This is a genomic window from Bacillus sp. RO1 (genome assembly GCF_012524115.1).
Taxonomy (GTDB): Bacteria; Bacillota; Bacilli; order Bacillales; family Bacillaceae_I; genus Sutcliffiella_A.
This window is the reverse complement of record NZ_JAAZWB010000087.1, coordinates 228565-286235: the sequence shown is the minus strand read 5'-3', so window position 1 is coordinate 286235 and position 57671 is coordinate 228565. Positions and strand designations below refer to the sequence as shown.

53 protein-coding genes, 2 riboswitches and 1 other annotated feature (2 of these 56 only partly in view) are annotated in these 57671 nt (G+C 44.9%); of the genes, 48 read left to right on the top strand and 5 right to left on the bottom strand.

What is annotated here, in order from left to right:
* The 13 genes from HC179_RS18260 to purD form a co-directional block, all read left to right on the top strand.
* Positions 1 to 41, top strand: the end of a protein-coding gene (locus HC179_RS18260) for an NETI motif-containing protein (protein ID WP_168865612.1). It extends 166 nt beyond the left edge of the window; 41 of the gene's 207 nt are visible here — the last part of the coding sequence; its start codon lies beyond the left edge, outside the window; its stop codon occupies positions 39 to 41.
* Between the two features lie 102 nt (positions 42 to 143).
* Positions 144 to 244, top strand: a riboswitch (purine riboswitch).
* Positions 245 to 692: 448 nt separating this feature from the next.
* Positions 693 to 1181 (top strand): 5-(carboxyamino)imidazole ribonucleotide mutase, encoded by a 489-nt coding sequence (gene purE / locus HC179_RS18255; RefSeq protein ID WP_168865611.1) that lies wholly within the window; start codon positions 693 to 695, stop codon positions 1179 to 1181.
* Entirely contained in the window at positions 1165 to 2319 is a 1155-nt protein-coding gene (gene purK / locus HC179_RS18250) for a 5-(carboxyamino)imidazole ribonucleotide synthase (RefSeq protein WP_481747979.1), read from the top strand. Before purE ends, purK begins: the two co-directional genes overlap by 17 nt.
* Positions 2316 to 3608, top strand: coding sequence for an adenylosuccinate lyase (purB, locus tag HC179_RS18245; protein WP_168865609.1), 1293 nt, complete (start codon positions 2316 to 2318; stop codon positions 3606 to 3608). Before purK ends, purB begins: the two co-directional genes overlap by 4 nt.
* Before the next feature lie 370 nt (positions 3609 to 3978).
* A complete protein-coding gene (purC, locus tag HC179_RS18240; protein WP_240948576.1) occupies positions 3979 to 4704 on the top strand; it encodes a phosphoribosylaminoimidazolesuccinocarboxamide synthase in 726 nt (241 codons plus the stop codon).
* Complete coding sequence (gene purS, locus HC179_RS18235) at positions 4697 to 4951, top strand: phosphoribosylformylglycinamidine synthase subunit PurS (protein ID WP_060664027.1); 255 nt, start codon at positions 4697 to 4699, stop codon at positions 4949 to 4951. The genes purC and purS overlap by 8 nt, the downstream gene beginning before the upstream one ends.
* A complete protein-coding gene (purQ, locus tag HC179_RS18230; protein WP_168865608.1) occupies positions 4948 to 5634 on the top strand; it encodes a phosphoribosylformylglycinamidine synthase subunit PurQ in 687 nt (228 codons plus the stop codon). Before purS ends, purQ begins: the two co-directional genes overlap by 4 nt.
* Complete coding sequence (gene purL, locus HC179_RS18225) at positions 5618 to 7840, top strand: phosphoribosylformylglycinamidine synthase subunit PurL (protein ID WP_168865607.1); 2223 nt, start codon at positions 5618 to 5620, stop codon at positions 7838 to 7840. The genes purQ and purL overlap by 17 nt, the downstream gene beginning before the upstream one ends.
* On the top strand, positions 7825 to 9240 hold the full coding sequence (gene purF, locus HC179_RS18220) for an amidophosphoribosyltransferase (protein ID WP_168865606.1): 1416 nt from the start codon (positions 7825 to 7827) through the stop codon (positions 9238 to 9240). Before purL ends, purF begins: the two co-directional genes overlap by 16 nt.
* A gap of 276 nt (positions 9241 to 9516) precedes the next feature.
* Positions 9517 to 10557 carry a phosphoribosylformylglycinamidine cyclo-ligase gene (purM, locus tag HC179_RS18215; RefSeq protein ID WP_168865605.1) on the top strand — a complete coding sequence of 347 codons (1041 nt, stop codon included), beginning with the start codon at positions 9517 to 9519 and terminating at the stop codon, positions 10555 to 10557.
* Entirely contained in the window at positions 10554 to 11144 is a 591-nt protein-coding gene (purN, locus tag HC179_RS18210; protein ID WP_168865604.1) for a phosphoribosylglycinamide formyltransferase, read from the top strand. The genes purM and purN overlap by 4 nt, the downstream gene beginning before the upstream one ends.
* A complete protein-coding gene (gene purH, locus HC179_RS18205) occupies positions 11141 to 12670 on the top strand; it encodes a bifunctional phosphoribosylaminoimidazolecarboxamide formyltransferase/IMP cyclohydrolase (RefSeq protein ID WP_168865603.1) in 1530 nt (509 codons plus the stop codon). Before purN ends, purH begins: the two co-directional genes overlap by 4 nt.
* A gap of 230 nt (positions 12671 to 12900) precedes the next feature.
* Positions 12901 to 14172 carry a phosphoribosylamine--glycine ligase gene (gene purD, locus HC179_RS18200; RefSeq protein ID WP_168865602.1) on the top strand — a complete coding sequence of 424 codons (1272 nt, stop codon included), beginning with the start codon at positions 12901 to 12903 and terminating at the stop codon, positions 14170 to 14172.
* On the opposite strand, the gene HC179_RS21310 is transcribed toward purD, so the two are convergent.
* Complete coding sequence (locus HC179_RS21310) at positions 14147 to 14230, bottom strand: EYxxD motif small membrane protein (protein ID WP_346775159.1); 84 nt, start codon at positions 14228 to 14230, stop codon at positions 14147 to 14149. The two genes, purD and HC179_RS21310, sit on opposite strands and share 26 nt — an antisense overlap.
* 128 nt (positions 14231 to 14358) lie before the next feature.
* The gene (locus HC179_RS18195) at positions 14359 to 14676 is read right to left on the bottom strand and encodes a YgaP family membrane protein (protein ID WP_240948575.1); all 318 of its coding nucleotides are present in this window, start codon (positions 14674 to 14676) and stop codon (positions 14359 to 14361) included.
* Positions 14677 to 14873: 197 nt separating this feature from the next.
* On the opposite strand from HC179_RS18195, the gene HC179_RS18190 reads away from it, so the two are divergent.
* From HC179_RS18190 to HC179_RS18180, 3 genes are read left to right on the top strand one after another with little or no spacing between them, the layout of a single operon-like run.
* On the top strand, positions 14874 to 16619 hold the full coding sequence (locus HC179_RS18190; RefSeq protein WP_168865601.1) for an adenine deaminase C-terminal domain-containing protein: 1746 nt from the start codon (positions 14874 to 14876) through the stop codon (positions 16617 to 16619).
* Positions 16620 to 16679: 60 nt separating this feature from the next.
* Positions 16680 to 17717, top strand: a complete 1038-nt coding sequence (locus HC179_RS18185; RefSeq protein WP_168865600.1) for a DUF3048 domain-containing protein — start codon at positions 16680 to 16682, stop codon at positions 17715 to 17717.
* 27 nt (positions 17718 to 17744) lie between these two features.
* On the top strand, positions 17745 to 18053 hold the full coding sequence (locus tag HC179_RS18180; protein ID WP_168865599.1) for a YerC/YecD family TrpR-related protein: 309 nt from the start codon (positions 17745 to 17747) through the stop codon (positions 18051 to 18053).
* Between the two features lie 350 nt (positions 18054 to 18403).
* Here the strand turns inward: HC179_RS18180 and HC179_RS18175 are convergent, their stop codons facing one another.
* The gene (locus HC179_RS18175; RefSeq protein WP_168865598.1) at positions 18404 to 18565 is read right to left on the bottom strand and encodes a hypothetical protein; all 162 of its coding nucleotides are present in this window, start codon (positions 18563 to 18565) and stop codon (positions 18404 to 18406) included.
* Between the two features lie 274 nt (positions 18566 to 18839).
* Between HC179_RS18175 and pcrB the strand changes: the two genes are divergently transcribed.
* From pcrB to HC179_RS18145, 6 genes are all read left to right on the top strand, one after another.
* Positions 18840 to 19526, top strand: coding sequence for a heptaprenylglyceryl phosphate synthase (gene pcrB, locus HC179_RS18170; RefSeq protein WP_168865645.1), 687 nt, complete (start codon positions 18840 to 18842; stop codon positions 19524 to 19526).
* A gap of 229 nt (positions 19527 to 19755) precedes the next feature.
* Entirely contained in the window at positions 19756 to 22062 is a 2307-nt protein-coding gene (gene pcrA, locus HC179_RS18165) for a DNA helicase PcrA (protein WP_168865597.1), read from the top strand.
* Positions 22063 to 22096: 34 nt separating this feature from the next.
* Positions 22097 to 24103, top strand: a complete 2007-nt coding sequence (gene ligA / locus HC179_RS18160) for an NAD-dependent DNA ligase LigA (protein WP_168865596.1) — start codon at positions 22097 to 22099, stop codon at positions 24101 to 24103.
* 12 nt (positions 24104 to 24115) lie between these two features.
* Positions 24116 to 25267 carry a CamS family sex pheromone protein gene (locus HC179_RS18155; protein WP_168865595.1) on the top strand — a complete coding sequence of 384 codons (1152 nt, stop codon included), beginning with the start codon at positions 24116 to 24118 and terminating at the stop codon, positions 25265 to 25267.
* A 332-nt stretch (positions 25268 to 25599) separates the two neighbouring features.
* Complete coding sequence (pruA, locus tag HC179_RS18150; RefSeq protein WP_168865594.1) at positions 25600 to 27144, top strand: L-glutamate gamma-semialdehyde dehydrogenase; 1545 nt, start codon at positions 25600 to 25602, stop codon at positions 27142 to 27144.
* Positions 27145 to 27469: 325 nt separating this feature from the next.
* Positions 27470 to 28138 (top strand): DUF4397 domain-containing protein, encoded by a 669-nt coding sequence (locus HC179_RS18145; protein WP_168865593.1) that lies wholly within the window; start codon positions 27470 to 27472, stop codon positions 28136 to 28138.
* 46 nt (positions 28139 to 28184) lie between these two features.
* On the opposite strand, the gene putP is transcribed toward HC179_RS18145, so the two are convergent.
* Positions 28185 to 29693, bottom strand: a complete 1509-nt coding sequence (gene putP, locus HC179_RS18140; RefSeq protein ID WP_168865592.1) for a sodium/proline symporter PutP — start codon at positions 29691 to 29693, stop codon at positions 28185 to 28187.
* 508 nt (positions 29694 to 30201) lie between these two features.
* On the opposite strand from putP, the gene gatC reads away from it, so the two are divergent.
* The 3 genes from gatC to gatB are packed head-to-tail and all read left to right on the top strand — an operon-like array spanning position 30202 to position 33420.
* A complete protein-coding gene (gene gatC, locus HC179_RS18135; protein ID WP_168865591.1) occupies positions 30202 to 30492 on the top strand; it encodes an Asp-tRNA(Asn)/Glu-tRNA(Gln) amidotransferase subunit GatC in 291 nt (96 codons plus the stop codon).
* A 23-nt stretch (positions 30493 to 30515) separates the two neighbouring features.
* Positions 30516 to 31973 carry an Asp-tRNA(Asn)/Glu-tRNA(Gln) amidotransferase subunit GatA gene (gene gatA, locus HC179_RS18130; protein ID WP_168865590.1) on the top strand — a complete coding sequence of 486 codons (1458 nt, stop codon included), beginning with the start codon at positions 30516 to 30518 and terminating at the stop codon, positions 31971 to 31973.
* Between the two features lie 16 nt (positions 31974 to 31989).
* The gene (gatB, locus tag HC179_RS18125) at positions 31990 to 33420 is read left to right on the top strand and encodes an Asp-tRNA(Asn)/Glu-tRNA(Gln) amidotransferase subunit GatB (protein WP_168865589.1); all 1431 of its coding nucleotides are present in this window, start codon (positions 31990 to 31992) and stop codon (positions 33418 to 33420) included.
* A 328-nt stretch (positions 33421 to 33748) separates the two neighbouring features.
* On the opposite strand, the gene HC179_RS18120 is transcribed toward gatB, so the two are convergent.
* The gene (locus tag HC179_RS18120; RefSeq protein ID WP_240948574.1) at positions 33749 to 34651 is read right to left on the bottom strand and encodes a M15 family metallopeptidase; all 903 of its coding nucleotides are present in this window, start codon (positions 34649 to 34651) and stop codon (positions 33749 to 33751) included.
* 231 nt (positions 34652 to 34882) lie between these two features.
* Here HC179_RS18120 and HC179_RS18115 point away from each other — a divergent pair, with 231 nt between their 5' ends.
* The 23 genes from HC179_RS18115 to egtB form a co-directional block, all read left to right on the top strand.
* Positions 34883 to 35422, top strand: coding sequence for an NfeD family membrane protein (locus HC179_RS18115; RefSeq protein ID WP_168865588.1), 540 nt, complete (start codon positions 34883 to 34885; stop codon positions 35420 to 35422).
* A gap of 12 nt (positions 35423 to 35434) precedes the next feature.
* On the top strand, positions 35435 to 36970 hold the full coding sequence (locus HC179_RS18110) for a flotillin family protein (RefSeq protein ID WP_168865587.1): 1536 nt from the start codon (positions 35435 to 35437) through the stop codon (positions 36968 to 36970).
* Between the two features lie 279 nt (positions 36971 to 37249).
* Positions 37250 to 38170 carry a diacylglycerol kinase gene (locus HC179_RS18105; RefSeq protein WP_168865586.1) on the top strand — a complete coding sequence of 307 codons (921 nt, stop codon included), beginning with the start codon at positions 37250 to 37252 and terminating at the stop codon, positions 38168 to 38170.
* Between the two features lie 148 nt (positions 38171 to 38318).
* The gene (locus tag HC179_RS18100) at positions 38319 to 38849 is read left to right on the top strand and encodes a hypothetical protein (protein WP_168865585.1); all 531 of its coding nucleotides are present in this window, start codon (positions 38319 to 38321) and stop codon (positions 38847 to 38849) included.
* Between the two features lie 120 nt (positions 38850 to 38969).
* Positions 38970 to 39074: riboswitch (SAM riboswitch) on the top strand.
* A gap of 71 nt (positions 39075 to 39145) precedes the next feature.
* Positions 39146 to 39292 carry a YezD family protein gene (locus HC179_RS18095; RefSeq protein WP_168865643.1) on the top strand — a complete coding sequence of 49 codons (147 nt, stop codon included), beginning with the start codon at positions 39146 to 39148 and terminating at the stop codon, positions 39290 to 39292.
* Positions 39293 to 39557: 265 nt separating this feature from the next.
* Positions 39558 to 40274, top strand: coding sequence for a phosphoadenylyl-sulfate reductase (locus HC179_RS18090; protein WP_168865584.1), 717 nt, complete (start codon positions 39558 to 39560; stop codon positions 40272 to 40274).
* Between the two features lie 30 nt (positions 40275 to 40304).
* Positions 40305 to 41387: an inorganic phosphate transporter gene (locus tag HC179_RS18085; RefSeq protein WP_168865583.1), complete on the top strand. Its 1083-nt coding sequence runs from the start codon at positions 40305 to 40307 to the stop codon at positions 41385 to 41387.
* A gap of 359 nt (positions 41388 to 41746) precedes the next feature.
* A complete protein-coding gene (gene sat / locus HC179_RS18080; RefSeq protein WP_168865582.1) occupies positions 41747 to 42898 on the top strand; it encodes a sulfate adenylyltransferase in 1152 nt (383 codons plus the stop codon).
* 15 nt (positions 42899 to 42913) lie between these two features.
* Complete coding sequence (gene cysC / locus HC179_RS18075) at positions 42914 to 43516, top strand: adenylyl-sulfate kinase (protein ID WP_168865581.1); 603 nt, start codon at positions 42914 to 42916, stop codon at positions 43514 to 43516.
* Positions 43517 to 43530: 14 nt separating this feature from the next.
* Positions 43531 to 45162, top strand: coding sequence for a nitrite/sulfite reductase (locus HC179_RS18070; protein WP_168865580.1), 1632 nt, complete (start codon positions 43531 to 43533; stop codon positions 45160 to 45162).
* A complete protein-coding gene (locus HC179_RS18065; protein WP_010191873.1) occupies positions 45146 to 45364 on the top strand; it encodes a DUF3906 family protein in 219 nt (72 codons plus the stop codon). The genes HC179_RS18070 and HC179_RS18065 overlap by 17 nt, the downstream gene beginning before the upstream one ends.
* 3 nt (positions 45365 to 45367) lie before the next feature.
* Positions 45368 to 46144: a uroporphyrinogen-III C-methyltransferase gene (gene cobA / locus HC179_RS18060; protein WP_168865579.1), complete on the top strand. Its 777-nt coding sequence runs from the start codon at positions 45368 to 45370 to the stop codon at positions 46142 to 46144.
* 15 nt (positions 46145 to 46159) lie between these two features.
* Positions 46160 to 46930: a CbiX/SirB N-terminal domain-containing protein gene (locus HC179_RS18055; protein WP_168865578.1), complete on the top strand. Its 771-nt coding sequence runs from the start codon at positions 46160 to 46162 to the stop codon at positions 46928 to 46930.
* A complete protein-coding gene (locus HC179_RS18050; RefSeq protein WP_168865577.1) occupies positions 46911 to 47534 on the top strand; it encodes a precorrin-2 dehydrogenase/sirohydrochlorin ferrochelatase family protein in 624 nt (207 codons plus the stop codon). The genes HC179_RS18055 and HC179_RS18050 overlap by 20 nt, the downstream gene beginning before the upstream one ends.
* 144 nt (positions 47535 to 47678) lie before the next feature.
* Positions 47679 to 47881, top strand: a binding site (T-box leader).
* 272 nt (positions 47882 to 48153) lie between these two features.
* The gene (gene proS / locus HC179_RS18045) at positions 48154 to 49587 is read left to right on the top strand and encodes a proline--tRNA ligase (protein ID WP_168865576.1); all 1434 of its coding nucleotides are present in this window, start codon (positions 48154 to 48156) and stop codon (positions 49585 to 49587) included.
* Positions 49588 to 49611: 24 nt separating this feature from the next.
* Positions 49612 to 50775, top strand: coding sequence for a MalY/PatB family protein (locus tag HC179_RS18040; RefSeq protein WP_168865575.1), 1164 nt, complete (start codon positions 49612 to 49614; stop codon positions 50773 to 50775).
* A gap of 870 nt (positions 50776 to 51645) precedes the next feature.
* Entirely contained in the window at positions 51646 to 52224 is a 579-nt protein-coding gene (locus tag HC179_RS18035) for an RNA polymerase sigma factor (RefSeq protein ID WP_168865574.1), read from the top strand.
* Entirely contained in the window at positions 52199 to 52954 is a 756-nt protein-coding gene (locus tag HC179_RS18030) for a hypothetical protein (protein WP_168865573.1), read from the top strand. Before HC179_RS18035 ends, HC179_RS18030 begins: the two co-directional genes overlap by 26 nt.
* A gap of 1 nt (position 52955) precedes the next feature.
* Positions 52956 to 53825 carry an ABC transporter ATP-binding protein gene (locus HC179_RS18025; protein WP_168865572.1) on the top strand — a complete coding sequence of 290 codons (870 nt, stop codon included), beginning with the start codon at positions 52956 to 52958 and terminating at the stop codon, positions 53823 to 53825.
* Positions 53822 to 55090 (top strand): ABC transporter permease subunit, encoded by a 1269-nt coding sequence (locus tag HC179_RS18020; protein WP_168865571.1) that lies wholly within the window; start codon positions 53822 to 53824, stop codon positions 55088 to 55090. The genes HC179_RS18025 and HC179_RS18020 overlap by 4 nt, the downstream gene beginning before the upstream one ends.
* A gap of 12 nt (positions 55091 to 55102) precedes the next feature.
* Positions 55103 to 56254, top strand: a complete 1152-nt coding sequence (locus HC179_RS18015; protein ID WP_168865570.1) for a hypothetical protein — start codon at positions 55103 to 55105, stop codon at positions 56252 to 56254.
* Positions 56255 to 56625: 371 nt separating this feature from the next.
* Complete coding sequence (locus HC179_RS18010) at positions 56626 to 57252, top strand: flavodoxin family protein (RefSeq protein WP_168865569.1); 627 nt, start codon at positions 56626 to 56628, stop codon at positions 57250 to 57252.
* A 24-nt stretch (positions 57253 to 57276) separates the two neighbouring features.
* Positions 57277 to 57671: the 5' end (the start) of an ergothioneine biosynthesis protein EgtB gene (egtB, locus tag HC179_RS18005; protein ID WP_168865568.1), read on the top strand. It continues 880 nt past the right edge of the window; 395 of the gene's 1275 nt are visible here — the first part of the coding sequence; the start codon lies at positions 57277 to 57279; its stop codon lies off the right edge, out of view.

Sequence of the window (57671 nt, the reverse complement as noted above, 5' to 3'; positions counted from 1 at the left end):
GAAGAAAAATAGTATTTGAAGGCAAATTAATCGAAAAATAACACCAAAATACGAACATTAATCGACAAACAAACCACATTGTTCATGATTTCCATTGACATTAACGAAAATTGACGGTAAGATAAACGTAGATGAAAACGAATTAAAAACAAATAATGAAACCTCATATAATTTTGGGAATATGGCCCATAAGTCTCTACCCGACCGCCACATTGGTCGGACTATGAGGGGAAGTTAACACCATCTATGTTTTTCATGGCGACTAAGTTTGTTTACCTATGCTAATGAAAGCCCAGATGGACTGCTTTCCCTCCTAAAACAGGGACAGTCCATCTGGGCTTTTCTGTTTCTAAAAGTTTCTGTTAAACGCCGCTGTTGCTTTCCGCAAAAGGCTTCGCTTTCCGCGGGGCGACCTTGAGCCTCCTCGGCAAGCCTGCGGGGTCTCAACATTGTCGCTACTCCCCCGCTGGAGTCTTCGCCTTTTGCTCCAAGAAACAGCTAGGTATTATAGAATCCACCATGTTGACTGAAGTGCAAGGTGTGAGACTCCTAAGGGAGATAGCGGTAGCTTGAGACCCCTGAAGCGGTGTGAGGAGGCTCAAGCACACGCCCCGCGGAAAGCGAACACCTGGAACGAAAGGAAACAGGGAGTCAAACAGACAACCATTCAAATCAAAAAGGGAGGCAACAAAATGAACGCTATAGTTGGAGTGATCATGGGAAGTACTTCCGATTGGGAAACAATGAAACACGCATGTGACATGCTTGACGAACTACATATACCTTACGAAAAGAAAGTCGTATCCGCACACCGCACACCAGACCTCATGTTCACCTACGCAGAACAAGCAAGAGAACGAGGCCTAAAAGTCATCATCGCCGGAGCGGGAGGAGCAGCACACCTACCTGGAATGGTAGCAGCGAAAACGACGCTCCCAGTAATCGGCGTACCGGTTCAATCCAAAGCGCTTAACGGCTTGGACTCCTTGCTATCCATCGTCCAGATGCCAGGCGGCGTACCGGTTGCTACAGTTGCCATCGGAAAAGCTGGCGCGACAAACGCAGGGCTCCTTGCAGCACAGATGATTGGCGTTTATGACAGTATTACGGCAGAACGCCTTCAAGCACGAAGAGACGCAACAGAACAACAAGTGATAGAAAGTAGTGATCAGCTTGTTTAAACAGATCGTACCACCAGCAACCATCGGAATCATCGGCGGCGGACAGCTCGGTAGGATGATGGCCCTATCAGCAAAGGCAATGGGCTTTAAAATCGCAGTTCTTGACCCAACACCAGATTCTCCATGCGGACAGGTCGCAGACATTGAAATCACCGCAGCATTCAGTGATATGGAAGCGATCAAAAAACTCGCATTGCTATCCGATGTCGTCACGTATGAATTTGAAAACATCGATTACGAAGCATTGACTTGGCTAGAAGAGAACGCTTACTTGCCACAGGGCAGCGAAGTGTTGAAAGTCACCCAGCACCGGGGAACCGAAAAAAGAGCGATTGAAGCAGCGGGGCTTCAGGTTGCACCTTTTATGGAAGTAACGACAAAAGCAGAGCTTCATGGAGCCATCCAGAAAATCGGTTATCCAAGTGTGCTGAAAACATGCCGCTTCGGTTATGACGGCAAAGGGCAGGTAGTGTTGAAGGACGAAGCAGCTCTCGAACAGGCTGCAAAACTTTTAGATCATGGCGAATGTGTCCTGGAAAAATGGATTCCTTTTGTAAAAGAAATCTCGGTTGTAGTAGCACGAAGCACAACAGGCGAAATCAAAGCATTCCCTGTCGGTGAAAACGAACATAGAGAAAATATATTATATAAAACAATCGCACCAGCAAGGGTAGATCAGATTCTAGAGATGAACGCCATACAAAGTGCCATGACATTAGCAAGGCACTTCAATCTTATCGGGACTCTGGCAGTGGAAATGTTTGTCCTTGAAGATGGTACCTTCTATATAAATGAACTGGCACCAAGACCGCATAACTCCGGACACTATACGATGGATGCATGCGAGACCTCACAATTCGAGCAGCACATCAGAGCAGTGACAGGGATGCCTCTTGGCAAAACGACCTTATGGAAGCAAGCAGTAATGGTTAATCTATTAGGGGAGCATGTGGACGCGGCAATTGAACACATTCCACATTATGAAAATGCAAAGCTTCATTTATATGGCAAGCACGAGAAAAAAGAGAAACGAAAAATGGGACATATCAATATTTTAGCTGATACAATAGAACAGGCTTTGGAGCAAGAGGCTTCCTGGCAGATTTGGAACACAGTTGAACGGAGGATTTTAACATGATTGAACGTTATACAAGACCCGAGATGGGCGCGATTTGGACAGAAGAAAACCGATTTCAGGCTTGGCTTGAAGTAGAAATCCTAGCTTGTGAAGCATGGGCAGAGCTTGGGGATATCCCGAAAGAAGACGTAAAGGTACTTCGCGAAAAAGCATCCTTCGATATTGAGCGCATTAAAGAAATCGAAGCGGAAACTCGTCATGATGTGGTCGCTTTTACAAGAGCGGTATCTGAAACACTTGGAGACGAGAAAAAGTGGGTGCATTACGGCTTAACTTCCACAGATGTAGTCGACACAGCACTTTCCTACCAGTTGAAGCAAGCAAATCAGATCTTACTTGCTGACATCGAACGCTTTGTTTCTATTTTAAAAGAAAAAGCGCAAGAGCATAAATACACGGTCATGATGGGCCGTACACACGGTGTGCACGCAGAGCCAACAACATTTGGTTTAAAGCTTGCCCTGTGGTACGAGGAAATGAAACGTAACCTTGAGCGTTTCAAGCAAGCCGCAGAAGGCATCGAGTTCGGAAAAATCTCCGGTGCGGTTGGAACTTACGCCAATATCAATCCGTTTGTAGAAGAGTATGTGTGTGAAAAGTTAGGCCTGCAACGCGCGCCAATCTCCACACAAACTTTACAACGTGACCGTCATGCTCATTACTTAAGCACACTAGCGTTGATCGCAACTTCTATTGAAAAGTTCGCAGTAGAAGTTCGCGGACTACAAAAGAGTGAAACACGCGAAGTGGAAGAGTTCTTCGCAAAAGGTCAAAAAGGATCTTCTGCAATGCCACACAAACGTAACCCAATCGGTTCGGAAAACATGACAGGCCTTGCACGTGTGATCCGCGGGTACATGATGACAGCTTACGAGAATGTGCCACTTTGGCATGAGCGCGATATCTCGCATTCTTCTGCAGAGCGCATTATTTTACCTGACAGCACGATTGCTTTGAACTACATGATGAACCGTTTTGGCAACATCATCAAAAACTTGACGGTGTTCCCGGAAAACATGAAGCGTAATATGGACCGCACTTTGGGTCTTATCTACTCCCAACGCGTACTGCTTGCGTTAATCGACACTGGCATGTCCCGTGAAGAAGCGTATGACACGGTTCAGCCAAAAGCGATGGAAGCTTGGGAAAAGCAAGTACACTTCCGCGAGTTGGTGGAAGGTGAAGAGAAAATCACTTCTCGTCTAACGCCGGCACAGATCGAGGACTGCTTCGACTACAACTATCACCTGCAGCATGTAGATACTATTTTCGACCGACTAGGGCTATAAAAGATAAATTGGTGGAGCACCGCTATTGCTTTCCGCAAAAGGCTTCGCTTTCCGCGGGGCGACCTTGAGCCTCCTCGGCAAGCCTGCGGGGTCTCAACATTGTCGCTACTCCCCCGCTGGAGTCTACGCCTTTTGCTCCAAGCAACAGCTAGGTTGTCTCTTGATTTCAACTAATCTAATTGCATAAAATGTTTTCCCCTGTTCATTGGAGTGGAAGGCACGAGACTCCTGCGGAAAGTAGCGGTAGGTTGAGACCCCGCAACGAAGTGAGGAGGCTCAAGCACCGCCCCGCGGAAAGCGAGTGCCTGCAACGGAAATGAACAGGGAGTTAACGCAAAAACCCATCTCTCTTTTAATAGGAGGCAAACCCATGACCTTGCAAAAGCAGGAACTATTATACGAAGGCAAAGCAAAACTGGTTTACTCAACAACCGACGAAAACATCGTCTGGATCCAATATAAAAACTCCGCCACCGCCTTCAACGGCGAAAAAAAAGCCGACATTACAGGCAAAGGCCGTTTGAATAACGAGATTACTAGCTTACTATTTTCCATGCTCACCGAAGCCGGAATCGAAAACCACTTCATCGAGCGCAAGTCCGAAACAGAACAGCTTGTGAAAAAAGTCGACATCATTCCACTTGAAGTCGTGGTACGTAACATCACCGCCGGCAGCATGGCAAAGCGCCTTGGCATCGAAGAAGGACTAAAAATGGAGAAACCAATCGTTGAGTTTTACTATAAAGATGACTCACTAGGTGATCCGCTCATCACAGAAGATCATGTTCAACTTTTAAAGCTTGCAACACCAGCAGAAGTGGACATTTTGAAGCATGTAGCGCGTAAGGTCAACGCGGTATTATCGGAATTTTTCGGAAACAAAGGTTTGAGATTGGTAGATTTCAAGCTGGAATTTGGTAAAACGAATGACGGGCGAATCATCTTGGCTGATGAGGTGTCACCGGACACATGCCGTCTGTGGGATAAGGAAACGAATGAGAAACTTGATAAAGATGTGTTCCGCAGAAATCTTGGTAGCCTGACAGATGCATACGAAAAAATACTAGCACGTATCGGAGGAGAGCAGCATGTATAAAGTGAAGGTATTCGTAACGTTAAGAGAGAGCGTTTTAGATCCACAAGGAACAGCAGTGAAAAATTCGCTTCATAGTCTTTCTTATAAAGAGGTCGAGGAAGTTCGTATCGGAAAATTTTTAGAATTGACGATTGCAAAATCTGACCGTGACCTAGACGTGCTTGTAAAGGAAATGTGCGAACGTTTATTGGCAAATACAGTGATTGAAGACTTCCGTTATGAGGTGGAGGAGGTTGTTGGATCGTGAAATTTGCAGTCATTGTGTTTCCGGGCTCCAACTGTGATGTAGATATGTACCATGCCATCAAAGACGAGCTTGGGGAAGAAGTCGAGTATGTGTGGCATGATGCAACGAACCTAGAGGAGTATGACGGAATTTTACTACCAGGTGGATTTTCATATGGAGATTACCTAAGATCTGGCGCAATTGCACGCTTTTCCAATGTCATGCTAGAAGTACAAAAAGCAGCAGAAGCTGGGAAGCCAATCTTGGGCGTATGTAACGGATTTCAAATTTTGCTGGAATCAGGTCTTCTTCCAGGGGCGATGAGAAGGAATAAAAACTTGAAGTTTATGTGCCGTCCGGTGGAATTAAAAGTGGAGAATAACAAAACGATGTTCACGTCGGGATACGAAAAAGATGAGATCATCACCATCCCCATAGCGCATGGGGAAGGAAATTACTATTGTGATGAGAAAACTTTAGGGGAATTAGTAAGCAATGGGCAAATTGCTTTTTCCTATAATGGTGACAATCCAAATGGTAGTCTACATGATATTGCAGGAATTGTAAATGAAAAAGGAAATGTACTTGGTATGATGCCACACCCTGAAAGAGCGGTTTCTGAGCTGTTAGGCAGTGCAGATGGCCTTAAACTCTTTCAATCTATCGTTCGTAATTGGAGGGAATCACATGTCGTTACTTCTTGAGCCAAATCCAGAGATGATCAAAGCGGAAGGCATTTACCGTGAAATGGGACTGAGCGATGAAGAGTTCCTAATGGTAGAAAAAATTCTTGGGCGTTTGCCAAACTACACGGAAACCGGGTTATTCTCGGTAATGTGGTCGGAGCATTGCAGCTACAAGAACTCCAAGCCGGTATTGCGCAAGTTCCCGACAGATGGGCCTAAAGTATTGCAAGGTCCTGGGGAAGGTGCAGGTATTGTGGACATCGGAGACAATCAGGCAGTGGTGTTCAAAATTGAAAGTCATAATCACCCGTCTGCCATCGAGCCATATCAAGGTGCGGCAACAGGTGTCGGCGGGATCATCCGCGATGTCTTTTCCATGGGCGCACGTCCGATTGCGTTATTGAATTCTTTGCGCTTTGGGGAACTAACATCTCCACGTGTGAAATATTTGTTTGAAGAAGTGGTGGCAGGAATCGCAGGCTACGGAAACTGTGTGGGTATCCCGACAGTTGGCGGCGAGATCCAGTTCGACCCGGCCTATGATGGCAATCCACTTGTGAATGCAATGTGTGTGGGTCTGATCAATCATGAAGATATTAAAAAAGGGCAGGCAAAAGGTGTCGGTAATACGGTCATGTACGTTGGGGCAAAAACGGGACGCGACGGGATCCACGGGGCAACTTTTGCATCGGAAGAGCTTTCTGAAGCATCCGAAGAGAAACGCCCAGCGGTTCAAGTTGGCGATCCTTTTATGGAAAAATTATTATTGGAAGCTTGCTTGGAGATCGTGAAATGGGACGGTCTTGTAGGGATCCAAGACATGGGAGCGGCTGGATTAACTAGTTCTTCTGCGGAGATGGCATCAAAGGCAGGCTCCGGAATTGAAATGAATCTTGACCTTGTGCCACAGCGTGAAACAGGTATGACTGGTTATGAAATGATGCTTTCTGAATCCCAAGAGCGCATGCTGATTGTGGTGGAAGCTGGACGTGAGCATGAGGCACACGAAATCGTTTCAAAATATGGCTTAGAAGCTGTAGCTATTGGAAAAGTGACGGATGACAAAAAACTGCGCCTTGTTCACAAAGGTGAAGTGATTGCAGATGTACCGGTGGATGCGCTTGCTGAAGAAGCTCCTGTATACCATAAGCCATCAAGTGAACCTGCGTATTACCGTGAGTTCCAGGAGATGGAGGTAGCGGTGCCGGAAGTAGCCGACTATGAGGAAACGTTAGTATCTTTATTAAAGCAACCGACCATCGCAAGCAAAGAGTGGGTTTATGATCAGTATGACTACCAAGTACGTACGAATACAGTGGTGGTGCCTGGTTCTGACGCGGCAGTTGTTCGTATCCGTGGAACGGAAAAAGCATTGGCGATGACAACCGATTGTAACTCCCGTTATCTATATCTAGATCCAGAAGTCGGCGGGATGATCGCTGTGGCAGAAGCGGCACGTAACATCGTGTGCTCTGGTGCGAAGCCATTAGCAATCACAGACTGCCTGAATTTTGGTAACCCTGAAAAGCCGGAGATCTTCTGGCAAATCGAAAAAGCGACAGACGGCATGAGTGAAGCTTGCCGCAAGTTAGAGTCGCCAGTAATCGGTGGAAATGTATCTTTATATAACGAAACAAACGGTGTGGCTGTTTACCCAACGCCAGTTGTCGGCATGGTTGGATTGATTGATGATTTGAAGCATGTTACGACTCAGGAATTCAAGAACGAAGGCGACCTGATTTATGTGATTGGGGAAACGGCTTCTGAGTTTGGTGGAAGTGAGCTGCAAAAGCTTACGTATGGCAAGATCTTTGGTAAGGCGCCTGGAATTGATTTAGATGTGGAAGCTAGACGTCAGGATGAACTATTGGCGGCAATTCGCGCTGGATTAGTTGCATCTGCACATGATGTAGCAGAAGGTGGAGTAGGTGTTGCTTTGGCAGAAAGTGCAATGGGTGCTCGTGGTTTGGGAGCGGCAGTGACGCTTACTGGAGATATGACATCTGCACTGTTCAGTGAAACGCAATCTCGTTTTGTTGTAACGGTTCGTCCGGAAAATCAAGAGGCATTTGAAGCAGCGGTGGCGGATGCTAGCTTTGTAGGAACTGTCACTGCAACTGGTAATCTTCATATTGAATCGGCATCCCGTGAAGTTGCGATCCATATGTCTGTGGACGACCTTCGTGATGCTTGGAAAGGAGCTATTCCATGCTTGCTGAATTAAAGGGCTTGAATGAGGAATGTGGGGTGTTCGGGATTTGGGGACATCCCGAGGCATCCCAGATTACCTATTACGGTTTGCATAGCCTGCAGCACCGTGGCCAAGAAGGCGCAGGGATTGTTTCAACTGATGGGGAGAAGCTTGTAGCGGTAAAAGGGGAAGGCCTTGTGAACGAAGTGTTCGGTAATGGTAGATTGCAAGAACTTGGTGCCGGAAAAGCTGCTATTGGCCATGTCCGTTATGCAACGGCAGGGGGCGGCGGTTATGAGAATGTACAGCCTCTATTGTTTCACTCTCAATCTGGCAGTCTTGCACTTGCCCACAATGGAAATCTCGTAAATGCTAATGCGCTAAAGCATCAGCTTGAGACGATGGGGAGTATTTTACAAACAACGTCCGATACGGAAGTTTTGGCTCATCTTATTAAAAGAAGTGGCTACACGCTATTAAAGGATCGTGTGAAAAATGCGTTGTCGATGCTAAAGGGTGCATATGCCTTTTTAATCATGACTGAGACGGAAATGATGGTTGCGCTTGACCCGAACGGTTTGCGTCCACTGTCACTTGGTAAGCTGAACGATGCCTATGTCGTGGCGTCCGAAACCTGTGCGTTTGATGTAGTGGGTGCAGAATTCATCCGCGATATCGAGCCTGGGGAATTGTTGATTATCGACAATGGCGGCTTGCATTCCGAGCGATTTACGATGCATACCCAACGTGCGATGTGCAGCATGGAGTACATTTATTTTTCCAGACCTGACAGCAATATTGATGGCATCAATGTGCATACAGCAAGGAAAAGTCTTGGCAAGCAGCTGGCGATGGAGTCAGGTGTAGAGGCAGATGTGGTTACGGGGGTACCGGATTCCAGTATTTCAGCAGCAATTGGTTATGCGGAACTTTCAGGTATTCCATATGAACTCGGCTTGATCAAAAATAGATATGTAGGCCGTACGTTTATCCAGCCTTCCCAGTCATTGCGTGAGCAGGGTGTGAAGATGAAGCTTTCTCCTGTTCGCGGGGTCGTGGAAGGCAAGCGTGTCGTGATGGTCGATGATTCGATCGTCCGCGGAACGACGAGCAGAAGGATTGTAAGAATGCTTCGAGAAGCAGGTGCGACTGAGGTGCATGTGCGCATCAGTTCACCTCCGATCAAGAATCCTTGTTTTTACGGAATTGATACTTCTACACACGAAGAGTTGATTGCCTCTTCTCATTCTGTGGAGGAAATGCGTGAGATCATTGGGGCAGATTCCCTAGCGTTTTTAAGTCCTGGTGGTATGGTCGAAGCGATTGATCGCCCATTTGACGGGGAGACTCGTGGGCAGTGTATGGCGTGCTTTAGCGGCAAGTATCCGACGGAGATTTTTCCGGACACGGTGCTGCCGCATGAGAAGTGCTAGGCTTGGTGACTTGTTGAAGGGCTGATTTTTTGGAAAAGTTACAATAACGGTGAAAAAAGTCACAATCAACATGGAAAAAGTCACAATCAGCGTTGAAAAAGTTACAATAACACCAAAAATAGTTACAATCCACTGTGAAAACTGTGGGAAGCAGGGTTGAGTCACCCTAGAACTATTGAGAAACCAAACATTAACTACTTTTTAAAAAAGCTTAAAAAAAAGCGGCGGGATTTTAAAGATTCGTCGCTTTTCCATTGGAAGGGAGACACAACACATATGGCAAATGCATACAAGCAAGCGGGTGTAGATATAGAAGCGGGCTATGAAGCGGTGACGCGTATGAAAAAGCATGTGGCTAGAACGATGAGGCCAGAGGTGATGGGAGGCCTGGGCGGATTTGGAGGCCTGTTTGACCTATCGGCAGTAAATGTTAAAAATCCGGTGCTCGTTTCCGGGACAGATGGAGTCGGGACAAAACTGATGCTTGCTTTCCAGCTCGACAAACATGACACCATTGGGGTGGATGCAGTTGCGATGTGTGTGAACGATGTTGTCGTGCAAGGCGCAGAGCCGCTATATTTTCTAGATTATATTGCATGCGGTAAAGCAGTGCCGGAGCGTATTGAGAGTATTGTAAAAGGAATCGCGGACGGCTGCGAGCAGGCAGGTTGCGCATTAGTAGGCGGGGAAACAGCGGAAATGCCTGGTATGTATGACGATACAGAGTATGATTTGGCAGGATTTACAGTAGGAGTGGTAGAGAAAGAGCGTTTAATCAATGGCTCCAAAATTGAACCTGGCAACGTATTGATCGGACTGAGCTCAAGCGGTATCCACAGCAACGGATACTCATTAGTACGTAAGATTGTGTTTGAAAAAGGCAAGCTGGACCTTGATAAAAAGTACGATGGCTTTGACGGTACACTTGGCGAAGAGCTGCTCACGCCTACAAAAATCTATGTAAAACCAATCCTTGAAGTCCTAAAAAAATACGACATCAACGGAATGGCTCATATTACCGGTGGCGGATTTATTGAAAATATCCCACGGATGCTCCCAGAAGGCATGCAAGCTGAGGTGGACTATGGCACTTGGCCGATCCCACCGATTTTTGATCTTTTACAGGAAGTTGGCGAGCTAGATCGCAAGGAAATGTTCAATATCTTCAACATGGGAATTGGCATGGTGCTTGCCATAAACGAAGAGATCCTACCAGAAGTGGTGCAGATTCTTGAAGCTAACGGGGAGAAAGCTTACTTGATTGGCCGTGTAAAAGAAGGGGAGGGTATCACGTTTGGCGGAGGAGAAATCCGATGACAACAAGAATCGCCATCTTTGCATCAGGGAGCGGGTCCAATTTTCAGGCGATAACGGATGCATGTCAAAAAGGCTTGCTCGATGCCACGCCTGCTTTGCTTGTCTGTGACAAGCCCGATGCCTATGTAGTCGAACGTGCAACTGCAGCGGACATTCCCTATTTCGCATTTGCGCCTAAAAGCTATAAAACGAAAGAGGAATTTGAAGAGCATATCCTTCTGGAGTTAAAAAGATATGAAGTAGATTTTATTGTGTTGGCAGGCTATATGCGTCTTATTGGACCGACGCTGCTTAACGCTTTTAAAGGGAAAATCGTTAACATCCATCCTTCTATATTACCAGCGTTTCCAGGCCTGGATGCGGTAGGTCAAGCGCTCGAGTACGGTGTGAAACTAACAGGAGTGACCATTCATTTTGTCGATGAAGGTATGGACACGGGACCAATTATTGCACAACAAGCAATTGAAATTGGCCAGGATGATACGCGAGAAACAGTAGAGAAAAAAATTCATGAGGTAGAACATTCATTTTACCCAAAAACCTTACAACAACTTTTTTCAATCAAAGGAGAGGCAACGATACGATGAGAGCATTAGTTAGTGTTTCAAATAAAGAGGGCATTGTCCCATTTGTACAACAATTAGTGGACCTAGGTGTGGAGGTTATCTCTACCGGCGGCACAAAAAAAGTATTGCAGGATAATGGTGTGAAGGTAATTGGAATTTCGGAAGTAACAGGCTTCCCTGAAATACTTGATGGACGTGTAAAAACCTTACACCCGATCATCCATGGTGGATTATTGGCGATGCGTGACAACGAAAGTCACCAAGCGCAGCTAGAGGAGCACGGAATAACTCCGATCGATTTGGTTGTGGTGAACCTTTACCCATTTAAAGAAACGATCTCAAAAGCAGATTCCACGTTTGAAGATGCCATTGAAAACATCGATATCGGCGGCCCGACAATGCTTCGTTCAGCAGCAAAGAATCATAAGGATGTTGCAGTTTTGGTGGACCCTACAGACTATGAGGGTGTAATTGCTGAATTAAAAGAAAGCGGGAAAGTGGAGGTGGCAACACGCCGTCGCCTTGCAGCAAAAGTATTCCGCCATACAGCAGCCTATGATGCGATGATTTCCAACTATTTAACGGAAGCAGTAGAAGAGAAGCATCCGGAATCATTGACCGTTACGTTTGAGAAAAAACAAGGCTTGCGTTACGGAGAAAACCCGCATCAACAAGCAGCATTCTACCAAGCACCATTAGCGTCCGAATTTTCGATTGCATCAGCTGAACAGCTTCACGGAAAAGAATTATCCTACAACAATATCAATGATGCTGATGCAGCATTGCAGATCGTTAAAGAATTCAAAGACCCTGCAGTAGTTGCAGTCAAGCATATGAACCCTTGTGGCGTGGGAACCGGTGCAACTACGGTGGAAGCCTACCGTCGTGCATATGAAGCAGATCCTGTTTCGATTTTCGGAGGCATCATCGCCTTCAATACAGAAGTGGACAAAGAAACGGCAGAACTTTTACATGAGTTGTTTTTGGAGATTGTCATTGCACCGTCCTTTAGTGAGGATGCTTTGGCTGTACTAAAGCAGAAAAAGAATATCAGATTGTTATTGGTAGATATGAACGGGGCAGGCGTGATGCAATCCCGTATGGTATCCGTTCGCGGAGGTCTTCTGGTGCAAGATGAGGATCAAGCAGGTTTTGAAGAAGCGACTATCACGGTTCCAACGAAGCGCGAACCGACTGAGCAAGAGTGGGCAGACCTGAAGCTTGCATGGAAGGTAGTGAAGCATGTGAAATCCAATGCCATCGTACTTGCCAAAGAAGGTCAGACTGTCGGCGTTGGTGCAGGACAGATGAACCGTGTTGGTGCAGCGAAAATTGCCATTGAGCAAGCTGGCGAAAAAGCAGTAGGCTCCGCACTAGGCTCAGACGCTTTCTTCCCAATGAACGACACAGTCGAAGCAGCAGCAAAAGCCGGTGTAACAGCCATCATCCAACCAGGCGGCTCCATCAAAGATGAAGATTCCATCAAAAAAGCCGACGAATACGGAATTGCGATGGTATTTACGGGAATGAGACATTTTAAGCATTGATAGCATGTGTTCATAAGTATTGATACCGTTAATATTCATTGATTACCCAACTATCCCCTGTTGACTGAAGTGTAAGGTGTGAGACTCCGGCGGGAGGTAACGGTAGACTTGAGACCCCACAGCGCAGCGAGGAGGCTCAAGCACCGCCCCGCGGAAAGCGTACACCTGGAACGGAAGGGAAACAGGGAGTTAGCGAATAAATATCCCTCAACACGTCAGGAGGAAAACCCATGAAAGTATTGGTAATTGGAAAAGGCGGCCGCGAACACGCCATCGCCTGGAAATTCGCACAAAGCCCATCCGTAACAGAAGTATTTATCGCACCAGGAAACATCGGTATGGAAACAGTCGGAAATCTAGTTCCGATCCAAGAATCAGACACGGACTCCTTAATAAATTTTGCAAAAGAAAACCAAATCGACCTTACCATGGTGGGCCCGGAAGTACCTTTACTAAACGGAATAGTCGACGCATTCCAAGCTGCAGGACTTCAAGTATTCGGACCAACCAAGGCTGCGGCTCTCATTGAGGGAAGCAAAGGCTTTGCCAAGGACCTGATGAAAAAATACGGCATCCCGACAGCTGGCTATGAAACGTTCACAGATTACGAAGAAGCAAGAACGTACATCGAAGGCAAGGGCGCACCGATTGTTCTGAAAGCTGACGGATTGGCAGCTGGAAAAGGTGTGGTTGTTGCCATGACGGATGAAGAGGCGTTTAATGCGGTGCATGAAATGATGGCGGAGTCAAAATTTGGAGCTGCATCCTCTAAACTTGTAATTGAAGAATTCCTTGAAGGAGAAGAGTTCTCTTTTATGGCATTCGTCAACGGTGAGAAAGTATATCCAATGGTGATTGCACAAGATCATAAACGTGCGTTTGACGGGGACAAGGGACCAAACACAGGTGGCATGGGAGCGTACTCTCCAGTGCCGCAAATCCCAAATTCCGTTGTGGAAGAGGCGTTGGAAACGGTACTGCTTCCAACTGCAAAAGCGATGGTAAACGAAGGACGCCCATTTGTAGGCATTTTATATGCAGGTTTGATTTTAACCAAGCAAGGTCCAAAGGTGATTGAATTTAATGCACGCTTTGGTGATCCAGAAACGCAAGTCGTGTTACCAAGACTTGAATCAGATTTGGCGGAAGTGTTGACAGGGGTCCTACGCGGGGATGATGCGCTGGAGCTTAAATGGTCGAATGAATCTGTAGTTGGTGTTGTAATGGCATCCAAAGGCTATCCAGAAGCGTATGAAAATGGTGCCGTTATTGAAGGTGCGGATCAAGTTGGTGAAGGTTTGGTTTTTCATGCCGGCACAGAAGCTCGAGATGGAAAGCTTATAACAAACGGCGGCCGCGTGCTGCTAGTGGCTGCACAAAGCGACAGCTTAGAGCAAGCACAGAAAAAAGTGTACGAAGAGTTGCGCAAAATAACATGCGATAATCTTTTCTATCGCAAGGACATTGCCCACAAAGCTATTGCGTCCGGCGTTTCTTCTTAACAAAAACATACAAAATAGCAACAATCCCACCAATAATAGTGGCTAACACAAACGACATATCCGTTAAATACTCAAGCATTTTTCATACCTCCTTATATTGTTCGATGTGAGTGACGAAAACCCTTTGGGGGTCTGACCCCCAAAGGTGTTTTTTTATCGTTTTTATCGTTTTTCACCATCTTCCCCTCATGAAGGGTTGTAAGAGTCGGCTCCGCCGTCGGTGTTTGCTTTGGCTTCGAAGTCGTCGAAGTCGAAGTTGTAGTGGTTGTTTTCGCTATTGTGGTCGTTGCGGTATTCTTGGAAGCGCTCGAAGCCTGCTGTTAGCGGGCAGTAGCGCAGAATGCCTTCCGCGATTTTCATGCCTGCAAGGAGTGCGACAAGTTTATAGGAATCGCGGTTTGGACGTCGAACCATTTTGCTTGTAATCCACGCCAATGTAGCAAATCCTGCTGTGATGCGAATCATCGCATTGATGATGCTGATATTTGGTCTTACTTTCATCATAATCCCTCCAAAGTATAAATTTTCTTCAGTTAAAGCGCTAAATTGCATTAATTTTCACATAATTATCAAGAACGGTGATGCAAGCAAAACTCTGTTGTGGTAACATGGTAAAAAGAGGTTATATCAAAATAATATTCACTAAATGAATCATACAGATGTGACAAAGATAAAATCTCACAAAGAGTGGGTGATAAATAATGCATGAACAAGCATATAGATGGAAAAACAAAAAAATACGAGAACAGGTTGCCGTTATTGATGGAAAACAGGCACCAACCTTGGTTCTGACTAATGCAACATACTTAAATGTTCAATTAAAAGCGTGGATGACCGCAAATATTTGGATCCACGAAGATCGAATTGTCTATGTAGGAGATCAGCTCCCTACAAACACTGAGAACACAGAAATGGTTAATTGTGAATCATACTACTTGGTTCCAGGTTACATTGAACCGCATGTTCATCCGTTTCAACTTTATAATCCCCTGTCGTTTGCGCAATATGCATCTAAATTAGGAACAACGACCTTCGTTAATGACAACTTGATGCTTACTTTGCAGATGACAAAAAAGAAAGCGTTTTCTTTTATAGAAGAAATGAACAAAACTGCTGCGACTATGTATTGGTGGTGCAGATTTGATGCGCAGACGGAGATAAAAAATGAGGACGAAATTTTCTCGACTCCAAATATGAAAAGCTGGCTAGATCACCCTCTTGTTATGCAGGGCGGGGAATTGACAAGTTGGCCGAAATTAATGGCGGGGGACGATTTAATTTTACATTGGGTCCAAGAGGCGAATGCACGCAAAAAACCAGTGGAAGGGCATTTTCCTGGTGCTTCGGAAAAGACATTGACGAAAATGCAGCTGCTCGGCATTCACAGTGACCATGAGGCGATGAATGGAGCGGATGTGATTAAACGAATTTCTCAAGGGTATCATGCTTCCTTGCGTTATTCCTCAATCAGACCGGACCTACCATTAATTTTAGAAGAGCTTGAAGCTTCAGGTGTTCATTACTATGATCAAACCTTCTTCAACACAGACGGCTCCACACCGAGCTTTTATGAAAGCGGTGTCATAGACCGGACCATCGCCATTGCTTTAGACAAAGGAGTGCCGGCAATAGAGGCATACCGGATGGCCTCTTATAATGCAGCAAGACACTTTTCTATGGATAAGTTGCACGGAAGCATTGCACCAGGACGGATAGCAAACATCAACTTCCTAAAGGCAAAAGAAGAGCCAACCCCCGTTTCCGTCCTTTCCAAAGGCCTGTGGGTCACAAGGGACAATGAGCAGGTCAAGGACGTTTTCCCTACCCAAAATTGGTCGGCGCTCGGCCTAGAGCCGATGAAACTCGGTTGGGATTTAAGCATGGATGATTTACAATTTTCCATGGCGCTTGGGATGGAAATGGTCAACGAAGTAATCATTAAGCCATATACTATCTCAGTGGATGTGTCAGGTGACAGCCTGTCGACATCTCATGATCAGTCGTACCTTATGCTAATTGACCGTAAAGGAAAATGGCGCGTGAACACGATTCTCAAAGGGTTCGGGACACATGTTCAAGGATTTGCGAGTTCTTATTCCAATACAGGTGATATCGTTTTGATAGGGAAAGACAAGACCGCGATGCTAAAGGCCTTCCAACATATGAAAGATCTAGGAGGGGGAATGGTGTTGGTGGAAGGTGGAGAAGTCATTTGCGACATCCCATTACCGCTTTCAGGTGGATTATCAGATTGTAGCATGGAAGACCTGATGAAGCAGGAAACAGAACTGCGAAATCAGTTGTTTGAAAGAGGCTACAGTTTCAATGATCCCATCTATACATTATTATTTTTATCATCTACACATCTTCCCTATATTAGAATAACACCTAGAGGAATATACGATGTGATGAATAAAACGGTACTCTTTCCGTCAATAATGCGTTAAAATATAAAAGTATGTAAAATTACTAAAGGTTGTGTTTATGTTAGGATGAGTAGGAATAAGATGTTGGTATTGGCAAGTCTTATGCTGATGTTGGCAGGCTGTCAATCCAACGATAAAAAAAACGTTGAAACTAGTCAAGAGCAAAGTGAAGAGACTACAGAAGTAGCGATAGAAGAGGAAGAACAAGTCGCGACAGAGGTATCTGAACTGACGGAGCAAGCACCGTTAACTGGAGAAATGGTGGAGGAGAAAGTAGATGCCCGTCCGGTTGCGGTAATGGTGAATAATGATATAAAAGCTAGACCACAGTCTGGTTTGCATAAGGCCGATGTTGTTTATGAAGTGCTGGCAGAAGGCGACATTACCAGGCTCCTTGCCATATTTCACAGTGAAATGCCTGAAACAGTCGGTCCTGTCAGAAGTTCAAGAGCCTATTTTGTAGACCTGGCAAAAGCCTATGACGCCTTGTATGTATTTCATGGTTGGAGTCCTGGTGCCAAAGAGAAGATACAAGCAGGAGAGGTAGATGGAATAAACGGTCTGACCTATGACGGAACACTTTTTAAACGAGCAAGTTTCCGGAAGGCGCCGCATAATTCATACATCAGCTCTGAAAATATCCAAAAAGGCGCAGAGCAGCTAAATTATGAGACACAAGCGGAGGTCGCATCTTTTACATTTTTGAAAAAAGGGCAAATCAATCCTCATGAAGCCACCGCTTTAGAGCAAGTGAAAATCGAATACTCATCCAGGCAGGCAACACATGTTGAATATAGATATGATGCTGAGAGAAAAGCATACGTCCGTTATAGCGGCGGCGTGAAACACACAGACCTTGAAACAAAGGAAGAGATTATTGCACATAATGTGTTCCTTGTAGAAGCGGCTCATCTTGTGGTAGATAAACAAGGTAGACGGGACATCGATATAACCTCAGGCGGCAACGGGGTGCTCATCCAACATGGAGAGCGTTTCGATGTGGAATGGAAATCGGTGGACGGCAAGATCCTTCCCTACAAAAACGGGGAACAGGTTCCACTTGTCCCGGGTAAAACGTGGATTCAGATTATTCCAGATTTAAATAAGGTCATATACTAGTCTTAATAAGCAAAGGAGAAATAAAACATGCAAATCAATAAACTACGCGGAAAAGAACTGGATCAACTTTTTGAATCTATTCTTTCTTTAAAAGACATGGAAGAGTGCTATCGATTTTTCGATGACCTCTGTACCATCAATGAAATTCAATCTTTAGCCCAGCGCCTAGAAGTGGCAAGAATGCTGAGAGAAGGTTTCACGTATCATAAAATCGAGACAGAAACTGGTGCAAGTACGGCGACCATCTCCCGTGTGAAGCGTTGCTTGAATTACGGTAACGATGCTTACGAGATGGCATTGGAGCGTATTGCAGAAGAAAAGACAGAAGAAGTGTAAAGAGTTTTAAGGTGGCCCGCTGCGCTGGATTGCAGCGGGCCACTTTTTTGGATTGGCCACCATTCTATATGCCCGAATGGTTGAGAAGACTCGATGAAAAGTCTAATAGGGGAGTTCTATACGCCCGAACAGTGAGGAAATCCGCATAAAAAGTCTAAAAGAACGGTTCTATACGCCCGAACGGTGAGGAAACCCGCATGAAAAGTCTAATAGAAAGGTTCCATACGCCAGAACGGTATGAAAAATCATTATAAATATAAACTACACTCTCCACTGATCAAACAACAAATAACCGCCTCTTATTAAGAAGCGGTTCCACCCAAAAGCAAAGTCCCTTAACAAACCGTGCATCACCTAAAAAACGTATCCTGGTTTGGTTTTACTTGATCGACTGATTGAGAGTGCGAAGCAGAGTGAGCCGATCTCCTTCTTTTTTTTCCAAAGTGGTCCACAAGAGCACCAAACACCAAAAGAATAGCGAAGCCAATAACAAACCATAGCCGCATAGGCATGTTGGACACCTCCTTATCACATCATATTTTGAAGCGACTTCGATATGCATCCATCTATTAAAAAACAACTATTTTCCTAAGTGCGACTAAAGATGTTAGTTATGTAATTCCCCGCTACGCATAACAAATAACAGCACAAAGGAAAAAAACTTTTGGGCAACCTAAATAGGTCGTAACTTCCAGTCCACAATCTCCGTTTCTCTTTTTCGTATTAGCTGGGATTTTGCTATAATAGGGGAATGGAAAATTAGAATGGGGGACGTTTGCAGTGTTAATGGAAATACGTGAGTGGAAGCACGTTTTTAAATTGGATCCAAATAAAGAGATATCGGACGAAGATTTAGAGCTTGTGTGCGAATCCGGTACCGATGCAATTTTAGTCGGCGGTACGGACGGAGTCACACTCGACAATGTGCTGAGCCTGATGAGCAGGGTGAGAAGATATTCGTTGCCATGTGCATTGGAGGTTTCCACCATAGAATCGGTCACACCGGGATTTGATTTTTATTTTATCCCTAGTGTGTTGAACAGCAGAAAGACAGAATGGGTCACGGACCTTCATATAGAGGCACTGAAAGAGTACGGCGACATCATGAACTGGGAGGAGATCGTGGCAGAAGGGTACTGTATCCTGAATGCCGACTGTAAGGCTGCCAGGTTAACGGAAGCCAAAACAGATCTCGACAAAGAAGATGTCATCGCTTATGCAAGACTAGCAGAGAAAATGTTTAATCTGCCTATCTTTTACTTAGAATATAGTGGTACGTACGGGGACGTGGAAATGGTCCAAGCGGCCAAACAAACTCTCGAAAAAACGCAACTATTTTACGGAGGCGGCATCTCCACAGCAGAACGCGCTAAAGAAATGGCTGCATACGCCGATACCGTCGTAGTAGGAAACGCCGTGTATGATAACTTAAAAGAAGCACTAAAAACAGTTGAGGCTGTGAAAAATATATAGTAATCCTAGCTGTTGATTGGAGCACAGGGCGAAGACTCCTAAGGCAGATAGCGGTAGGTTGAGACCCCTGAAGCGTTGTGAGGAGGCTCACGTCAGCCCCTAGGAAAGCGAAGCCATTTGCGGAGATCAACAGCGGTGGATGCAAAGATTCTAAAATTAATAGTAATTCACTACACATTTTAGTATGATAGAAAATAAGAACATATGTTTGTTGGGACGGTGAAAAAATATGCAATATTTAAGTCAGAGGCTTCTTGAAGGACTGAACCCCATGCAAAAAGAAGCCGTGAAAAAAACGGACGGACCCTTACTCATCATGGCCGGAGCGGGAAGTGGAAAAACGAAGGTGTTGACGCATCGAATCGCCTACCTGATGGCCGAAAAACAGGTTGCGCCTTGGAATATCCTTGCGATTACCTTTACAAACAAAGCGGCGCGCGAAATGAAAGAGCGTGTGGAAAAGCTGCTAGGACCGGCTGCAGAAGACATCTGGATCTCCACATTCCACTCCATGTGCGTGCGAATCCTGCGCCGTGACATTGACCGCATCGGAATTAACCGCAATTTTACCATTCTTGATACGACCGACCAGCTATCTGTTATCAAGAATATTTTAAAGGACCGCAATATCGATCCGAAAAAGTTTGAACCAAGAACCATCCTTGGTACCATCAGCTCTGCCAAAAATGAACTGATGAATCCAGAACAATATGCCAAACAGCCACTCGGTCCTTATGAGCAGCAAGTAGCGGAAATCTATACCGACTACCAAAAGAGGCTGAAAAAGAACCAGGCACTGGATTTTGATGATCTAATCATGACGACCATCCATCTCTTTAAACGTGTACCGGAAGTGCTTGAATACTATCAACGCAAGTTCCAGTATATCCACGTTGACGAGTATCAGGATACGAACAGAGCGCAATATACGTTGGTAAACCTTTTGGCTGATCGCCTGAAAAACCTTTGTGTGGTAGGGGATTCTGATCAGTCCATCTATCGCTGGCGTGGAGCGGATATCGCCAATATCCTTTCTTTTGAAAAAGACTATCCAAACGCAGAAGTCGTGCTCCTTGAGCAAAATTATCGCTCTACCAAACGTATTCTAGAAGCGGCAAACAGAGTGATAGAAAACAATATCGGCCGTAAAAAGAAGAACCTTTGGACGGAAAACGACGAAGGACAAAAAATCATCCATTACCAAGCGGATTCGGAGAAATCGGAAGCACAGTTTGTAGTAGGCAAAATGCGTGAACTAATGCGACAGGACCCAACACGCACGCTTGGTGACTTTGCGATTCTTTACCGTACAAACGCCCAATCCCGTGTGATGGAGGAAATGCTCCTCATGTCTAATATCAACTACACGATTGTCGGCGGGACCAAGTTCTACGACAGAAAAGAAATCAAGGATATCTTGGCGTATCTTCGCCTTATTGCCAATCCAGACGACGACATCAGCTTGCAGCGAATTGTGAATGTACCAAAACGTGGCATCGGGGCAACAACCGTTGATAAGATCGCCAATTACGCGGCACAGCATGATATTTCCATATACACGGCGCTGGGAGAAGTGGACCTGATTGGCGTCAGCGGAAGAGCTACTTCTCAATTGAAAGAGTTCCGCGCGCTGATTGAAGGCTATGTACAAATGCAAGAGTATATCTCTGTAACGGAACTTGTGGAAGAGGTTCTTGAAAAGTCAGGCTATCGTGAAATGCTGAAAGCCGACAAAACGATTGAATCCCAAAGCAGACTGGAAAACATCGATGAGTTTCTATCTGTTACGAAGAACTTTGAAGAAAAATATGATGATAAGAGCTTGGTTGCCTTCCTTACAGACCTTGCGCTTGTTGCTGATATTGATAAATTGGACGAGGAAGATCCAGCCCAGCAGGAAGGTGTTATTTTAATGACACTTCATGCTGCAAAAGGACTTGAGTTCCCGGTTGTATTCCTGATTGGAATGGAGGAAGGGGTATTCCCTCACAGCCGTTCACTGTTTGAAGAAGCGGAAATGGAAGAGGAACGCCGCCTGGCTTACGTTGGAATTACGCGTGCCGAGCAGCAATTGTTTATCACGAACGCCCAGATGCGTACGTTATTTGGTCGTACAAACATTAATCCACCTTCTCGTTTTATAAAAGAAATTCCGGAAGAGTTACTAGAAAGCGAAGAAAACAAAGAAGCTTCATCCCGTCCAACGCCATTTGGTGGCCGCGGGTCAAGTTTTGGAGGCGGTTCTACTTCCCCGTTTGGTGGGGGATCAGTAGCAGGTAGAGGAAGAGCTGCAACTCCAGCTTCGCAAACCGCACGTCGTACCACCGCACCATCCCGAGGGCTTACTGCAACGGGTGGAGAAAGCTTGGACTGGATGGTAGGAGACAAAGCAGAACATAAAAAATGGGGAGTCGGCACTGTTGTCAGCGTAAAGGGTGATGGAGACAGCAAGGAACTCGATATCGCATTCCCAAGCCCAACAGGAATCAAACGCCTATTAGCAAAATTTGCCCCTGTGACGAAGGTTCAACAATAGATGATAACCGCCAAATTAGAAAGGACGACATTGCATGGAAAGAGAACAAGCTGAAAAACGGGTTCGCGAGCTGCATGATGTGCTGAACCAATATAACTATGAATATCATGTACTGGACAAACCGTCCGTTTCAGATGCCGAATATGACTCTCTTTTACAAGAGCTATTAACGCTAGAAAAGGAGCATCCAGAACTGCAAACGGAGGACTCTCCGACTCAGCGTGTTGGAGGGAATATTCTTGAGATGTTCAACAAGGTCGAGCATCGTACCCCGATGCTTAGTCTGGGCAATGCCTTTAACGAAGACGACTTGCGTGATTTCGATCGCCGAGTCAAGCAGGCTGTCGGCGATGATGTGACCTATGTATGCGAGTTGAAAATTGACGGTCTGGCTGTGTCCCTGCGCTATGAGGACGGGCTGTTTGTTCTTGGCGCGACCCGTGGAGATGGGACTACGGGTGAGGACATCACCATGAATCTCAAAACGATCAAATCAATCCCCTTGCGCTTAAAAGAACTGGTGACGATGGAAGTTCGCGGGGAAGCGTACATGCCGAAGAATTCTTTTGAAAAGCTAAATGCGGCAAAAATGGAGCGCGAAGAAGAGCCATTTGCCAACCCACGTAATGCGGCGGCGGGATCCCTTCGTCAGCTTGATCCAAAAATTGCTGCATCCCGTAACTTGTCCGTATACGTGTACAGCCTTGCAGATGCAGGAGAAGCAGGTGTGGATTCCCACAGTCAGGGCTTAGATTACCTGGATAAACTAGGGTTTAAGACGAATACGGAGCGAAAAGTGTGCACGTCTATCGAAGAAGTTTTGGAATATGTCACAGCTTGGCACACAAAACGCCCGGATCTGTCGTATGATATAGACGGTATCGTAATTAAAGTGGACAACACCGAGCATCAGGAACAGCTTGGTTTTACCGCAAAAAGTCCAAGATGGGCGATTGCGTACAAGTTCCCTGCAGAAGAAGTCACGACTAAGCTTCTTGACATCGAGCTGAATATCGGCCGAACAGGTGTGGTTACACCAACGGCGATCCTTGAACCTGTGCGTGTAGCAGGGACGACGGTCCAAAGAGCTTCCTTACATAATGAAGACCTCATCCGTGAAAAGGACATTAAGCTTGGCGATACCGTTATCGTGAAAAAAGCCGGAGATATCATCCCCGAAGTGGTGAATGTACTTGTAGAGCAGAGAACCGGTGAAGAACGTGATTTCACCATGCCGACTCACTGTCCGGAATGTGAGAGCGAGCTTGTCCGCATTGAAGGGGAAGTGGCCTTGCGCTGCATTAACCCGAAATGTCCGGCACAGATTCGTGAGGGATTGATTCACTTTGTATCCCGTAATGCCATGAATATTGATGGTCTTGGCGAAAAGGTAATTGCTCAACTTTTCCGCGAGAACTTGATTGAAGACGTGGCAGATCTTTATAAATTAACAAAAGAGCAGCTTCTGGAGCTGGAGCGGATGGGTGAGAAGTCTGCGGATAACCTGATTTCTGCAATAGAGAAAACAAAAGACAACTCGTTAGAGCGCCTTCTGTTTGGACTTGGAATCCGATTAGTCGGAGCGAAAGCAGCTAAAACACTGGCACAAGAATTTGATCATATGGATCGTCTTGCAAGCTTGACGAAAGAAGAGCTGACGGCGATTCACGAAATTGGTGACAAGATGGCGGATTCCATTGTGACTTATTTTGAACAGCCGGAAGTGGAAGAACTGCTCTCTGAGCTAAAAGAACTTGGTGTCAACATGGCTTATAAAGGACCAAAACCTGTAAGCGCGGAAGATGTGGATTCATATTTTGCAGGAAAAACGATTGTCCTGACAGGAAAGCTGGAAGAAATGTCTCGAAATGATGCGAAAGCAGCCATTGAACAGCTGGGCGGAAAAGTGACGGGTAGCGTCAGCAAGAACACCCACCTTGTTATTGCAGGAGAAGAGGCTGGATCAAAGCTTACAAAAGCCCAGGAACTTGGAATAGAAGTTTGGAACGAAGCACAAATGCTAAAGGAAATACAATCATAAGAGGTGTTGGAAGTGAAAAGGTTTTTGTCGTTGCTCCTTGTTGTTTCTCTTTTTGCCACCGGATGTGTGCCAGGCTTCGAGAAGCAGGAAGAAGTGGTACAAGATCCAGCGCAGCAGGAAAACACGGAACAAGCTATTGTTCCTAGATATAAAATATCAGATGACTATTATCAAACAATCCTTCCTTACAAGCCAGGGGAAACCCGCGGCCAAATCGCCCCGCGCCTAAACAGCCGGGTCGATGTGGAAGAATTGGAAACCGGATTGATGAGAATGGCCCAGGAGGTATTTCCTTCAGACAGTTATTTGTATCAGGAAGGGCAGTATATAAAGAGGGATACGATTAAAAGCTGGCTGGGACGAGTTGACCCAGAAGATAAGGATACTACCGGGTTGAACCCCCCGTTGATTCGGGGAGTCGATACGGAAGATACAAACGAAAAAAGTCCAATCTACCTTGCGCATATCCAGGAACAAAACTATCTTGTCCGTAAGGGAGAAGATCAGGTGGAACTAGGCGGGGTTTCCATTGGGATTGCCTTGAACTCTGTCCATTATTATAATTTAACAGATGAAGAAGGCGGCTATCCGAGGGAATATGTGATTCCAGATGACGAACTTGAAGCTGAAGGGAAAAAAATAGGCGAAGAAGTTATCAGAAGAGTACGTGGCATGGAAGGACTTGAGAATGTTCCAATCATCATTGGATTGTATAAACAAAGTCCCGCGAATTCCGTTGTCCCAGGAAGCTTTATCGCAAAAGCAAATGTCGCATCAGGAAATAATTCCGTTGGTAAATGGGAAGAAATAAACGAAGAATATCACCTTTTCCCAAATAGTGATACTACCGAATTATATCGTGATGACGCAGTACGATTTGAGAATTTCAAGCTGGATATTGACGACTATTTTCCTAATCATACAGGTGTGATAGGAACAGGCTATTACCGTGATGGGGAACTCCAACAGCTTTCCATTGAAGTGAATATGGAGTTTAACGGAAAAGCCGAGTTGATTGGCTTCACTCAGTATGTAACTGGACTAGTGGTGGAACACTTCCCGAATTATATCAATCTACAAGTATCCATTTCTTCCATCAGTGGAGAGGAAGCGTTGATTGTAAGGGATGCAGGTTCGGAAAAACCGTTTGTTCATATCTATTAATTATTGGAGACCTACTATTCTTTATGGAATAGTGGGTTTTTTGTGCTATGAATGGAGATACGAGGATTGATTGTAACCATTTTTGTGGTTATTGAGACTTTTTCAATGGTTATTGTAACTATTTTTGTAGTTATTGTAACTTTTTCAAGGATTATTGTAACTTTTGCAAAAAAGTGCTCAAAGAATTACCCTTCCCACATCTGATGCACCATTCCAACGTCTCCAAATTTTTCTTCCGATTAGAATAAAAACAATATTTGAAAGACTAGTAATGATAGGGTAGAATGAGAATTGTATGCAAGCGCTTTAGAATGCAAAGGAGGGCGAATGTAATGGTATTACCTTACAAACATGAACCATTTACTGATTTCACTAATGAGGAAAACAAACAAGCTTATCTTGAAGGCTTGAAACTAGTGGACTCTTATTTAGGACAAGATTACGACTTAGTTATTGGTGGAGAGCGTGTTACGACGGAAGATAAAATCGTATCCGTGAACCCTGCAAATAAAGAAGAGGTTATTGGTCGTGTGTCAAAGGCAGATCGTGACTTGGCTGAGAAGGCGATGCAAGTTGCAGACGAAACGTTCAAAACGTGGCGTAAAGTGAAGCCAGAAGTAAGAGCAGACATCTTGTTCCGTGCGGCAGCAATCATTCGCCGTCGTAAGCACGAATTCTCTGCACTCTTAACAAAAGAAGCAGGAAAGCCTTGGAATGAAGCAGATGCAGATACTGCTGAAGCAATTGATTTCCTTGAGTACTATGCGCGTCAAATGCTTAAACTAAAAGACGGTATGCCTTTAGAAAGCCGCGTTGGCGAATACAACCGTTATAACTATATTCCACTAGGTGTAGGTGTCATCATCTCTCCTTGGAACTTCCCATTTGCAATCATGGCTGGTACTGCAGTAGCGGCGATTGTAACGGGTAACACAGTACTATTGAAGCCTGCATCTACAACTCCGGTTGTTGCAGCTAAATTTGTAGAAGTAATGGAAGAGGCTGGACTTCCTGCTGGCGTACTTAACTTCGTACCAGGTAGCGGCGCGGAAGTAGGGGACTACCTAGTAGACCACCCACGCACTCGCTTCATCTCGTTCACTGGATCTCGTGACGTTGGTTTACGAATCTATGAGCGTGCTTCTAAAGTGAACCCTGGCCAAATTTGGCTGAAGCGTGTTATCGCTGAAATGGGTGGAAAAGATACGATTGTGGTAGACAGCGAGGGCGACCTTGAGTTAGCAGCACAATCCATCGTAAAATCTGCATTCGGTTTCTCCGGTCAAAAATGTTCTGCGTGCTCCCGTGCGGTAATCGTGGAAGATGTGTATGATCAAGTATTAAACCGTGCAGTAGAATTAACAAAAGAATTGACAGTTGGCGACCCAACAGAAAACCACTACATGGGACCTGTTATCGATCAAGCTGCATTTGATAAAGTAATGAAATATGTTGGAATTGGAAAAGAAGAAGGACGCATCCTTGCTGGTGGAGAAGGAGACAACTCCAAAGGATTCTTCGTTCAGCCGACAATCGTTGCTGACGTGGATCCAGAAGCTCGCCTGATGAAAGAGGAAATCTTCGGACCGGTTGTAGCATTTGCAAAAGCAAAAGACTACAATCATGCGCTTGAGATTGCCAACAACACAGAATACGGCTTGACTGGAGCGGTTATCACAAACAACCGCGACAAAATTGAGCAGGCTCGCGAAGACTTCCACGTAGGTAACCTATACTTCAACCGTGGATGTACAGGTGCAATCGTTGGATACCAACCATTCGGTGGATTCAACATGTCTGGAACAGACTCCAAAGCGGGCGGTCCTGACTACCTATTGCTTCACTTGCAAGCAAAAACAACTTCTGAAACGTTGTAATAATTATAATAGAAGGAAGCTGATGCCTAGTTGGGTGTCAGCTTCTTTTTTTGGTGGAGGAGTGGGGCGTACCATAGAAAACACTTTGGCACGAACTCGGCTGGTTTTGGCACGAACTCGCATTATTTTGGCACGAATTTACCCCATTTTGGCATCAACTCTCACTGTTTCGGCACGAACTCGATCTAGTTCTCCTTAAGCTCCACCAAATATAAGCTAAAACAACCGAACATCCAAACTTTATTGCTACTTTTTTACATATTTTCCACGTGAACCTTTCATACTAACAAATGTGTTCAAAAATAGTATGAAAAGGAGATATAAAATGAAGAAATTCCTTAGTATTTTAACGGTGTTGCTGTTTGTTTTAGGTGGAATGAGCAATATGGCTGCTGCAAATGCGATTACAGGCAGCAAAGAGGATGCACAAGTCCGTATTCTCCATGCATCCCCTGACGCGCCGGCTGTGGACGTCTATGTAGATGGAAATGTCGCGGTTGAAGGTGCGAAGTTTAAAGACGCTACAGATTACTTAATGCTTCCGGCAGGCCCACACAAAGTAGAGATCTTTCCTGCGGGGAAAAAAGATCAACCAGTTATTGCTCAGCAGCTTGAAGTAGAAGGTGGCAAAGCATACACGGTAGCAGCTGTTAATAAGCTTGCGAACCTTGAGATGATTGCGGTGGAGGATACTAGAAAAGCCCCTAAAGGAAAAGCGTTCACGCGTGTCGGTCACCTATCGCCTGATGCTCCACAAGTGGATGTAGGAGTAATTGATGGGGATACAGTATTCAGTGAACTTTCTTTTAAAGACATTTCCGTATATCAGGAACTTGAGCCTGGAACGTACGATTTGGAAATCAGAACACCTGATAAAAAACAAGTTCTAGACCTCTCTGGAACAAAGCTTGAAAAAGATACCGTGTACAGTGTGTTTGCAGTGAATACAGCAGACAAATTAGAGGTTATTGTGTTGGTGGATAACGAAAAGTAAATGAAAAGAGAACCCGTCCAAGTGAACGGGTTCTCTTTTGTATAAATTAATCTTCTTTATTCGTTTCAGTTTCCATTGTTTCTTCCATTTCCGTAAAGCCTTCACGTACTTTTTTACGTGGGAAGTTTGTAATATAACTTACAACAATTACGGCAATCGTACTTAGGATGAACCCTGGAATAATTTCATATAAGAACGCGGTTAGCGGTTCCCCGTTGATGGTAAATGGACCATAGATCCATAATAGTACGGTGATGGTACCCACTAGCATACCTGCAAGCGCACCCCAACGGTTCATACGTTTCCAGTAAAGACTTAGGATAACCACTGGACCAAATGCTGCACCAAATCCTGCCCATGCGTTACCAACCAGGTTAAGGATGGTGTCATTAGGTGTTAAGGATAGTGCAATCGCTACTAGTGCAACGATAAGAACGGAGATACGTCCAATTAAAACAAGTTCTTTATCAGATGCTTCACGGCGCAAGAACGTTTTATAAAAGTCTTCAGTCAGCGCACTGGATGTAACAAGTAGCTGAGAAGAAATCGTACTCATGATAGCAGCTAAGATTGCTGCAAGTAAGAATCCACTGATTAGTGGGTGGAACAAGAATTGGGAGAACACAATAAAGATTGTTTCTGCATCAGCCAATTCCATTCCTGTACGGTTCACATATGCAATCCCTACAAGTCCTGTAGCCATCGCACCAATGATGGAAACGATCATCCAGCTCATTCCGATACGACGAGCAGCTTTGAAATCACGGATGGACTTAATCGCCATAAATCGAACGATGATGTGAGGTTGACCAAAGTAACCTAGTCCCCAAGCAAGTAAAGAAATAATTCCTAGGACAGTTGTTCCTTTAAAGAAATCAAGGTATGTCGGGTCGATGGAACGTACTTCATCAAGTGTGACACCAACACCGCCTAAATCCGTAAATGCAACTATAGGCACAAGCACTAGGGCAAGAAGCATGATGACACCTTGTACAAAGTCAGTTAAACTAACTGCCAAGAATCCTCCGAACAATGTATAAGCCACTACTACACCAGCCGTTACGAATAAACCAGTTTTGTAGTCTAACCCAAATGCACTATCAAATAGTGTACCACCAGAAACTAAACCAGAGGATGTATAGAGAGTGAAGAAAATGATGATAACAATCGCTGATACGAAGCGTAAAATACGAGTTCCATCATAAAAACGGTTCTCAAAGAAATCTGGGATTGTAATGGAGTCATTCGCAGTTTCTGTATAAATCCTTAAACGAGGTGCAACGACCAAATAGTTTACATATGCTCCAATTGTAAGACCAATGGCAATCCACATACTGGATACACCGGTAGCATACATGGCACCCGGTAGACCCATTAGCATCCATCCACTCATATCAGATGCCCCGGCAGATAATGCTGTAACTCCAGGTCCTAATTGACGGCCACCAAGCATATAGCCTGAAATATCGTCTGTAGATGTTTTATAGGCATATAAACCTATTCCTAGCATGGCAATGAAATAAAGTGCTAGGGAAATAAATACTCCTGTTTCCACAATATCAACTCCTGAATTCTCTTTAGTTTTCTTTGTACATCAGCAATTTCGGCGCCCCAAATTGCTCTCATAACGGTTACGAGTATTTAAGCTAACAAAGTATTTCCCTTAATTCAAGCGATTGAAACCTTTTTCAATAGGAAGAAAAACACGCTACCCCTTGATACAATGGGCATACCTCCTAATCGTAAAAAAATAAAGTAAAACTATTCAGAATTATCAAACGCGTAATATTGCTGTAATATTTGCTACCATATTTGCCCTCACTCTTCCCAGAATGCCCACTTATTTTCCCCCGAAAAACACGAAACATACTTCCTGCCATAAAACCTTTAGAGAGGGGGGAGAGGAGGGTTTCTTTAGCGCTCTAACGCATTGAGGGTCAGACCCCTCTTTACTCCACTAAAGAAATATCATGCCAATATCCCGTGAGAATTGCTTGTGGGGGTTAAAGTTTAGTATGATAGGGGTATTGTGCAAGTTCGATTTTTGGTGGAGGTGAAAGAGGATGTCACGTATTTCGGAGGATCAGGTGAAGCATGTGGCGCATTTGGCCCGTCTTGCGATCAGCGAGGAGGAGGCAGTTATGTTCACAAGTCAATTAGATGCAATTATTTCATTCGCAGAGAAGCTGAATGAATTAGATACAGAAGATGTTCAACCAACTTCTCATGTTCTACATATGAAGAATGTCATGAGGGAAGATGTGGCGAAAGAAGGCCTGCCGGTGGATGAGGTATTGAAAAATGCCCCAGACCACAAAAACGGCCAGATTCGCGTACCAAGCATTATTGAATAGGAAAGAGTAAGGAGGGAACCCCCATGTCATTGTTTGATAAAAAGCTATCGGAATTACATAGCCTTTTACATAAAAAAGAAATCAGCGTATCTGACCTCGTTGATACATCGTACAAACGCATCAACGAAGTCGATGATAAGGTACAAGCATTCCTGACCCTAGATGAAGAGAATGCCCGTAAATATGCAAAAGTCCTCGACCAAGCGTTAGGACTAGAAAAAGAACATGGCCTATTATTTGGCCTTCCAGTTGGAATTAAGGACAATATCGTCACAAAAGGCATCCGCACGACAGCTGCGAGTAAAATACTTGGTGACTTCAACCCAATCTACAATGCAACCGTTGTAGAAAAATTGAACCAAGCTGAAACCGTCACGATCGGTAAAATAAATATGGACGAGTTTGCCATGGGATCCTCCAATGAAAACTCTGCCTTTGCTGCAACGAAAAACCCTTGGGACCTTGAGCGTGTTCCCGGTGGATCAAGCGGTGGATCTGCAGCGGCTGTAGCGGCAGGGGAAGTATTTTTCTCCTTAGGTTCTGATACCGGTGGATCAATCCGTCAACCTGCAGCTTTTTGCGGAGTTGTCGGCCTAAAACCTACTTATGGCCGTGTTTCCCGTTATGGTTTAATCGCTTTTGCTTCATCCCTTGACCAAATCGGTCCAATCACGCGTACAGTAGAAGACAATGCCTACCTTTTACAAGCGATCTCTGGACTGGATCCAATGGATTCCACGTCTGCAAACGCCGACGTACCGGACTTCCTTTCCAGCCTGACAGGAGATATCAAAGGGCTGAAAATAGGTGTGCCAAAAGAGTATCTGGCAGAAGGCGTTAGCGAAGAGGTACGCCAATCTGTTAAAGATGCATTGAAAGTATTAGAGGGGCTAGGAGCAACATGGGAAGAAGTTTCCCTGCCGCACTCCCAATACGCTTTAGCAACGTACTATCTATTGTCATCATCAGAAGCATCGGCAAACCTTGCGCGTTTTGACGGCGTTCGGTATGGCTACCGCACAGACAATGCGAAGAACCTAATCGACATGTACAAGCAGACGCGCAGTGAAGGCTTCGGACCTGAAGTGAAGCGCCGAATCATGCTTGGAACTTACGCGTTGAGCGCAGGTCACTATGATGCTTATTATGTAAAAGCTCAAAAGGTTCGTACGCTAATAAAGCAGGATTTTGAAGACGTTTTTGAAAAATATGACGTCATCATCGGACCTACTACGCCGACTCCGGCCTTTAAAGTGGGAGAAAACACGAAGGATCCACTTACGATGTATGCAAATGATATCCTGACTATCCCAGTGAACCTTGCAGGCGTACCAGGAATCTCTGTTCCAGCAGGCTTTGTGGACGGACTACCAGTAGGCTTGCAGATCATCGGAAATCATTTTGACGAGGGCACTATCTATCGCGTTGCCCATGCATTCGAGCAGGCAACCGACCATCATAAAAAGAAGCCACAGCTGTAAGGGGTGAAAAATAGATATGAATTTTGAAACGATTATTGGCCTTGAAGTACACGTAGAATTAAAAACAAAATCTAAAATTTTCTCGGCAAGTCCGAACGAATTTGGCGCAGAACCGAACTCCAATACGAGTGTCGTGGAACTTGGCTATCCGGGAACCTTGCCTGTACTGAACAAACAGGCGGTGGAATACGCGATGAAGGCTGCAATGGCCCTGAACTGTGAAGTGGCAACCGACACCAAATTCGACCGCAAAAACTACTTTTATCCGGACAACCCGAAGGCATATCAGATTTCTCAACATGACAAGCCAATCGGCGAGAACGGCTGGATTGATATTGAAGTGAACGGAGAGAAAAAGCGCATTGGTATCACGCGCCTTCACTTGGAAGAGGATGCAGGTAAATTGATGCACACAGGCGACGGCTATTCCCTTGTCGACTATAACCGCCAAGGTACACCGCTTGTGGAAATCGTATCGGAACCTGATATCCGCACGCCGGAAGAGGCGTATGCTTACCTGGAAAAACTAAAGTCCATCATCCAATACACGGGCGTTTCTGATTGTAAAATGGAAGAAGGATCTTTGCGTTGTGATGCGAATATTTCCCTGCGTCCAGTCGGCCAAAAGGAATTTGGTACAAAAGCTGAACTGAAAAACCTGAACTCCTTCAACTTTGTCCAAAAAGGACTGGAGCATGAAGTCGTTCGCCAAGAGCAAGTTCTTTTATCTGGCGGAGTGATCGAACAGGAAACACGCCGTTATGACGAAGCGACGAAGAAGACGATTCTGATGCGTGTAAAAGAAGGATCCGATGACTACCGTTACTTCCCTGAGCCGGATCTTGTCGCACTTCACATTGATGATGACTGGAAAGAGCGCGTTCGCGCAGACATCCCGACTCTTCCAGACGAGCGCAAAAAGCGTTACGTCGAAGAGCTTGGACTACCTGCTTACGACGCTCAAGTCCTGACCATCACTAAAGAAATGTCCGATTTCTTTGATGGAACTGTTGAAGCAGGAGCAGACGCGAAGCTTGCGTCCAACTGGCTGATGGGCGAGGTTTCTGCTTACCTGAACGCTGAAAATAAAGAGCTTGATGATACAGCACTGACTCCAGAAGGACTCGCAGGCATGATTAAACTTCTTGAAAAGGGCACGATTTCATCAAAAATTGCCAAGAAAGTTTTCAAAGAACTAATTGAAAACGGCGGCTATGCAGAGAAAATCGTAAAAGAAAAAGGCCTTGTCCAAATTTCGGACGAAGGGACCCTTCGTAAAATGGTCGGGGAAACATTGGATGCAAATCCGAAATCCGTACAGGACTACAAAGAAGGTACAGAACGTGCCATCGGCTTCCTTGTCGGCCAGATCATGAAAGCCTCCAAAGGCCAGGCAAACCCTCAAATGGTGAACAAGATTTTGATTGAGGAAATTAAGAAGCGATAATGTTGATAAGTAAACCCCAACGCAGGATGTTGGGGTTGTTTTTTTATTTGAGGGAAGTAGGGGTGGTATGGGTTGAGTCGTGTTGTATTGTGTCGAATGGCATTTATCCGGCCTGATTTGGCCAATAAAATGAAAATGTGGACAATAAATCTAAACTTTGGACAATAAAATCTAAAAATGGACAATAATTTCAAATTCCGGACAATAAACTAGCCAAAGCTTTACGCCACCCATTCCAACACCCCTAAATTCACGCAAGTACCACTGCAAAATCAATTTCCAACACAAAAAAGAGCGCCAACAAAGCGCTCCACATAACCTTTCCCTTTTAAAACTCCCGCACATCTCCCAAATATTCTTCCAACGTAATTCCTTTCGCATAAATCTCACCAGCAATATCCACACCAACATACCTGAAGTGCCACGGTTCGAACGCATAACCCGTAATATTCGTTTTCCCTTTCGGATAGCGCAAAATAAATCCGTAGTGGTGGGCATTTTCCGCAAGCCACCTGCCCTCAGCTGTCCCTTCCAATGCCTCCACTAACTCAAGCCCCACACTCTTAGCGGTAATATCCATCGCAAGTCCTGTCTGATGCTCGCTTGTTCCAGGCAGCGCCACATAGAGGACCGCCTGCTCATATCCGAATGTGGCTACCTCATTTTTAAAAATAGCAGCTTGTGTTTCATAAGAACGGAAGCCGGACCGCGCATAAAGTTCGATGCCTTCCCCTTTTGCGACATTGAACATGATCTCAAGCGACTCAGCTGCCTCTGCGCGCAGCTTGGAACGGTCGCTGTTTTCATCACCAAAAGAAAACGGTACATTTGGCTTAATTAAATCCCCAGGACGATACCCTTCCGGCAGCGACCAGAATTTATTGACCATCACATTCATCGCGCCAGGGTTGGCCACGACAGGAATCGCTTCGGGTTCAGAAACCTCATCAGGTTCGGAAACCTCTTCTGGGTCAGCTGGCTCCTCTTCCGTCGGAGGAGCTTCGGCTTCTTCCGGTTCTTCCGGTGCGACAACCACCTCACTACCGTCCTCTTCTTTTTCAAAAAAAGCCTTCCATGCCGCATCGTCCACCACTGCCACTTCCGGCACAGTCGACTTGCCTGCATGAGAGCTCCCTAACAATGGTTCTTTTTCTTCTAATAAACTATCGAAACTGCTGCAACCCACCAGCAAGCCCAATCCCATCGTGCAGATAATTCCTTTTTTTAGCATAAGTGATAGTTTTCCCCTTTTATATGGTTTATGATGTAATAGGTAAAAGTTTGTAAATTCCTACTATTAGTTTACACCTATCATCATCCAAGAAAAAGGTAGAAAAATAGAAATGTTTTTGAAACCTTTAGGAGAAATGACCCGTATATAATAGCGGAAGGAAATTTTGGAAGAAGGATTAGGGTCCAAAGGTGATTGCCTTCAATACAACAGGAAAGGAAACGATGGCTTATGACGTTGTTTGGATTGGACATGATGACGCTCTACTTTTGGTGCCTCATCATCTTTGGCGCCTTGACGCTGATCTACGTATTATTGTCAGATGTGGTAGACGGGATATTTGATGTGTTACCTATTGATCCAGCTCTTATCTTTTCATTTTTTACTGTGTTTGGAGCAACAGGCTATCTAGTTGAAAAATACTCGCCGCTATCAGGTTTTCTGGTGTTGGCCATTGCCGCCGTCCTCGCACTTCTACTAGTCATACTGCTTCACATCTTTGTCTTTGTACCAATCAAGTCCGCCGATTCCTCACTCGGTTACACAGACGATGACTTAAAAGGAAAGCTTGCACGAGTTATCATCTCGGTCCCGAAAGATGGGTTTGGGGAAGTGGTACTAAGCATCGGGGGAAGCACCGTTTCACGTTCCGCACAGAGCTTTGAAAACGAGGAAATCCCTTATGATACGGAAGTCCTGATCATTGATGTCCAAACCGGAGTGGTTTCTGTCACTCCATACGAAAAGGTTTTAGAAAACTATAATAAATAGGGGGAAGAGAAAATGGGTGAAATGTTTATCATTATTGGTGCCGTCGTTGCGCTAATTTTCGTACTGATTGTCGTGTTCATCGCGCGCTACAAAACAGTCGGTCCAGACGAAGCCTTAATCATCACAGGTAGCTACCTGGGCGGGAAAAATGTCCACACGGACGAAGCCGGAAACAAAATCAAGATTGTACGAGGTGGCGGTGCGTTCATCGTGCCGGTATTCCAACAATCTGAACCATTAAGCTTGCTATCTATTAAACTAGACGTAAAAACGCCAGAAGTTTACACAGAGCAAGGTGTTCCTGTGATGGCGGACGGTACCGCGATCATCAAGATCGGCAATTCCATCGGCGACATCGCTACTGCTGCCGAGCAATTTTTAGGAAAAAGAAAAGAGGACCTGGAAAACGAAGCGCGAGAAGTATTGGAAGGTCACCTTCGTTCCATCTTAGGTTCCATGACAGTAGAAGAAATCTACAAAAACCGTGAAAAGTTCTCTCAAGAAGTACAACGTGTGGCATCTCAGGATTTAGCGAAAATGGGATTGATTATCGTTTCCTTCACGATTCGTGATATCCGTGACAGCAACGGTTACTTAGAATCTCTTGGTAAACCACGTATCGCGCAAGTAAAGCGTGACGCAGACATTGCTACTGCAGAGGCAGACAAAGAAACACGTATCAAGCGTGCAGAAGCAGCAAAAGACGCACAACGCGCAGAGCTTGAGCGTGCGACGGAAATTGCGGAAGCGGAAAAAACGAACCAAATGAAGGTTGCCGAATACCGCCGCGAGCAAGACATTGCAAAAGCCCGTGCCGACCAAGCGTATCACCTCGAAGAAGCGCGTGCGAAGCAGGAAGTAACCGAGCAACAGATGCAGATCAAAATCATCGAGCGTCAAAAGCAGATCGAGCTTGAGGAAAAAGAGATCCTGCGTCGTGAGCGTCAATACGATTCTGAGGTTAAGAAAAAAGCCGATGCAGACCGTTACTCTGTTGAGCAGGCTGCAGCAGCTGATAAAGCAAAACAAATGGCAGAAGCAGATGCAAACAAATACCGCATCGAAGCAATGGCCAAAGCAGAGGCAGAAAAAGTCCGTATCGACGGTCTTGCGATTGCCGATGCCCAAAGAGCGCAAGGGGAATCCGAAGCAGAAGTTATCCGCCTGAAAGGTCTTGCAGAAGCAGAAGCGAAAGAAAAGATTGCAGAAGCATTCGAACAGTTCGGTCAAGCGGCTATCCTCGACATGATCATCAAAATGCTTCCTGAATATGCGAAGCAAGTTGCAGCTCCACTTGGCAACATCGATAAGATTACGGTTGTGGACACTGGCGGAAGCGGTGAAAATGGCGGCGCCAACAAAGTGACTGGCTACGCAACAAACCTGATGTCTACTCTTCAAGAATCCTTAAAGGCGTCATCTGGAATTGATGTAAAAGAACTGATTGAAAACTTCTCCGGCAAAGCGAACGTGCGTCACAGCATCGACAGCCTGACGAACGAAATCGCTACTTCAAAAAAGAGCGAAGAGAAGAAAACAGAAGAATAATTAAGAGCTTGGTGCCCTCACCTGCAGCTGCTACTTTTGAGAAGTGGCGGTGCGGGTGGGGGTTTTGTTTAGGGGAGGATGCCAACCTCATTTCTCAAAATTTTCATTTTAATTGCATATCCACACCCGAATAGGCTAATATGTTATCAGTAGTGGGTTACAGGTTCACTACTTAGTGGTATTGGTAAATATAACTAACTTATATAACAACATACAGAGATAGACAACACATAGATATAAAAGAGGGCTTAGTTAAATATACGTTTAGGATGATGGGAAATGAAACGAGCTAGGGTGATATACAATCCAACATCTGGTCGAGAGCTTTTCAAAAAGCATCTGCCTGAAGTGTTGGTAAGATTAGAGAAAGCCGGCTATGAAACATCCTGCCATGCAACAACTGGTCATGGAGATGCGACAGAAGCTGCCAGGCTGGCTGTGGAACGCAAGTATGACCTTGTGGTGGCAGCTGGCGGAGACGGAACAATAAACGAAGTGGTCAACGGGCTGGCAGAACAGGAATACCGACCACAGCTTGGCATTATTCCAGTGGGTACGACGAACGACTTTGCCAGAGCACTTGACCTGCCGCGTGATGACATTTTAGGTTGTGTCGATGTTATCGCAGAAGGCGTTCCAATGCCAGTGGATATTGGAAAAGCAAATGATCAGTACTTCATGAATATTGCTGGTGGCGGAAAAATGACCGAGCTGTCCTATGAAGTACCAATCAAAATGAAAACAATGCTTGGCCAGCTTGCCTACTACCTAAAAGGAATTGAGATGCTTCCATCTATTCGCCCGACAAACGTAACGATTGAATACGATGGAAAAATCTTTGAAGGCGAGATCATGCTGTTCTTAGTTTCCTTATCGAATTCGGTAGGCGGGTTTGAAAAGCTTGCGCCAGATTCCTGCATGAACGACGGCATGTTTGATATGATCATTCTTAAAAAAGCAAATATTGCAGACTTCATCCGTATTGCTTCCATGGCACTGCGTGGAGACCATGTCAAGGATCCGTTGGTTATCTATACAAAAGCCAACAGGGTAAAAGTAAACACACAAGAAAAGATGCAACTAAATCTAGACGGCGAATACGGTGGTCTGCTTCCAGGAGAATTCGTCAACCTATATCGTCACCTTGAAGTACTGGTAACCGAAAAGCGCAAGAAAATCGAAATGGCAAAATGCGAATAGAAATAAGCAGCGGTGAGTGATGCCGCTGCTTATTTTTTTGGATTTCTTCCAATAGGAATCTCGCATCATTTTTACATTATTGCAACACGTTCAAGGAAAAATATGTTAATGTTTAGTAAAATGGGAACGCCAAACAGGAGGGGTTAGTATGAAGGATAGTATGTGTGAGGGGATTTTTTCAATAGTAGGTTTTATGAGGAATAAACGCGGTGTTAGTTTTAAAAGGCTAGCTGTTTTGTGTTGCCTCACCATTGTATTAACCGGCTGTAACATGTTCGCTCAAACTGAACCAGACCCTGAATTCACCATTTCCTCAACTTCCGTTGGCATGGGTGGGAATGAGTATGAAACAGTTCAATATGTCCGCTACTCCATGATTCTTACGTATAATGATAGATTGAAAATAGTAAAAGATACAGTAGAACCCTTACTTGCCGGATGGTTAGAGGAGCGTATGCTCGACCATGAAATCGAAATGGCGGAGGAAATAGGCGACGGGCAATTTAAGCTGGAAGGGAAAGTGACGTTTGATCCTGAAGAATTAACAAAAATGGAATTGGCGAATCTTGAAAAACAAGAAGAAACCATCCAAGGGGTTCTCTTTGAAACCACCTCAGGCGATTCCTATCAAGCGGTCATCATTGATTCCGAAACCAAGCTTAAAAAAATTGGGGAATGAGCAGCTGACTAGGACCAACCTCCCAAAAATAAAAAAATCTAAAAAAACAGTCAATAACTTTGTTGACAATTCATATAAGTATGGTAGGATTAATTTTAACAAAAACACAACTTAAATTGACGCTTATCTAGAGCGGCTGAGGGACTGGCCCGTTGAAGCCCGGCAACCTGCGAACAGCAAGGTGCCAATTCCAGCAAAATGGATACCCATTTTGGAAGATAAGGTGCACTTACATATATGCGCCTTTTCCATAATGGGAGAGGCGTTTTTTATGTGATGAAACGGAGGCGAACCAACTGGCAAACTCGGAATGGGAAGAAGTTGTTACCCACTTGGAAAGAATGCTGCAATCAATCAAATTTGGATCTATCACCCTAGTCGTACAGGATGGGAAAGTCATTCAGATAGAAAAAAATGAGAAGGTTCGCCTTCAGAAAAAATAGATTGGAGTACAGGGCGCAGACTCCACCGGGAGGAAACGCTTAGGGGAGACCCCGGAGGCTTGCCGAGGACGCTCCACAAGCGCCCCAAGGAAAGCGAAAGCAGGTACGGAAATCAACAGCGTGTTTAATAGAAATTAATAATAAACACTCGCTGACCAGACAAACTGGAGGCGGTCTTTTTACATGATGCTTGGCTTGGAACTACCAGCCAGCACTTGTAAAAGGGCTGCCTTTTTTCATTGGAAAAGAAAGGAGCAATAACAGTATGAACCAGAAAATAACGTATGAAAACTGGAAGGAGACCTCGTCCATCTTCGAGGTTGATGATGACTCAAAAGGGGCGACCGCGGTATTGAAATGGGCGTTTGGAACTTATGAATCCGATGAAATCATCTATGCCTCAAGCTTTGGGGCAGAGGCAGTGGTTTTAATCGACCTCATTCAAAAGGTAAAGCCCGATGCGAAAATTGTATTTTTAGATACCGATCTGCATTTTCCAGAAACCTATCAGGTCATTAAGGAGATAGAAAGTAGATACCCAACTTTGCAGATTGAAAAGAAGAAACCAGCGCTAACCTTGGATGAACAAGCCGTGGCACATGGCACCGCCCTTTGGAAAAGGGACCCCGGCCAATGCTGCCAAATTCGCAAGGTTGAACCATTAAGAGAAGCACTCACGCCAAAAAAGGCATGGATTTCTGGGCTTAGGAGGGAGCAGTCACCAACACGTGCCAGCACAAACTTCCTCAACCGGGATGATAAATTCCAAAATATTAAAATCTGCCCTCTCATTCATTGGACATGGGAGGATGTGTGGGACTATATCCGGACCCGGGGACTTCCCTATAACGAGCTTCATGATCAAGGGTATCCGAGCATCGGCTGCTTTCCCTGTACACAGGCAGTTGGCACAGACGGTGATTCCCGAGCTGGCCGTTGGGCGGGTAGCGGGAAGACGGAGTGTGGCCTGCATACAAACTAAGAGTGGCTGTGAGATGAAGGAGGAAAAAGCATGTTAGTGACAATGGCCGTTATCGTTGGTCTATTCTTCGCCATGAATATTGGGGCGAGCGGTGCGGCGGCATCCATGGGAATTGCGTATGGATCAGGAGTGGTCAAAAGGAATGTGGCCTTAGTGCTATGCGGAATTGCGGTGTTCTTTGGGGCATGGCTTGGCGGCGGAGAGGTCGTTAAGACGATGGGAAGTGGCATTGTCCCACAGAGTACCTTTACGGTTACCATTGCATTGATTGTGATTGCATCAGCGGCCCTGTCTTTATTTTTAGCAAATGTATTCGGAATCCCGCTTTCCACTAGTGAAGTGACGGTCGGCTCGGTCGTTGGCGCGGGAATTGTCTATCAATCTGTGTTTGTCGGAAAGCTCGCCTGGATCGTTTTGTTTTGGCTGCTGACACCGGTTCTGGCGTTTATATTAGCAATTGGGGCGACCTGGGTGTTGAAAAATAAAGTCATAGATCATTGGGTAAAATCATCACGGGCAGTTCGGGTATTGTCCGTGCTGGTTGTGGTGATGGGTGTGTTTGAAGCATTTTCAGCAGGGATGAACAATGTCGCAAATGCAGTGGGACCGCTTGTAGGAGCAGGCATCATGAGCACTGGACAGGGAATCCTCTGGGGAGGACTATTTGTTGCTTTAGGCGCGATATTACTTGGTCAACGTGTCATGGAAACGAACGGCAAGAAGATTACAAAGCTGCGCCTGGAGGAAGGGTGTGTGATTTCGGGGACAGGGGCAGGGATTGTGACAGTCGCTTCTGTGTTTGGTATACCAGTCCCCCTGACTCAGATTACGACGTCATCGATTATCGGGATTGGCTATGTGAAGCAGGGCAGGTCTGTTTTGAAAAAAGATATTGTCGTGCAGCTTCTGGTTGTGTGGGTGGTATCGCCGGTGCTATCGATGGTGCTATCCTACACGCTGATTCAGCTGTTGATTGAGCAGAATGTGTATCCGGTGATTGCGATGATCGGCGTGCTGGTTTCGGTGTTTGGAGTGAAGTTTTTGATGCAGCGAACTGGTGGATCAGGAGCTGGCTCTGGTGCGGCGGCGGTTTCGGGAGGGAGTAAGGAATGATGGATGATTTTGGAATAGGAGTTTAGGATTTTGGTTGCGAAGCGTGGTCTGGCTGAGAGATATGGGGTCACAGAGAGCAAATGTCCGAAGTTTTTGCGAAAGTGACCATAGATTTGCCAAAGTTGACCGAAGTTTCGCTTAAAATGACCGAAGATTTCGTCAAATTGTCCGAACCAATTTTCCAAATGACCGAACCCCCAGTCAAAAGTAACCGAAGCATTCTAACAGTTGACCGAACAGCACCTAAATTAGCTGTAAATTTGTCCGAACATGCCCGAAGTTTGACCGAACGATTTCAAATCACCAAAAAATCATAGATTTCTAACCAAAAATCCACAAAAAAGAGAGGGAAACAAACAATGACCTTACCTAAACCACACGGCGGCACACTAGTGCAAGCCTATCAACCAAACTATGACACTGCAAACATAACAAAAGAAATTCAAATCGACGCCATCGCCCTAAGCGATCTGGAACTCATAGGAGTTGGCCTTTTTAGTCCGCTAACAGGATTCCTCACTAAATCCGACTACGAATCTGTCGTAGAAAATCTGCGACTGGCAAACGGCATCGTCTGGTCTGTCCCGGTCACACTGCCGGTTACAAAAGAAGTGGCAAGCACCTTACAACAAGGAGAAACCTATAAGCTGACCCACCACCAAACCACATATGGAATTATTACCGTTTCCGAATGGTATGAGCCAGACCTCCAAAAAGAGGCCCGCGAAGTCTACAAAACGGAAGAACTCGCACACCCCGGGGTCAAACGACTATTCGAAAGGGGCGACATCTACGTCGCGGGGGAAGTAATCCTTACACAAAAACCAAACAAAGGTGTAGCCCAAGACGTATGGCTTGAACCCAAGCAAACTCGCGAACTTTTCGAGCAAAAAGGCTGGAAAACGGTCGTCGGCTTTCAAACGAGAAATCCAGTCCACCGTGCTCATGAATATATCCAAAAAGCGGCGCTTGAAACGGTAGATGGGCTTTTCCTCAACCCACTCGTAGGCGAGACAAAATCGGACGATATTCCTGCGGATGTCAGGCTTAAAAGCTACCGTGTACTCCTAGAAAACTACTATCCAACAGACCGTGTCCAGCTGGCAGTTTACCCGGCGGCCATGCGTTATGCAGGTCCAAGAGAAGCCATTTTTCATGCCGTCGCCAGGAAAAATTTCGGCTGCACCCATTTTATAGTAGGGCGGGATCATGCGGGAGTTGGTGACTATTACGGTACTTACGATGCGCAGCATATTTTCCATCAGTTCACAGAGGAAGAGCTTGGCATTAAGCCATTATTTTTTGAGCATAGTTTTTACTGTAATAAATGCGAGGGTATGGCCTCGGATAAAACGTGTCCACATCCATCAACAGACAGAGTCATATTATCAGGCACGAAGGTAAGGGAGCTGCTGAGAGCAGGGGAGCTTCCGCCGTCCACCTTCAGTCGAAAAGAGGTCATCGAGGTCTTGATCGATGGGCTAAAACAAGAGAAAACAGCTGCCGTATAAAGGAGGAAATGAAAAATGAGTTCTAAAGCCACCAACATCACCTGGCACGAACAGGCCATCACAAAAGAGGAGCGCCGTGCTCAGAACGGGCATGGCAGTTGTGTCCTCTGGTTCACCGGCCTATCGGGATCCGGTAAATCGACCATCGCTAATGCAGTATCCACAGAATTATATCGCCAAAGCATTAACGAGTATGTATTGGACGGAGACAATGTCCGCCATGGACTTAACAAAGATTTAGGATTTTCAGATGCGGACCGCAACGAAAACATTCGTCGCATTGGGGAAGTGGCAAAGCTTTTCGTGGACAGCGGCAAGATTGTGACGACCGCATTCATCTCTCCCTTCCAAGTAGACCGGGATCAGGTGAGAAAACTGTTTGAAAGGGGAGAGTTCATTGAAGTATTTGTGGACTGCCCGTTGGAGGAATGTGAAAAAAGAGATCCGAAACAACTGTATGCGAAGGCGAGACGCGGGGAAATCAAGGATTTTACCGGTATTGATTCACCGTACGAAAAGCCGCCACAAGCAGAAATCACTATCGCATCCGGCACACAGACCGTGGAAGAAGCCGTCAACACGATACTCCAATACTTAAGAAACCAAAAAATTATTTAAAGGGGGTTCCACTTATGGCATATGTAAAACACTGGGCCGATAACGAAAAAATCAACAAGACGGAAAAAGCAAAACTGGAGAAGGATGGTCTTCGAATTCTCGATGACATCCCGCATTACGCGAAAAATGGATTCGACTCCATTCCTAAGGAGCAATGGGACTTGTTTAAATGGGCAGGCCTTTATCTGCAGCGTCCAAAAGAGGATGGTTATTTTATGATGAGGGTCAATGTTCCGTCCGGCATTCTCACCAAGCCGCAGGTGGAAGCATTGGCAGGCATCGCGCGGGATTATGGCCGTGGTGTTTTTGATATCACCACAAGGCAGGCAATCCAATTCCATTGGTTGGAGATAGAGCAAATTCCGGACATTTTCGATCGTCTTGAAGCTGTGGGACTTTCCAGTGCAGGAGCATGCGGAGATATCACCCGTACCATTGTCGGCAACCCGATTGCGGGCCTTGATCCTGACGAGCTTTTTGACACAACGGCGATTGTAAAAGAGGTCTATGATTTCTTCCAGAAGAATGAGGACTTCTCTAACCTGCCGCGAAAATACAAGATGTCCATCAGTGCCAATACGAAGAATGCATCGAATGCGGAAATCAACTGTGTTTCTTTTACACCGGCTACAAAAACGATAGATGGTGTCTCGAAAAGTGGCTTCCACCTAAAGGTCGGGGGCGGACTCTCCTCCAGACCGTTTCTAGCAGAAACCATCGATGTGTTTGTAGAACCGGAAAGAACGCTTGAAGTTGCGATTGCGGTAACCACCATATTCCGTGATTTTGGCTATCGAGAGAAGCGCCACCTTGCACGCTTGAAGTTTTTAGTAGCCGATTGGGGGCCGGAAAAGTTCAAGGAGAAGCTGCTAGAATACACGGGGCCGCTACCTTCCAAAGGCGACGAGCCAAAAGAAGAATGGAATGCTGGTTACTTTTACGGGATTCATGATCAAAAGCAGGAGGGCTTAAAGTTCCTCGGCTTCAACGTACCGGTTGGACGCTTGGATGCGGAAGAAGTGTTCGAGCTTGCGAGAATTTCAGGAAAGTATGGAAACGGGGAGATCAGAACCTGTAACTCTCAGAATCTCATCATTCCGAACATTCCGGCTGAAAACGTGGAGCCGCTGTTAAAAGAGCCAATATTCAAACGCATCTCCATCAACCCGAACTCCTTTCTCGGGCATGCGGTTTCCTGCACTGGTATCGAGTATTGCAACCTGGCATTGGTGGAAACGAAGGAACGCATGCGACTTATTGCAGAAGAACTTGATCAGCGCATCAGCTTGGACGTACCCATCCGCACTCATATGGTCGGCTGCCCCAATTCCTGCGGTCAGCGTCAAATTGCCGACATCGGCCTGCAGGGGATGAAAATGCGCAATGAGCAAAAAGAGATGGTGGAAGCATATGAGATCTATGTTGGCGGTACCTTGAACAAAGGCGGCAAGTTCAATGAAAAGCTGAAGGGGAAAGTGGCGGCAGAGGAATTGACGGATGTCCTGGAGGAGCTATTAATCTACTTCCGCGACCAGAAAACAAAAGGAGAATCCTTCTTTGATTTTGTTGGACGCGTGGGAGTTTCCACCTTGCAAGGCGTACTAGATACTATTTTAGGAAAAGAAACCGATGGCGTATCTGTATAGATTTGACGTGACCATAGAGGCCAAGGAAATTGTATCCGTCATCTTTGCAGAGAACGATGAAGCAGCTTTTGAACACCTTGATGTGGAACTTGAAAAGTTTTATCTGAAGGAGCCTGAGGTCAAAGAAGTTATTTTACGAGAGAAAAAGCGCCTTGGAAAAAAGAGTGGCTATATTTTAGATCCAGAGGAGAAAGGGTGGTAGCGCATGACCGGAAAAGTATATTTGGTGGGAGCGGGTCCCGGGGATCCCGAATTGATTACAGTGAAGGGGTTGCGCCTACTCGAGCAGGCGGATGTCATCCTCTATGACCGCCTGGTGAACCCTGAACTACTAAACTATGCAAAAAAAGAGGCGCAGCTTGTCTACTGCGGAAAGCTGCCCCATTACCATACGATGAAGCAGGAAACGATTAATCATTTTCTCGTAAAATATGCGAAAAAAGGCTTGCAGGTCGTGCGCTTGAAAGGAGGAGACCCGTTCGTGTTCGGCCGTGGCGGCGAGGAGGCAGAAGAATGCTTCAAACAGGATGTCCCTTTTGAAGTCATACCGGGGATAACTGCTGGAATCGGAGCGGCTGCCTACGCCGGCATTCCTGTTACCCACCGGACCTTAAGCAAAAGTTTCGCATTCGTCACAGGACACCAGGCAGGTGACAAGGAAGCGGAGCATCAGTGGGCAAATCTTGCGCATGCCGTGGATACAATCTGTGTGTACATGGGGGTTTCGCAGCTTCCCAATATACTTAAGCGGCTACAGGAAAATGGGAAGTCTTCTAAAACTCCGATTGCCCTTGTCCACTGGGGAACGCTGAAGGAACAGCGGACCGTCGTTGGCACACTTGCCAACATTGAGCGAAAAGTGAAGGATGCCAACATCTCCAATCCGAGCATGATTGTGATCGGGGAAGTGGTGAAGCTGCATGAGAAGTTACACTGGTTCGAAGAGGAAGTCGCGCCACACTTGCCGGTAGTGTACGGATAGAAGGGAGCGGGTTTTGTGACGAAAGCCATTTTGTATGTAGGGCATGGAACGCGGTCGAAAAAAGGCGCTCGGGAAGCGAAAGAATTCTTGGGGCGGGTCATTGCTAGAGTGGATACACATGCACCAATCCAGGAAATCAGTTTTCTGGAATTGACCGAACCATACATCCCAGAAGGATTCGAGCGCTGTGTGGCAAAAGGTGCAACCGAAATCACCGTCGTTCCTATCTTTCTTTTAACAGCAGGACATATAAAAGAGGATATTCCAGAAGCGCTAGAGCCACTTCGAGTGAAATATCCGCAGGTCAGCGTAGAGATTGCCCCTGCTTTTGGGGTGCAGGAGCGGATTGTAGAAGCAATTAGTGAATTGGTGAGGTCGGCGGTTGGGATGGTGGATGCTACCGATTCTGTTTTGCTGGTTGGGAGGGGGAGTAGTGATCCCGCTATTCATAAGGCTTTTGCGGAGATAAAAACTGGGCTTGCTGAGAAATTAGGCATTTCACAAGTGATTGTCTGTTATTTGGCGGCTACCACGCCATTGTTTGCCGAGGGTGTGGAGAGGATGAGTTTGGAGGCAGATGGCAGAGTTCTAGTGGTGCCATATCTATTGTTCGCGGGCTTGTTGTTAAGTGAAGTCGAGCGCGAAGTTCGGAAAAGGCAACGGTCCGGAGAGGATATTTTGTTAATAGAGCCGTTAAGCCGCCATGAGGTAATTCAGGATATTGTGGTGGAGCGGGCTACTGTTACAGGAAAGGAGGAAGAGAGCGTTGCAACCGTTGATCATTGATTTGAAGGGAAAGAAGGTAGTCATAGCGGGTGGCGGAAGGATTGCCGCTCGGAAAGCAAAGGTACTGGATGCCGAGCAGGCGGATATTTCGTTTATTGCGCCAGAATTTTCCGAGGAGGTACGGGAGTTGTCAGCCTTGAGAGGCTATCGGTTAATCGAGCGGGGAGCGGAGGCAGATGATTTTGCAGAAGCGTTTTTAGCAATCTTAGCGACGAACAACAGAGAGGTCAACGCTGCATTGGTTCGCTCGTTGCATGAGTCACAGCTCGTTTGCGTGGTAGACGAGTCAGGGGAAGGGAACGTCACATTCCCGGCAACGGTCAGGCGCGGAAATTTGCAGATCGCGGTAACCTCCAACGGATCTAGTCCTAAATTGACCCGTAAGTTGAAAAGAGAGCTGGAGGAACAGTTTGATTTTAGCTGGATTTCCTATACAGAGTTTCTGGCAGAATATCGGGAGGTGGTGAAGCGGCTACCGTTGTCTTTTGAAGAAAAGGGGGAGCTGTTGTGGGAGATACTGGAGGATAGGTATCGGTTGGATGAAGAGGCTAGGGGGGAGAAAGTAGAGGAGTTGTTGCGGTTAAAAGGAAGGTTGATATCATAGCAGTTGGTGAAAAGCGGCCGTACTTGTCGGATTGTACGGTCGTTTTTTTTTGTGTTGGGAGAAGTTTAAAAATCAAGAAATAATCTAATACTAGTAAAATAATAGATTGACAAATTTTCCAACAAACCTATATAATCTTCTCAATATCAAACGTCGAAGAGGACTAGTAAAATGATTTTGTCTATCCAAGAGAGGGTGCCGAGTGGTGAGAGGCAGCCATAGATAAGCATTTGAACCTGCCTCAGAGTTCTGCATCAGAAACGGTGCAGCGGTTCAAAACCGTTACCATGAAAGAGAGTGAAGCTTTGCTTTGAATGAGGGTGGTACCGCCAGAAATGGTCCCTTATTTAGAGCAGGGCTTTTTTTATTTAGCTGAAAAATGGGTTTGGCATCAACTTGGGGTGTTTTGGCACGAACTTGCCTCGTTTTGGCACCAACTTAGGCCATTTTCGCACGAACTCACTTGATTTCGGCACGAACTTTTCAAAAAGGCGGTCTTATTTACATGCATAATCCCATAATTTTATGAAAACCAGCAAATTTTGAACCGTTCACTTAGATAAACCGACATATATACTATAAAATCTCATAAATACTTCTCAAAAAGGAGCAAACCAACATGTCTAATAAAAATTTCGTAGAAAAAATCACCAACATGGACGAAGATTTCGCGCAGTGGTACACAGATGTTGTCACCAAGGCAGAACTTGTCGACTACTCCAGCGTCCGTGGCAGCATGATCATTCGTCCATACGGATACGCACTTTGGGAAAACATCAAAGACGCGCTCGACAAACGGATCAAAGAAACCGGCCACGAGAATGTTTACATGCCACTTTTCATACCGGAGAGTCTCCTCCAAAAAGAAAAAGACCACATCGAAGGCTTCGCACCGGAAGTAGCATGGGTCACCCATGGCGGCGACGAAAAGCTACAGGAACGCTTAGTTGTCCGTCCAACATCTGAAGTACTTTTCGGTGAGCACTACAAAAACATCATCCATTCTTACCGGGACCTGCCGAAGCTTTACAACCAATGGGCAAACGTCGTTCGTTGGGAAAAGACAACCAGGCCGTTCCTAAGAACGCTCGAATTCCTCTGGCAGGAAGGACATACGTGTCACGAAACAGACGAACAGGCACATGAAGAAACGGTGAAAATGCTTAACGTCTACGCAGAAATATGTGAGAACATCCTAGCCATCCCTGTTATCAAAGGTCAGAAGACGGAAAAAGAAAAATTCGCAGGAGCAAAATACACCTACACAATCGAAAGCCTGATGCACGACGGGAAAGCATTGCAGTCCGCCACTTCCCATCATCTGGGCGATGGTTTTGCCAAAGCTTTCGGTATTCAATTCCTCAACCGTGAAGGCAAGCAGGAATACGTGCAGCAAACATCTTGGGGCTTCACGACCCGTATTATTGGAGCGATGATTATGGTTCATGGAGATGACCGAGGACTTGTCGTTCCTCCAAGAATTGCACCAGCGCAAGTGATGATTGTCCCAATCGCTCAGCACAAAGAGGGCGTGCTGGATTTTGCCTATGATTTAAAAGAAAAGCTGGCTAAAACCATTCGCGTTGGAATTGACGCGAGCGACAAGAAGCCTGGCTGGAAATTCAATGAGTATGAAATGAAGGGGATTCCACTTAGACTGGAAGCTGGTCCACGTGATATTGAACAGCAACAAGTAGTCCTTGTCCGCCGTGACACTGGGGAAAAATTGATAACGTCAATAGATGGACTAGAAGCAAAAATTCAAGAAGTCCTCGAAGACATCCAGAAAAACCTTTTAGAAAAAGCACGTTCCCATCGCGAATCCAAAACGAGCGTAGCGACGACTTTCGATGAATTCAAAGAGCAAATCGAACAAAAAGGCGGCTTCATCAAGGCTATGTGGTGTGGAGATCAAGCGTGTGAAGATAAGATAAAAGAGGAGACGAGCGCCACTTCCCGCTGTATGCCTTTCGAACAGGAACAAGTTGCCGAATCTTGTGTATGTTGCGGAAATGAAGCCAAACATATGGTATATTGGGCTAAGGCATACTAGATCGATTTTTAAGGGGAGAAAGCCATGCAACTGGAAAAATTCATCGACCGTAGAAAGACGCATTCTGTCAAATGGTTTATCGAAGATCAAGACATCATTCCACTTTGTATTGCAGATATGGATTTTCAGGTTTCCGAGGAGATTGTCAGTGCCATCAGCCAAAAAGCGACACACGGTATTTATGGATACAGCACGTTTTGTGCAAGATACTATGACGCTGTTGAATATTGGTGGAAAACGCAGTACGACTGGGAGTTGAAGCAGGAATGGATTTCGTTCAGTCCGGGAATCATTCCTGGAATGAACCTTTTACTAAAGGCGTTAACGAAACCAGGTGATGCGGTAATCGTGCAGGATCCTGTCTATTATCCTTTCTTTTCTACCATACAAACACAAGGCTGTACCATCTTGCATAATTCCCTCCTCTATTCCGAGGACGGCTATAAAATGAATTTTGAGGATTTTGAAGAAAAAGCGGCGCAGCCTAACACAAAGGTATTTATCCTCTGCAGTCCTCACAATCCAGTGGGCAGAGTGTGGACACAAGAAGAGTTGCGGCGGATTGGGGAGATTTGTGAAAAGCATGGAGTGATTGTCATCTCAGACGAAATGCATGGTGACCTCACTTATCCGGGATATAAGCATATTCCGTTTGCTAAGGTGCATCCTGACCATCTGGATTTTTCCATCACCTGTGCGGCACCTAGCAAAACATTTAACATTGCCGGAATGCAAAGCTCTATTTTCATCATTCCGAACAAAGACATTAAAGAGAAATATGAAACATTATTAACTGGTTTCGGGCTGATGCGGCCTAACGCTTTCGCCGTAGAAGGTACCATTGCTGCCTACTACAAAGGCTTGCCGTGGCTGCAAGAAGTGAAAGAATACTTGAACGCTAATTTAGAGTATGTCTGCAGCTACTTGAAAGAGCATATTCCTTCTATAAAAGTAGTTAAACCAGAGGCAACTCATCTAATTTGGTTGGACTGCAGAGAACTGGGAATTCCTGCAGAAGAACTGCATGCTTTCTTTTTAGAAAAAGCGGGAGTCCGCCTAGACGAAGGAATGAAATTTGGCGCAGGGGGACAAGGGTTTGAACGGATAAATATCGCTTGTCCTCGTGAGGTCCTAACGGAGGCGCTATTGAGAATTAAGGCTGCTATAAGAGAAATGGAAACCTGCTGACACAAATTTGTGTGCAGGTTTTTTCTTGTGGTTTGAAAGTACTCTGAAAGTGGATATGAAGACGTTAGTGGCCGGGAATTCGAGTGAGAGAGGTCTTCATTGGCGTTATGAAGACGTTAGTGGCCGGGAGTTTGAGTGAGAGAGGTCTTCATTGAGGTTATGAAGACGTTAGTGGCCGGGAATACGAGTGAGAGAAGTCTTCATTGAGGTTATGAAGACGTTAGTGGCCGGGAATACGAGTGAGAGAAGTCTTCATTGAGGATATGAAGACGTTAGTGGCCGGGAATACGAGTGAGAGAAGTCTTCATTGAGGATATGAAGACGTTAGTCGCCGGGGATTTGAGTGAGAGAAGTCTTCATTGAGGTTATGAAGACGTTAGTGGCCGGGAATTTGAGTGAGAGAGGTCTTCATTGAGGTTATGAAGACGTTAGTGGCAGGGGATTCGAGTGAGAGAGGTCTTCATTGAGGTTATGAAGACGTTAGTGGCAGGGGATTCGAGTGAGAGAGGTCTTCATTGAGGTTATGAAGACGTTAGTGGCCGGGGATTCGAGTGAGAGAGGTCTTCATTGAGGTTATGAAGACGTTAGTCGCCGGGGATTCGAGTGAGAGAGGTCTTCATTGAGGTTATGAAGACGTTAGTGGCCGGGGATTTGAGTGAGAGAAGTCTTCATTGAGGATATGAAGACGTTAGTGGCCGGGGATTCGAGTGAGAGAGGTCTTCATTGAATAAGGAGAGAGGCATACCTTTTAATAGGGTATGTCTTTTTTGATTTTCTGAATTTTTTTTTTGTAAACTAAAACTATTTCTATATCAATTCCGAATATATAAGTGTACGTACAATTCCAGTCTGGAAGTGGAAGAATTGAAAATGAACGAAAAACAGCTAAGAAAATGGATAAAGCAGGTTCAGAAGAGAGGCGATGAACATGCGGCTAATGAGCTCATCTCGCTATTTTATCCATCTATATATGCATATGTGTATAAGCAAACCCAACAAAAAGAACTGTCCATGGATCTAACACAGGAGATTTTCATTCACATGCTTCAGTCTATTGGGGGATATGAAGGAAAAAAGGCCTCTTTTCAAACATGGCTTTATAAAATAGCAACCTACAAAATCATTGATTATTTTCGTTCTCGCCACTATCGGTATGATCGGAGTTCGGAATCACTGGCTGAAATGGAAGTTGTTGAAAAAGTGGATTTCACCGTTGAACTGGAATTTAAGGAAGAGGTGGAGAAGGTAGCATCCTTGATTAATGAGATGGAAGTTAGATCACAGGATATTCTGAGGCTGAAGCTATTTGCAGAGCAGACTTTTGCAGAAATAGCAGCAACCCTAGGTTCACCTGAAGCCACGGTGAAAACGAAATATTATGCAGCAATTAGAAAAATAAAAAGGAGAATGGAAGGGATGCAGTATGGAGAGAGAAAGGTTCAAAATTGAGTATCCTACTGAAGTGGAAATGAAGGGACAGATAGAGTCCATCATAAAAAAAGGACTACAAAAGAAGCAATCCTTCCCAGCATTTTTACATGAGATGTACCGTCATATAGGATGGCGTTATGTATTTCGGGATGCTACAGAGGTATCGTTTCTTACCGTAATCATGATGAGTCTCCTAGTTTTTGTTTTATATGGTTTCAATGGAAATGCCATGAACACACAACTTTACTCGTTGATTTTTACCTTATCCCCTATGTTCTATTTTGTTATTGCTAGTACCTTGTTGGTACATGCTCGAATGAAACCTGCATTTGAACTGGAAATGACTTTTAAGTATCACGTGTTTCAGTTGGCTGCGTTTCGCATGTTGGTTTTCAGTGTTATAGGATTAGGATTAAACGTTGTGCTCATGACAATTATCTCAGAGATGTTTTCATCGATACATATTATGGAAGCTCTAATGCTTTCACTCTGTTCCTTAAGCATATTTGGCAGTATCCATTTATATTCGATGCAAAAGAGAAAAGGCAAGCTCGTCAGTTATGTTTGGTTCTCGGCATGGATTGTCGGAAATGGCACACTAGTTATGTTTGATAGCATCGCATATTCCTTATTTTTAAGTAGTGTACCGGTGTATGTCTATGCCATTCTGATAACCTTGAGCGTTTATTTTTATATAAGAAATTTAAAAAGATTAATAACATTCCGCAATGTAGAAGGAGTTCTTTAGTATGCTGATTGTTGAAAATGTATCAAAAAACTTTGGAAAGTTTGAGGCATTAAAGAAAGTGAACCTTGAATTTAAAAATGGCGTATACGGTTTGCTTGCACCAAATGGAGCTGGTAAGACAACGCTTATAAAGATGTTGACGACATTATTATTCCCTAGCAGTGGAGCCATTCTTTACGAAGGTAAGGATATTATCAAGATGGACGAGGACTATCGTGGCCTGCTTGGCTATCTGCCACAGGAATTCGGCTATTATAAAAACTACACGCCGACAGCTTACCTACTGTATATTGCGGCATTAAAGGGGATGGAGAGAGGTGTAGCAAAAGAACGGATTAAAGAGCTTTTACAGCTTGTTGCGCTGGAAGAAGTGGCAGATAAAAAAATGAAAAAATTCTCCGGAGGGATGATTCAACGGGTTGGTATTGCACAAGCAATGTTAAACGACCCTAAAATCCTGATTTTAGATGAACCGACAGCTGGGCTAGATCCAAAAGAAAGAGTAAGATTCCGAAATCTGCTCACTAATCTTGGACGTGACCGCATCGTTATTCTTTCCACCCATATCGTTTCAGATGTAGAATCCATCGCAAATGAAATTATTATGATAAAAGATAAGAAAGTTTTACTTCAGGGAATGGTATCAGATATTTGCAACAGGTTGAACGGTAAGGTGTACGAGACAAAAATGGAATTCAATAAGGTAGGTGATTTTCGTAAAAAACACCATACCCTATCAGAAAAACAGGAAGGTGGAAAGATGCAGGTAAGGTTTTTGACAGAGGAACTCGCACAACCTGAATGGCGGCAGGTGCATCCAAATCTTGAGGATGTCTTCCTTCATGTGTACCAGGATGAAGCATTGGGATGAGTATCAAAACCTTTGAGTTTAAAAAACTAATAAGCTCTCCAATCATTTGGACGTTACTATTGCTATTTATGGTTTTTAACGTGTTTATTATCCTCCAGCATTCTTCAATGAGTGAGGATATGAAGAGAATACAACCGATTATCGAAAAGTACGGTACATTGATGGACGAAGAGAACAGGGAGGCAATGAAACAAGATTACGAGATTGAACTGGCGGAATGGAACAAGCTTATAGCACGGCATGGAGAAGAGCCGTTTGAAAAGGCAAGTAACATCTATTCTTCAGAACGGTTTTCTATGGAGGATTCCAACTTATTTACAATGGAGGAACTGGAAAGCATTAAACAGCTTGCAGAACTGGAGTCCTACCTAGTGTCTGCTGAGGAAATAGATCAAGAGTATAATGAAATGGACATGGGGAAAGTCGGAGAAGGGCAAATTAAGATGTTCGGTTTGACAGGAATGGCTGCAGATAAAGTATTAAGAGATTATAAGGTACTGAGCGAGCGTGTGGTGGAATTAGTGGAAAATAAGGAGCACCTCCATCTCTTTTTTTCAGGAAAAGAATATGCCACACATTCCATACTGTTCCAAGAGCTGTTCCTTCCAATCTCTTTTCAGCTAACTATTCTTACGGTGCTGATCACGGCATTTATCGTGAACTTTGAGTTTGAACAGCAGACAGCCCTTATTATGTATGCCGCCAAACGTGGGAGAAAGCTGATTTGGGACAAATTAATTGTCGCATTAGGAATGACCTTCCTCACTTTTATTCTCCTAATGACCGTTACCCTAGGAATCTACTTTTGGGTATTTGATTATAGCGGTCTTTGGAATGTTCCAATTAGTTCAGGATTTTTAACCGAAAACAATAATGTTCCATTTATCAGCTGGGGAAAAATTAAGTTTGGGCAATTCTTGGCAATTGCTAGCAGTCTGTTATTAATCCTACAAATCCTATTTTGTCTCCTTGGGTTCTGTCTGTCCGTTTGGATCAAGAATACATACATGGCCTTCACTGTATTTGCCATCATTTTTGGCGTCGGCCTTATGTTGCCCAACATGATGCCAAGGGACGGGATGGTAATTTTTTATACCCATTATACGCCTTTTATTTTGTTGATGGGCTTGAAAAAAACGTTCATGGCAAGAAGTCCATTTACCATGACCCCCTACTTTGAAGTGGTTACGTTAATTTTGTGGTTTTCATGCCTTTGTTTTCTGGCATGGTTATGCATAAGGCAGTTTAAGCATCAGAATATATAGATGGGAAGCGAAATGATGAGAATATTTTTAGAAGAATGGAAGAAGCTTTTTACTTGGCAGTTTGCCATTTTGCTTGTGCTCGTAAGTTTAATTTTCTATGAATTGTTCATCGTTTTTGAGTTTAAATACTTTCCGAACGGAAGACCAATATTGGATACTTTTATGGTGACACAGGAAATGTTGGAGAACTATGGAGAGGGAATGGACGAAGAGGAGTTTAGAGACTTTCAACAACGGTTTGAAGACAGAGAGGCACTCCTTCATAATTATCTAGAGGAAGATGAAAAGGCGGTTGTGGCTGACTTAACGAGTTATGAAGCACTCTATCGATCTGAGATTGACAACGAAGTAGCACAGGATTTAAGAGAAAAAGTGGGAGTGGAGAAGGAAGATTTGATTTATGACATCCAAGCAAGGGAGTCCATTATCTCTTCTTATGAAGACCGAAAAGAGATGGGAATCTCTTATTTTGAAACTAGCTCAAATCCCGCACTACTAGAACGAATAGAGCAACTGCGTGAAAATGGATCGGCTGAAAATATCTTTTCTTACATCGTCTTTGAAAATTACGATTTCTTAATTAAAGATGTTGCCATTCTCTCCTTTTTGAGTATCATGCTATTCATTATGCCACTCTATTTAAAGGATAGAAAAAGCAAGGTAATTCACTTGCAGTACGCTACTAAAAAAGGGCGATCGTTATTTCGTACTAAACTCGCGGCAGCGGTAACTGGAGGTATCTTGGTCATAACAGCACAACTAATTCTATTTTTCAGTCTTTATGCAACAAATGATACCCATATGTTTCTGTCACAAAATATCAACTCATTTTTCAATTTCGTTATGTTATCGTGGTTTGACTTGACATTCTTGCAATACATTATTTTGACGGTGGTCGCTATCTACATACTGGGAATAGCTTTAATAGTAGTCTGTGCTTGGATTTCAAACATCTCTCCTAATTATATGACAAGTGTCGGGATGCATGTCCCGCTCGCTTATGTAGCTTTTGGTGTGGGGACCACTTATCTACTGAGGCATGTGACAACCCTTGAGTTGCCGAAGTACACATTCTTAATAGGACTGGCATTGGTGCTGCTTATAAGTTCATCAGTAGTCTTTTGGAGTGTTAAACGAGAGAAAAGGAAAGATATTTTGGCGTAGTTTGAACCGGAGTGGAAGGCTAAAAGTTTTGTTAGCCTTCCTATAATTCGTGTCGATGCGTGTCGAATGGACTTTATCCAACCCCAAATGGCTAATAAAACGAAAAAGTCGCTAATAAATTTAAAAGTTGGCTAATAAATCTTCAAATTGGACAATATATCGTCAGTAAAATAGAAGCCTAGTAATTTTGGCGATCCCCCAAAAAAGAAACCACCCAAACTGTCCCCAGTAAAATCAAAATCACCACCCTTCACAAACTCTTAACCAAAACCACACTCACCCAATGTATCTTTTTACGTTTTAATTTCCTTTAATAGGGTAAAGAGTAATATTTTCAACTAATTCACCCAGAAAGAGGAGGACTCCCCCATATGACAAAAGCACTTTTCTTAAACTGTTCACTCAAATCTTCAAGCGAAGAATCAAATACAGAAGCTCTAATGAAAGAGGTCATTACCCATTTCAACAACGAAAACGTAGAGTCCGAAATTGTGAGGATAGCAGATTACAATATCAGATTTGGCGTTAGTGAAGATGAAGGCTACGGGGACGAGTGGCCGGAAGTGTTCAACAAGGTGATGCGTGCGGATATCGTCATCATCGGTACGCCGCTGTGGCTTGGTGAGAAGAGCAGTGTCGCGACTATGGTGATGGAGCGGCTTTATGGCGGAAGTGGACTAACGAACGACAAAGGTCAATATATTTACTATAACAAGGTGGGAGGTGTGGTTATAACAGGTAACGAAGATGGCGCGAAGCATGCGGCTGCATCTATTTTATATGGACTAACGCATATCGGCTTCACGATTCCGCCGAATGTGGATACATACTGGGTTGGCGAAGCAGGTCCAGGATCATCGTATATCGAAGCGGAGGGACATAAGAATGATTTCACAATGGAGCACGCTAAAATTATGGCATATAACCTAGTGCATTTTTCGAAAATGCTTCAAAACAATCCCATCCCTGCAAAGGGAAATGTAGTTGAACAAAGCTAGAATCCAATAAAAGGAGCTGTATCCATGGAAACACAAACACACCAAATCAAATCTATTTCCCAACGATTTATGAATGTGCGTGACCTCACCATGAAGCTTGTTCAACCATTAGAGACAGAAGATTTCATCATTCAGTCACACCCGGATGTCAGTCCGCCAAAATGGCATCTGGCCCACACGACCTGGTTCTTTGAGCGCTTTGTCCTTAAAGAGTATTTCGAGAACTACCGGGAATTCCATCCAATATACGACTTTCTTTTCAATTCCTATTACGAGACTGTTGGTCCATTTCAGCCAAGGCATCAACGCGGCGTCCTCTCTAGACCAAGCATTCAAGACATTTTCCAATACCGTAGTTTTATCGATAATTATATCGTGGACCTGCTCGAGCAACAGGAGGAGACCAAATCCGAACAGAC

What these genes read in the sequence shown, in the direction of transcription:
- purE (WP_168865611.1), top strand. Translation starts at nt 693, where the DNA reads ATGAACGCTATAGTTGGAGTGATCATGGGAAGTACTTCCGATTGGGAA.
- purB (WP_168865609.1), top strand. Translation starts at nt 2,316, where the DNA reads ATGATTGAACGTTATACAAGACCCGAGATGGGCGCGATTTGGACAGAA.
- purC (WP_240948576.1), top strand. Translation starts at nt 3,979, where the DNA reads ATGACCTTGCAAAAGCAGGAACTATTATACGAAGGCAAAGCAAAACTG.
- purS (WP_060664027.1), top strand. Translation starts at nt 4,697, where the DNA reads ATGTATAAAGTGAAGGTATTCGTAACGTTAAGAGAGAGCGTTTTAGAT.
- purL (WP_168865607.1), top strand. Translation starts at nt 5,618, where the DNA reads ATGTCGTTACTTCTTGAGCCAAATCCAGAGATGATCAAAGCGGAAGGC.
- purF (WP_168865606.1), top strand. Translation starts at nt 7,825, where the DNA reads ATGCTTGCTGAATTAAAGGGCTTGAATGAGGAATGTGGGGTGTTCGGG.
- purM (WP_168865605.1), top strand. Translation starts at nt 9,517, where the DNA reads ATGGCAAATGCATACAAGCAAGCGGGTGTAGATATAGAAGCGGGCTAT.
- purN (WP_168865604.1), top strand. Translation starts at nt 10,554, where the DNA reads ATGACAACAAGAATCGCCATCTTTGCATCAGGGAGCGGGTCCAATTTT.
- purH (WP_168865603.1), top strand. Translation starts at nt 11,141, where the DNA reads ATGAGAGCATTAGTTAGTGTTTCAAATAAAGAGGGCATTGTCCCATTT.
- purD (WP_168865602.1), top strand. Translation starts at nt 12,901, where the DNA reads ATGAAAGTATTGGTAATTGGAAAAGGCGGCCGCGAACACGCCATCGCC.
- HC179_RS21310 (WP_346775159.1), bottom strand. Translation starts at nt 14,230, where the DNA reads ATGTCGTTTGTGTTAGCCACTATTATTGGTGGGATTGTTGCTATTTTG.
- HC179_RS18195 (WP_240948575.1), bottom strand. Translation starts at nt 14,676, where the DNA reads ATGATGAAAGTAAGACCAAATATCAGCATCATCAATGCGATGATTCGC.
- HC179_RS18190 (WP_168865601.1), top strand. Translation starts at nt 14,874, where the DNA reads ATGCATGAACAAGCATATAGATGGAAAAACAAAAAAATACGAGAACAG.
- HC179_RS18185 (WP_168865600.1), top strand. Translation starts at nt 16,680, where the DNA reads ATGTTGGTATTGGCAAGTCTTATGCTGATGTTGGCAGGCTGTCAATCC.
- HC179_RS18180 (WP_168865599.1), top strand. Translation starts at nt 17,745, where the DNA reads ATGCAAATCAATAAACTACGCGGAAAAGAACTGGATCAACTTTTTGAA.
- HC179_RS18175 (WP_168865598.1), bottom strand. Translation starts at nt 18,565, where the DNA reads ATGCCTATGCGGCTATGGTTTGTTATTGGCTTCGCTATTCTTTTGGTG.
- pcrB (WP_168865645.1), top strand. Translation starts at nt 18,840, where the DNA reads ATGGAAATACGTGAGTGGAAGCACGTTTTTAAATTGGATCCAAATAAA.
- pcrA (WP_168865597.1), top strand. Translation starts at nt 19,756, where the DNA reads ATGCAATATTTAAGTCAGAGGCTTCTTGAAGGACTGAACCCCATGCAA.
- ligA (WP_168865596.1), top strand. Translation starts at nt 22,097, where the DNA reads ATGGAAAGAGAACAAGCTGAAAAACGGGTTCGCGAGCTGCATGATGTG.
- pruA (WP_168865594.1), top strand. Translation starts at nt 25,600, where the DNA reads ATGGTATTACCTTACAAACATGAACCATTTACTGATTTCACTAATGAG.
- HC179_RS18145 (WP_168865593.1), top strand. Translation starts at nt 27,470, where the DNA reads ATGAAGAAATTCCTTAGTATTTTAACGGTGTTGCTGTTTGTTTTAGGT.
- gatC (WP_168865591.1), top strand. Translation starts at nt 30,202, where the DNA reads ATGTCACGTATTTCGGAGGATCAGGTGAAGCATGTGGCGCATTTGGCC.
- gatA (WP_168865590.1), top strand. Translation starts at nt 30,516, where the DNA reads ATGTCATTGTTTGATAAAAAGCTATCGGAATTACATAGCCTTTTACAT.
- gatB (WP_168865589.1), top strand. Translation starts at nt 31,990, where the DNA reads ATGAATTTTGAAACGATTATTGGCCTTGAAGTACACGTAGAATTAAAA.
- HC179_RS18120 (WP_240948574.1), bottom strand. Translation starts at nt 34,651, where the DNA reads ATGCTAAAAAAAGGAATTATCTGCACGATGGGATTGGGCTTGCTGGTG.
- HC179_RS18115 (WP_168865588.1), top strand. Translation starts at nt 34,883, where the DNA reads ATGACGTTGTTTGGATTGGACATGATGACGCTCTACTTTTGGTGCCTC.
- HC179_RS18110 (WP_168865587.1), top strand. Translation starts at nt 35,435, where the DNA reads ATGGGTGAAATGTTTATCATTATTGGTGCCGTCGTTGCGCTAATTTTC.
- HC179_RS18105 (WP_168865586.1), top strand. Translation starts at nt 37,250, where the DNA reads ATGAAACGAGCTAGGGTGATATACAATCCAACATCTGGTCGAGAGCTT.
- HC179_RS18100 (WP_168865585.1), top strand. Translation starts at nt 38,319, where the DNA reads ATGAAGGATAGTATGTGTGAGGGGATTTTTTCAATAGTAGGTTTTATG.
- HC179_RS18090 (WP_168865584.1), top strand. Translation starts at nt 39,558, where the DNA reads ATGAACCAGAAAATAACGTATGAAAACTGGAAGGAGACCTCGTCCATC.
- HC179_RS18085 (WP_168865583.1), top strand. Translation starts at nt 40,305, where the DNA reads ATGTTAGTGACAATGGCCGTTATCGTTGGTCTATTCTTCGCCATGAAT.
- sat (WP_168865582.1), top strand. Translation starts at nt 41,747, where the DNA reads ATGACCTTACCTAAACCACACGGCGGCACACTAGTGCAAGCCTATCAA.
- cysC (WP_168865581.1), top strand. Translation starts at nt 42,914, where the DNA reads ATGAGTTCTAAAGCCACCAACATCACCTGGCACGAACAGGCCATCACA.
- HC179_RS18070 (WP_168865580.1), top strand. Translation starts at nt 43,531, where the DNA reads ATGGCATATGTAAAACACTGGGCCGATAACGAAAAAATCAACAAGACG.
- HC179_RS18065 (WP_010191873.1), top strand. Translation starts at nt 45,146, where the DNA reads ATGGCGTATCTGTATAGATTTGACGTGACCATAGAGGCCAAGGAAATT.
- cobA (WP_168865579.1), top strand. Translation starts at nt 45,368, where the DNA reads ATGACCGGAAAAGTATATTTGGTGGGAGCGGGTCCCGGGGATCCCGAA.
- proS (WP_168865576.1), top strand. Translation starts at nt 48,154, where the DNA reads ATGTCTAATAAAAATTTCGTAGAAAAAATCACCAACATGGACGAAGAT.
- HC179_RS18040 (WP_168865575.1), top strand. Translation starts at nt 49,612, where the DNA reads ATGCAACTGGAAAAATTCATCGACCGTAGAAAGACGCATTCTGTCAAA.
- HC179_RS18035 (WP_168865574.1), top strand. Translation starts at nt 51,646, where the DNA reads ATGAACGAAAAACAGCTAAGAAAATGGATAAAGCAGGTTCAGAAGAGA.
- HC179_RS18030 (WP_168865573.1), top strand. Translation starts at nt 52,199, where the DNA reads ATGGAGAGAGAAAGGTTCAAAATTGAGTATCCTACTGAAGTGGAAATG.
- HC179_RS18025 (WP_168865572.1), top strand. Translation starts at nt 52,956, where the DNA reads ATGCTGATTGTTGAAAATGTATCAAAAAACTTTGGAAAGTTTGAGGCA.
- HC179_RS18020 (WP_168865571.1), top strand. Translation starts at nt 53,822, where the DNA reads ATGAGTATCAAAACCTTTGAGTTTAAAAAACTAATAAGCTCTCCAATC.
- HC179_RS18015 (WP_168865570.1), top strand. Translation starts at nt 55,103, where the DNA reads ATGATGAGAATATTTTTAGAAGAATGGAAGAAGCTTTTTACTTGGCAG.
- HC179_RS18010 (WP_168865569.1), top strand. Translation starts at nt 56,626, where the DNA reads ATGACAAAAGCACTTTTCTTAAACTGTTCACTCAAATCTTCAAGCGAA.